Below are 56,174 nucleotides of genomic sequence, written 5' to 3'. Positions count from 1 at the left end.
ACGCCAAGTGGAGATCACCGTCGTCGACGACGCGGGCGACGCCACCACCGCCGTGTCCAAGCTGCGGGAGGCCATCGCGTCGGGAAAGAAGCCCGACCTCTTCCTCAACTCCGGCCCGTCGACCATCACCACCGCGACCCTGCCGATCCTCGCGCAGAACAAGATCCTCTCGTTCAACATCGGGCCCACCGAGGATTCGGCGAATCCGGAGAAGTACCCGCTCAACTTCGACCTCGCGTCGGGGCCGGCCGAGAACGCCGAGACCATCGCGCGATACATCAAGGGCAAGGGATATCAGTCCGTCGGCGTCGTCCACGGGAGCAGCGCCTACGGTGAAGTGTTCGGACAGGCGATGGACGACGCGCTGAGCGGTGAAGGTGTGAGCAGCACCGGATCCGAGGAGTACGACACCGCCGCCCTCGACATGACGGCGCAGCTGCAATCGCTGAAGAACCGGGGCACGCAGGCGCTGGTCGTGGACGCCTACGGGGCGCCACTCGGATATCTTCTCGCGAGCCTTCAGCGGCTCGACTGGAACATTCCGCTCGTCGGCAACACCTCGGTCGCGGGGACGTCACTGGTTTCGAAGGCTGCACCGGAAGGCGTGCTCGGCACTCCGGCAACGGCGAATCTGGTCATGCACGTCCTCTCGAGCACCGTCTACGACGCCAACGACACCGCTGTCAACACCATGGTCGACAACATGAAGGCCATGGGCGACATCCCGTCGACGCTGATCCTCGCCGACAACTACGACGCACTGCCCCTCGTCGTGGCCGCCGCGAACAAGGCCGGATCTTCTTCCGACCCCGAAGCTCTCGCCGACGCGCTCGAGAACCAGGAAGTCCTCGACAGCGCCGAAACCGCGTTCTCCCCCTCCTATCACTTCTCGGCAGACTCACATGCGTCGAAACCCGGAGACGAGGCGTACAAGTTCGTGCCTCCGAGCCCACTCCTCAACGGCCAGTACGGAAACCCGAGCGCGTGACACTCGACCACAGGAGATCCCGATGACCATCGTCTGGTCGGGCCTCGCGCTGGGGGCGGTCTACACGCTCGTCGCGATCGGCTACAACATCGTCTTCATCTCGTCCCACACGTTCAACTTCGCTCAGGCCCAGCTGATGATGGTCGGAACCTTCGTCGCCTACACCGGGCTGGTCACCCTGAAGTTGCCGATCCTCGTCGTGGCGGTGACAGCGACGGCCACGGTGACGATCCTGGCCGGCATCGAGGAGATCGTCGCAGTCCGGCCGGTCCGGGATCACCAGAATCAGCTCGTCACCACACTTGGCGCCGCGACACTGATCAACGGTGCGACGCAGCTGATCTGGGGAAGCGAACCGCTCACCGTCCCGTTCTTCGGTTCGAACGATCCGATCACGGTACTCGGCGGCCGCACGTATCCGGTCGAGATCGTGCTGCTCATTCTGGCGATCGTGCTGGTGGTCGTGCTCGGCCGGGTCGGCACACGGACCATGACCGGTCTCGCCCTCCTGGGCATCTCCGAGGACCGCGAAGCCGCCCTGCTGCGCGGTGTCAACGTCCGGGCGCTCGCCCTCGGTGCGTTCGCCTTTTCCGGCGCGCTCGCCGGATTCCTCGGGCTCTTCGTCGGTCCCAAGACGTTCGCGGTGGCCACCCTGGGTTCGGCGCTGGCCATCAAGGGCTTCGTCGCATTGGCGATCGGCGGGTTCGGCTCGCTCCCCGGCGCACTGGTCGGGGGTCTCACCGTCGGTCTCGTCGAGTCGTTCGCAGCTCTCGAGCTGGGTAGCCAGTACAGCAACATCGCGGTCTTCGTGGTCCTCATCGCGATCCTCATGGTGCGTCCGGCCGGACTGTTCGGCCGGGTGCGGGAACGGGTGGTGTGAACGATGTCCTTGTGGCGCTTCATTCGATCGGTTCCGAGTTGGCTCTTCCCGCTCGCCCTCGGCCTCCTCGTGCTGTTCCTGCCGGAGTTCGGTCTCGACTTCGCGCTGTCCCGCCAGGTGCAACTCGCCTGCATCCTCGCGCTGGTCGTCAGCGGACTCAACCTCGGTCTCGGCTATGCGGGTGAACTCGCGCTCGGCCAGGCCGCGATGTACGCGGCCGGGGCGTATACCGCAGGGCTCATGTCCATCGCCGGTTACACGGACATCGTGCTGCAGTTGATCGCCTCGGGTGTGGTCGCGCTCGCGGTGGGCATCGTCACCGGCATCCCCGGATTGCGGCTCGGCAGTTGGTCATTGGCGATGACCTCGTTCTTCCTCGTTCTCCTCGTACCGGACATCATCGCCGTCTTCGGCGATACCACCGGTGGCCGGAACGGACTCAGCGGCATCGAACCGGCAACCCTGTTCGGTGAAGTAGTGGACTCCGACCGGTTCTACATGGTCGTCGTGATCGTCGCGATCCTCTGGTTCGCGGTCATGCGCAACCTCGTGGTCTCCCGGCACGGTATCGCGTTCCGCACACTGAAACAGAGCCCGGTACTGGCCTCCTCGGTGGGTATCTCGGTGTTCCGGATGAAACTGCTCGGTTATGCGATCGGCGCGTTCCCCGCCGGCCTCGCAGGCGCATTGTTCGCGAACATCGACATGTACGTCTCTCCCGAGGCGTTCGGGTTCACCTTCGCGACGGCAGTTCTGGCGGCGTGCATCCTCGGTGGCGCGACGAGCGTCTACGGCGCCGCGGTCGGGGCGGCGATCATGCAGCTCGGTCCGAACCAGTCGTCCGAGTTCCAGCAGTACGCGCTGGTCTTCTACGGTGGATTCCTGATACTCGGCGGCGTCCTCCTCAGTGGTGGCCTCGCGAAGGTCGCCAAACAGGCCACGGCGCGGTTGGACCGGGCGGCAGGCCTGACCGGCAGTCGAACAGGAACCCGCCCCGCGGAGACGGATCGATCCGCGATGGACCCGATGTCGGGTCGGACGCTCATGGTCGACGGCATCTCGAAGGCATTCGGCGGCAACCAGGCACTCGACAACGCGTCGCTGCGTGCGGAACCCGGCACCATCACCGCACTGATCGGACCGAACGGTTCGGGCAAGACCACGATGCTGAACATGATCTGCGGGTTCTACCGTCCCGACAGCGGGCGAATCCTGATCGGTGACAACGAAGTCCAGGGCAGGGCGCCGGAACAGGTCGCCAGATGCGGCGTGGCACGAACCTTCCAGACACCAGACATCCCCGACGGCGTCACTGTTCTCGAGGCCGTGGCCTCGGGTCGATACAGCACCGATCGAGTGTCGATGCTCTCGACCGTGTTGCGGCTTCCCCGCCACCACAAGGTCCGCGCCGGCGACATCGCCGAGGCGGAACGCGCACTCGACATCGTGGGGCTGTCGCATCTCCGCGACGAGACCGCCACCGCACTTCCCCTGGGAATGCGGAGGCTTCTCGAGGTCGCCCGGTCGGTGGTCGCCGAGCCACGGCTTCTGCTGCTCGACGAAGTGGCGTCCGGCCTCGACGAGGACGAAGTGGAACGGCTCGCCGGCCTGATCCGCCAGCTCAGGGATGCCGGATGCACGATCGTGCTGGTCGAGCACAACTTCCGCTTGGTACTGGCACTCGCCGACACCATCGTCGTACTCGCCCAGGGACACGTCATCGCGGCGGGTGCGCCGTCCGAGATCGAACACAACCCGCGCGTACTCAGCGAATACCTCGGCGTGGTCGCCGAGGGCACGGAACTGGCCGGAGAGGCGACCTCATGAGCGAGCAGACGACGAAGCCCCTACTGAGCCTGCGGAATGTACAGTCCGGCTACGGCGACCTCCGGGTGGTGTGGGACGTCTCGCTCGACGTGTGGCCCGGCAAGGTCACGGCGTTGCTCGGGCGGAACGGCGCAGGGAAGACCAGCACCCTGCGTGCCATCTCGGGACTGAACAAGGTTTCCGCGGGAACGATCGAGTTCGACGGCCGCGACATCTCGAAGGCGGCGCCGCACCGGCGGGTCCGCCGGGGAATGGCATACGTGCAGGAGGGAAAGAGGGTGTTCCACCGACAGACCGTGGAACAGAACCTGATTCTCGGCGGGTACGTCCGCAAGATGAGACGGTCGGCCGTACGCGAGGAGGTGGCGCGCATCTATGACTTGTTCCCCGTCCTCGGCCGGAAACGTGGCCTGCTCGCGGGTGCGCTGTCCGGCGGGCAGCAGCAGATGCTGGCAATCGGGCAGGCGCTGATGGCCGACCCCACCCTGCTTCTGCTCGACGAGCCTTCCGGCGGACTGGCGCCCGTGATCGTCAACGAAGTGATGGAACGCGTGACCGTGCTGAAGGAATCCGGGCTGGCGGTACTCCTCGTCGAGCAGGCGGTCGACGCTGCGATGAGCGTGGCCGACCACGTCACGGTCCTCGACGTCGGACGCGTCGTCATGGATGCGGACGCGGGCGGGATCGACGACAGGGCGGTGATTCGCGACGCCTACTTCGGACGCGTCGGCTGAAAAATCACCCGCCGAGGCGCCGGAACACGAGACGGACCGCGAGCCCGAGGTGAGCCATCACCTCGTCCACCGAGATGCGGCCGGCCACCCAGGACACCAGGCTCGACATCCAGACGTCGCCGATCACGCGGATGGCGTTCAACTGGTCGTCGGAGATCTGCTCGACACCGATGGTCTTGGCGAACATCTCGGTCATCAGGGCGCCGAACGCATCCAGTTCGGCCGAAGCCGACGCGTCCGCGAACATGAACGCCCGCACCAGGGCCTCGTATCGGGGCCGGTCCTTCTCGAGGACTTCCGTGTTCTTCCGGAGGACGAACAGGATCCGCTCGGACGGCGTGTCCCCAGGGATCGCGACGTCCTCGAACCGGGACCGCATTCCCTCGAACACCATCAGCAGGCCCATCACCAGCATGTGGTTCTTCGATGGGAAGTAGCGGTACACGGTGCCCAGCGCGACTCCCGCCCGATCGGCGATAGCCCGCATCTGCACGGCGTCGTACCCGCCCTCGGAGGCGAGTTCCATCGCCGCGGCGACGATCCGCTGGTAACGCTCCCGCTGCGGGGCCTTGGCCCCACGCGAGGGCAGCTGCCCGTTGCGAAGCAACGACAGGAGTCCGTCGCGGCCCGCCGTCAGCGGCTCTTCAGCACTGCTCATGGACGTCAGCCTAGCGACAGTCACCTCGGTGTCGTCCGGCGACGGCACCGGTCCCGGTCGTCACGATGTCCGGATTGCGTGCGCCTCCCCCGGATAGACTCGCCTCGACCGCCGGAGGTTCCCGTGCCCAGAGTTCATGTCGGACCCGAGGATCGTGTGATCCGCCTGCGCGACGGACGCCTGATGGGTATCGCGGAGTACGGCGACCCCGGCGGATTCACGGTCGTGAACGCGCACGGCGGACTCGCCGGCCGCCTCGACGTCGCGGCCGCCGACCGGAGTGCCCGCGACGCGGGGATCCGTCTCCTGTCCCCCGACCGTCCCGGGATCGGACTGTCGGATCCGCAGCCGGGCCGGACGGTGCTCGACTGGGTCCGGGACGTCGAAGACCTCGTGAATCACCTCGGCGCCGGCCGTTTCGGTGTCATGGGGTGGTCGATGGGCGGACAGTACGCGCTCGCGGTGGGCTCCGGGGTCGCGTCGCGCGTGACCAGTGTCGCGGTGATCGCCGGGGCTCTGCCCCTCACCGAATCGGGGGTGTTCGCCCAGCTTCCCGCCGGGGACCGCGCGTTCACCCGGCTGTCCCAGCACGCCCCGCTGGTGGCGCGGATCTGCTTTCGCGTCATGGGCGGCGTCGCGCTGCGTGCTCCGCAGCTGTTCCGGCGGCTCGGCGCCCGCGACCTCGGTGCCGCGGACGCAGCCGTTCTCCGATCCGAGCCCGTCCGGAACTTCTCGCTCATGTCCGGCGAGGCACTCCGGACGGCGCCCGGGATGGTGGAGGACTATTGCGCGTGGATGCGGCCGTGGGGGTTCGCGCCCGAGGATCTGGCCGTGCCGGTCGACGTCTGGGGTGGAAGCGAGGACGAACTCGTGCCCACGCACTGGCCGCCCGCGCTCGCCCGCCGAATTCCCGGTGCCACGCTGAACATCCGCACCGGTGGCCATTTCATGGCTCACCTGCACTACCGCGAGATCTTCGACACCCTCCGGCGGCGCTCGGAGGGCTAGGTGGCTGCCACCAGCTTGTCGAGCCATTCCCGCATCAGGAGAAGTTCGCCGGCGCTCAGCCCGGACCGCCCCGCGTCGGCGTCGAGGGCGTCAGCGAGCGCCTGGGCGTTCTCGACCACCTCACGCGAGGCCTCCGACGTCACAGCGGGTGCCGGCCGGATCAGCCCGGCGATCACGTTGTCCCGCAGTTCCCGTGACAGGGCGAGGTCGGCCCGGCCCTCCGGCTGAGCGATGAGGTGCAGGGTCATGCCGACGTTCGCCGCCACGAATTGCCCGGCGGCGACTGCCGGCGTCACCCGCAAGCGTCCCTGCCGCGCGATCTCGATCAGCAACTCGAGGAGCTTCGCCTCGGCGACGGATGTCACCGCACACGGCTCCCCCAGGGCGATCCGGCCGTACAACAGGACGTAGAACGAGGGATTGTCGAGCCCGTAGCGGACGTGATCGTCCCAGCCGTGCCGCAGATCGTCGACCGGGTCGCCCCCTCGCGGATTCGTGACCCGGATGTACTGGCCGAACCCGTACTCCACGACCGCGTCGAACAGGCCCTGCTTGCTACCGAAGTGGTGGTACAGCGTCGGAGCCTGCACGCCGGCGAGGTCGCAGACGGCCCGGGTGGACACGGGCTTGCCCTTGGCCTCGTCGAGCAGTTGGGCAGCCGCGTTCAGCAGACGGTCCCGGGCGTTACCGGCCACACTCCTTGTTGTCACACCGCTATGCTACTTCTATAGCGTTGCTATACACGCGGTACTGCCGCACCGGCAGGGACAGGGAGAACACCATGAGCACCACGACACCCGAGATCGTCACGCGCTACTTTCGGGCGGCCGACGCAGGAGACCTCGATGCGCTCACTGCATGCTTCACCGAGCACGGGGCCGTGACCGACGAAGGCCGGACCGTCCGCGGGCACGACGGCATCCGGCAATGGCGCAGGGACCTCGAATCGAAGTTCACCTACACGGTCGAGGTGACCGGAACGGAAGCGGTCGCCGACGACAGGTACGTGATCACCACCACAGTGGAAGGAAATTTCCCCGGAAGCCCGGTGGAATTGAAGTACGAGTTCGTTCTCAGCGACGGCCTCGTCGACACACTGCGGATCGCCCCGTAGGTACACGGACGACGAAAAAACTCCGTTGTCGACGTTCTCGACAACGGAGCTTCGGTGAATCGGTGAATCGTGGTGGCCAGGGCCGGGATCGAACCGGCGACCTTCCGCTTTTCAGGCGGACGCTCGTACCAACTGAGCTACCTGGCCGGACGGCACCCGAACCGAATGCCTATCGCATTGTGTTGCCGATACTCGGTATCGGCAACACACTTGCGACCCTGACGGGACTCGAACCCGCGACCTCCGCCGTGACAGGGCGGCGCGCTAACCAACTGCGCCACAGGGCCTTGCTTTGTCCTGCTGTGCTTTACAAGTGTAAAGCGTTACTGCGTGTCACTTTTACTGCCGTCGAACCATACCGCATGCTCGACACCGGTCAAACGTACCCCCTACGGGATTCGAACCCGCGCTACCGCCTTGAAAGGGCGGCGTCCTAGGCCGCTAGACGAAGGGGGCCCGCCGGATTTCTCCGAACCAGTACCTCAACGGCGTTCCGTTGGGAGCTTGGATAGCTTAGGACACGGATCGAGAATTTCCCAAATCGCCAGGTCAGACTACGAATCGGGCAGTTCCGAACCGGAATCCGGCCATCCTTCCCTCGCAAACTTCTCCCACCACTCGGGTGAAGCCATCGCGGCGAGGATCACTTCGAGCGATTCCGCGAACCGCTCGCCGAGGTCACCCTCCAGCGACGTCATGTCGGACATGTACCGCTGGCCGGCGAGCGACGCCGCCAGCACCCGGGTGAACTTCTCCGGGTCGGCGTCGGCGCGCAGCAGACCGTCGCGTTGAGCTCGGATCGCGAACTCGTGCGCGGTGCGCCCCCACACCTGCGATCCGCCGGACTGCACGTCCGGATAGAACTCGGGTTCGACGATCAGCCGGAATTCGGCCCGCACGATGACGCTGGAATGGAAGAGCTTCGCCAGGTCGATCACGAAACCGTGGAGGGCTTCGAACGGCCCGATGTCCGTGCGACTCGTCCACCTGTCGGTCAGGGCGGTGAATTGCTCCACTCCGGATTGAAGGACGGCACGGGCGAGCTCTTCCTTCGATTGGAAGTGGAAGTACATCGCCCCCTTGGTGGCGTTCGAGCCTTCGAGGATCGTGTTGACCGACGCCGCCGCATAGCCGCGCTTCGCGAATTCGATGGCGGCCGACTCCACCAGCGCAGCGCGAGTGCGTCGCGCACGCTCCTGCTGACGTGCCATGACGGTGAATCCCTCTCCCAGATGTAGTAACCCCGCTTTTCGCCCTCCCGGGACGAGCGTGGAGCCATACATAACAGTATCCCCGTTTTGAAAAAACCGACACAGCAGTCTGTAAATCATGGAAACTTCTCAGAAACCAACCTGAAGACCTTTATGGAGTGGAAACCGGACCGCCGCCGAAAACACACCAAGTGGTATAATTTGGGTCGGCTCGGGTGCGCTGCAGGGGGTGCGCACCCGAGCCGACCCATTTCACCCCCCGCGCGGCGCGCCGTGCCGGGGGTCCTGTTTTCTCGGCCACCGTCTGCGCACTAGACTCTGGCCCCGCGCCCCTATAGCTCAGTTGGTAGAGCTACGGACTTTTAATCCGCAGGTCGTAGGTTCGAGCCCTACTGGGGGCACTCTCCCTTACCCGGCGCATGCCGGGTAAGGGAGCGAGCACTCACCCACGCCCTGGCGCGTAGGCCGTCGCAGGCGCCCCGATCAGACGACGAACCGCCTCGACAGCGCTCTGCCGCCGCTGTGCCACCGTGCGCTCCCCCGACTTTCCCCCCGCCGGCTTGCGTCCACCACGCGCGGTGGCCAGCGACAGGGCGATGTCGGTGATCACGAGCAGCAGCTCGCCTGCGTTCCACGACGGATCGACGAACCCCTCCTGCTGACCTCGCCGGATCTCGGCGATTTTGGGCCGCAGCGCGAGGGTCCGCGCATCGCTGTCGGTGATCTGCTCGCTCATCTCCAGGTCGGCCCACTTCTGCAGCCTCGCGTTCTCGGGGTGCGCCACGTAGTCGTCGAACAACCGGCCCGCGTAGCCCGGCAGATCGTCTCCCCGCAGCGCCGTCTGCTCCGTCGTCTCGGCGATCCACTGCGCGATGACGGCGTCGAACAGCGCTTCCTTGCTGTCGAAGTACGCGTACAGACGGTCCTTGCTCGCTCGGGCCGTCTCTGCGATGCGGTTGATCCGGGCTCCGGCGACTCCGTGGTGAGCGAACTCCTCCTTGGCCGCGGCGAGGATCCGTTCTCGCGTGGCTTCTCCCGCTGTTCGCATTCCGACATCCTATTTGCCCGTTGCCGAACCATCTGGTTCGGCGTAGCGTGCGCAGTTGACGAACAGTTTGGTTCGTAAACCTCGCACCACTCACCCCAAGGACCTTCCATGGACATCGATCAGGCCCGCACCACGTTCCACGAGCTCCGGGGGCGCGAGAGCGGCGTCTCCCCCGACGAACTCGACGCCGTGTGGGCCGCGCTCGACACCGTCAGGGCCGAAGACGTCCTCGGCAGCTGGAAGGGCGACGACTTCGCCACCGGACACCGCCTCCACGAGAAACTGTTCGCGAGCCGCTGGCACGGAAAGACGTTCCACTCCCTCGAGGATGCGAAGCCGTTGATCTGCCGTGACGCGGACGACAACCTCTATTCCGACGTCAAGGCCGGCAACGGCGAAGCGAGCCTGTGGAACATCGAGTTCCGGGGAGAGGTCACGGCGACCATGGTGTACGACGGCGCACCCATCTTCGATCACTTCAAGAAGGTGGACGACTCCACTCTGATGGGCATCATGAACGGCAAGTCCGCACTGGTCCTCGACAACGGCAGGCACTACTACTTCCTGCTCGAAAGAGACTGAGCCCCAATGCAGGTCACAGCAGCGCTCTCACGCGGACCCGATTCTCCGTTCACACTGGAGACGGTCGAACTCGACGAGCCCCGCGCGGACGAAGTCCTGGTGCGCATCGTCGCCACCGGCCTGTGCCACACGGACCTCTTCACCAAGGCGTCCCTCCCCCATGCCCTCGGCCCCGCCGTCCTCGGGCACGAAGGTGCCGGGATCGTCGTGGACGTCGGGTCACGAGTGAATGGGGTGACGCCCGGTGATCACGTGATTCTCAGCTACCGCCACTGCGGCGACTGCGACCAGTGCCGAAGCGCGGGTCCGGCGTACTGCGTCGATGCGCACCGGCTGAACAGTTCGGGCCGGCGCGCGGACGGTTCCGCCACCATCACCCAGAACGGCGAGCCCGTGCGCGCCGCGTTCTTCGGCCAGTCCAGCTTCGCCGAGCACGTCCTCGCGACGGCCGACAACGTCGTGGTCGTCGACAAGTCCGTCGACCTCGCCGCCGCGGCGCCGCTCGGCTGCGGATTCCAGACGGGTGCGGGCGCGGTACTGAGCGTGCTCCGGCCGGGCAACGATTCGAGTGTGGTCGTCTTCGGCGCGGGCAGCGTCGGGTTCGCCGCCCTGCTCGCCGCCCGATCAGTCGGCGTCGCAACGCTTCTCGCAGTCGATCCGGTCCCCGCACGCCGTGCGCTCGCGGAGGAATTCGGCGCGGTTGCGATCGATCCCGGATCGCAGGACGTGGTCGCCGCGATCCGTGCGGCGACCGGTGGGGGCGCCACCCACACCCTGGACACGACCGGGATCCCCGCCGTCATCGGCCAGGCCTTGTCCTCCCTGCGGGCGCGCGGCAGCGCGGTGGTCGTCGGGCTGGGTGCGCCCGAAGTGACCGTGAACATTCAGGATCTGATGCTGAGCGGCAAGACCCTCCGCGGCTGCGTCGAGGGCGATTCGTCGGTGCAGCAGTTCATCCCGCAGTTGCTGGCGCTGCACGCGGACGGGAAGTTCCCGTTCGACCGTCTCGTCACCGAGTATCGATTCGACGACATCAACCGCGCCGTCGCCGATCAGGCCGCGGGCACGGTGATCAAGCCCGTGCTCGTGTGGTGAATTCGCTAGGGCGTGGCAGGTGACGGTCCGGCCGGCGGCCCGTCACCCACCTGTCCGTCCTTCGCTTTCGTGTCTCTCCGCATCTCGGCGAGATCCTCGCCGCGCTTGCGGTACGTGAAGCTGACTCCGGCGACGCCCAGGAACAGCACCACTCCGATGATGGCGCCGGCGAGCGACGCGCCGCGGAATCCGGGCGCGTCGACGTCCATGATCCGTTCGCCCGCGTGCGCTGCGCTGTTGCCGCCGAGCACCACACTGAGCGTCAGCAGGTTGGGCAGCACCACCAGGACACCGAGGATCAGCAACACGATCTGCACGGGCTTGAACCGGCGCCGGCGGAACAGCCGCCACGCTCCGCGGAACAGCAGCAGCGGCAGCAGGGTGCACAGGGTGCCGAACAGCAGTCCCCACAGGATGCCGCCGCCGAAGCTGCCGCCCGCCAGCCCTCCCACGTTCTGAGCCCACGCCCGCGGGAGGTAGGCCGCGAGGATGAAGTAGGCGATGACCAGTACCACCAGCAGGACTGCGATGCCGATGGCCTTCTTGGCCCACGCCGGCAGGCCGGATTTCGACGGTGTGGAGGTGGATGCGCTGTTGTCGGTCGTCATGACTGGTCTCCCTGCGTCGGCAACGGTTCTTCGTCCAGCACCTGCTCGGCCAGTCGCTTCGGGGCGACGAGCGTGTACGACGTCCTGATCCACTCACGGAGCTGTTCCCAGTGGGGCTCGTCCGCGTCCGCGACGTCCACTGCGATCCAGCCGTGTCTACCGAGACCGTATCCCGCGGGCTCGGCCCCCGGTTCCGTTGCGACGACCGCTTCGGCCTCGTCGACGGTGAGCTTCACCGTCAACCGGGTGGCCTCCACGTCACTGAACACGAAATTCTTCCCCCGCACCCGGAACGTCGGGTGTCCGTCCCATTGGGCGACGTCCACGCGCACGGCTTCGGGCAACTCGGCGACGATCTGTTCCAGGCGGCTCATGTTGTTGCCCATGTGACGATTGTCGGCAGCGCCCCGACCCACCGCAACCGGCATAACGGACACGCGGGATTCACTAGTGTCGGGTGTCCGGGGGTGTCGACGACGAACCCCATGACGAGGACGGCATCAATGGCATCGATCGACGACCTTCTGTCCCAGATCCCGATCAATCAGATCGCCCGGCAACTCGGCGTCGACGAGGCCACCGCCGAGACCGCGGTGAAATCGGCGCTCCCGACGCTCGTCGGCGGGCTCGGCGCCAACGCCGAATACCCGAACGGCGCTGCGTCGCTGCAGAGCGCGCTGCACGATCACAGCGGCACGACGCTTCTCGACGGCGGAATCGACATCGACCAGGTCGACACGGCCGACGGCGACAAGATCGTGTCCAACATCTTCGGCGGCGAACGTGACCGGGTGGCGAGCACGCTCGGCGGTGTGGGCGGCAGCGGAGTGGGCAGCGACCTCATGAAGCAGTTGCTCCCGATCCTCGCGCCGATCGTGCTGGCGTACATCGCCAAGCAGGTGACGGGCGGTGGAAGTTCCGCTCCGCAGACGCAGGGCGCCGGCCAGGCGGGCGGAGGTCTCGGGGACGTCCTGGGCGGGCTCCTCGGAGGCAGCGGCGGTTCCGGCGGGCTCGGCGGTGTTCTGGGTGGCCTGCTCGGAAAGGGTGCGGGCGGCGGACTGGGCGACGTGCTCGGCGGACTGCTGGGCGGCGGAAAGAAGTAGGTCCCCGGGGGCGGCGGGGCCACCGCCGCCCCCGGGTGGCGATATTCACACCTGGGGTGGATCGATTTCCCAGGAGACCGACGGCTCGGACGAACAGGCTCCCGCGCAACCGCCGACACGGCTCGAGTTACGGCGGGGAATCTGTGGGGACCGACAAAACTGTGATCGTCCACAACGGCCCGCGCGTCGCTGTGATGATCTCTCCCTGCGACGATTACGCTGGTCACCGCACACGCACGCTCATCAGTACACTGTCATGTAACGGTTCGCCGCGTCGCGGCGACACATCCCGGAAGATCCATTACGGATCGGTAACTTGGACGGTTCCCGGGCCGCCGACGGCGTTTACCAACCTACTTACGGTGCCGTAGGCTGAACAAAGTCAAATTGAGCTACATGGAGGCATTACACATGGCGAGGGATCTGACCCAACTCGAACTGCTGCAGGAGTTGTCGCCGGTTGCAGAAGAGAACGTCAACCGCCACCTCTCCATGGCCAAGGAATGGCATCCCCACGACTATGTTCCGTGGGACGAAGGACGTAATTTCGCCGCGATGGGCGGCACCGACTGGGATCCCGAGCAGTCGCAGCTCGACGAGGTCGCCAAGGCCGCGATGATCACGAACCTCCTCACCGAGGACAACCTGCCGTCGTACCACCGCGAGATCGCCGAGAACTTCTCGCAGGACGGCGCGTGGGGAACCTGGGTCGGTCGCTGGACCGCCGAGGAGAACCGTCACGGCATCGTGATGCGCGATTACCTCGTTGTGACCCGCGCCGTCGACCCCGTCCAGCTCGAGCGTTTCCGCATGGAGCACATGACCAACGGCTTCGCTTCCCCCGCCGACGTCGACGCCGGCTTCCTCCACTCCGTCGCCTACGTGACGTTCCAGGAACTGGCCACCCGCGTCAGCCACCGCAACACCGGTAAGGCGTGCAAGGACCCGATCGCCGACAGGATGCTGCAGCGCATCGCCGCCGACGAGAACCTGCACATGATCTTCTACCGCAACATGTGCGGCGCAGCCCTCGACCTCGCGCCCGATCAGGCGCTCGAGGCCATCAACATGATCGTCCAGAACTTCCAGATGCCGGGCGCAGGCATGCCGAACTTCCGGCGCAACGGTGTACTCATGGCCAAGCACGGCATCTACGACCTGCGTCAGCACCTCGAAGAGGTCGTGATGCCCGTCCTGCGCAAGTGGAACATCTTCGAGCGGACCGATTTCACCGCCCGCGGCGAAGAGGTCCGCGAGAGCCTCGGCAAGTTCCTCGAGAACCTCGAGGGCCAGGCCACCAAGTTCGAGGAGCAGCGCGACCGCATGCTGGCCCGCGAGGCCAAGAAGCGCGAGCAGAAGGCTTCGTGACGTAAACAGTTATCCTGTGCCCGGTACCGGATTCGGTACCGGGCACAGTTTCGTTCCAGCACTTTCGCAGAGGTCGTCAATGTCATCCCTTCGTATCGGATCGCTCGAGCTGCGCAGTCCGGTGGTTCTGGCCCCCATGGCCGGGATCACCAATGTCGCGTTCCGCACGCTGTGCCGTGAGCTCGAGACGGAGCGCGCAGGCAGCACGTCCGGCCTGTACGTCTGTGAGATGGTGACCGCGCGCGCTCTGGTGGAGCGGCAGCCCGCGACCCTGCACATGACGACGTTCGGCCCGACCGAGACGCCACGGTCGCTGCAGCTGTACACCGTCGACCCCGACACCACGTACGCTGCGGCCAAGATGATCGTGGACGAGAACATGGCCGACCACATCGACATGAACTTCGGCTGCCCGGTTCCCAAGGTGACCCGCAAGGGTGGCGGCGCGGCGCTGCCGTACAAGCGCACCCTGTTCGGTCGGATCGTCGCCGCCGCCGTGAAGGCGACCGAGGGGACCGACGTCCCGGTGACCGTCAAGTTCCGCGTCGGTATCGACGCCGAACACCACACGCATCTCGACGCAGGCCGGATCGCCGCCGGCGAAGGTGCGGCCGCGGTCGCACTGCACGCGCGTACCGCCTCGCAGCGGTACTCCGGCACGGCCGACTGGAACGAGATCGCCCGGCTCAAGGAGCACGTCACCGACGTGCCCGTTCTCGGGAACGGCGACATCTTCGCCGCCGAGGACGCGGCCCGCATGATGGAGCAGACCGGTTGCGACGGCGTCGTCGTCGGCCGCGGATGCCTCGGCCGGCCGTGGCTGTTCGCGGAGCTGAGCGCGGCACTGAACGGAAAACCGCAGCCCACTCCGCCGAATCTCGGCGAGGTGGCCACGATCATCCGCCGGCACGCGGAACTCCTCGCCGATCATCACGGCGAGGACAAGGGTCTACGTGAACTGCGCAAGCACGTGTCCTGGTACCTGCGCGGCTTCCCCGCAGGGTCCGAGCTGCGGGTCGCGATGGCCCTCGTGAGCACCCTGACCGAACTCGACGACCTCCTCGTCCAGCTCGATCCGACCATCCCGTTCCCCAAGGACGCCGAGGGACCGCGCGGACGGCAGGGTTCACCCGGCACGGTCGCGCTCCCCGAGGGGTGGCTCGACGACCCCGACGACTGCCTGGTGCCCGCCGGCGCCGACCTCATGCATTCTGGTGGTTAGCAGCACGAACGCGCGTCACCTCGCTACATGTGTGGAGCCTCGACGTTCGATAAGTACTATGGCTGGAATCCGTCGAGGCCGACGGAGGTCCGAGTCGGCGGAGAGGTCAGGTTGCATCGGTGGGTGATGATCACAGCTCGGACTCACCGACTCCCGAATCCCGTGCCCCCTGGGAGCGTCCTCTCGCGGATCCCAGCTACCGAGAAGCCCAGTCCGGACGGCCCCGGCGACTCCCGCCGCGGCAGCCACCGCCCGAACGGCGGCCTCCCGAGCAGACCGCGCCGCCCGAACGGACCGCGCCGCCCGGGCACCGGGCGCAGGTAGAACGCACCGAATCGTCCCGCCACGACAGCGGCCGGATCGGCCGCCGGGCCGCGGGTGGGCCCACCGAAGCGCTCTCCGTCGCAGACCTGGTGAAGAAGGTCTCCGGGGAGGAACCGAGCGCGCCGGACGATCCGGACAAGACCGAGATCATTCCCCCGATCGACGAGCGGCAGCCGCCGCCTCCCGGGGTTCCGCCGCGGGACACCCATGCCGCGCCTCCGCCGCCGGAGCCGGAGCCGGAGCCGGAGCCGCCGCAGAGCAAATCCGAGCCCGAACGGGTCGCGGATTCCGCCGAGACCACCGCGGTACCGCAGGTGGTCGGTAACCCGGGTACCACCCGCCTGGCTCTCAGCAAGACCCGCAAACGCAAGCGTCTCCGTGCAGCAGGACGCGCAGTCGTCGCACTCGTGGCGGTGATCGCACTCGCCGGAACCGGCATCGTTTGGGGTTACCTCCGCTCCACCGAGGGCAAGTTCGACCAGATCGCGGCACTCGACACGGAGTCGACCGACATCGTCGACGCCGTCGGGCAGACCGGTGACGAGACCTATCTCATCGTCGGCAGCGACACCCGCGCCGGCGCGAGCGGCGAAGTGGGTGCCGGAACCATCGACGACGCCGAGGGATCCCGCGCCGACACGGTGATGCTCGTCAACATCCCTGCCGACCGGAGCCGGGTGGTCGCGGTGTCGTTCCCCCGCGACCTCGATGTCGAGCGGCCCGTCTGCCAGGGCTGGGACAACGCCAGCGGCACCTACACCGAGGAGACCTTTCCCGCCGCCGACGGCGACAAACTCAACGCCACCTACGCGCTCGGCGGACCGAAGTGCCTGGTGAAGGTGATCCAGAAGATGTCGGGTCTGAAGATCGGCCACTTCGTCGGCATGGACTTCGCCGGCTTCGAGTCGATGGTCAACGAGATCGGCGGGGTCAAGGTCTGTACCACCCAGCCGCTCGAGGACGGCGTCCTCGGCACCGTTCTGCCGCAGGCGGGCACCCAGATGCTCGACGGCAAGACCGCACTGAACTTCGTCCGCGCCCGACATGTCGAGGCGGAGGGCAACGGCGACTACGGCCGCATCAACCGTCAGCAGAGATTCCTGTCCGCCCTGCTGCGGGGCGCCCTGTCCAGTCAGGTGCTGCTCAATCCCAGCAAACTGAACGGCTTCATCAACGCGTTCACCCGCGACACATTCGTCGAGAACATCGACACGAAGTCGCTGGTCACGCTCGGACGTTCATTGCAGAACGTCGATGCGGGCGCGGTCACGTTCCTGACGGTGCCCACCGCGGGGACCACCGAGTGGGGCAACGAGATTCCCCGCACCGACGACATCAAGGCCATCTTCCGCGCCATCATCGACGACGAGGCGCTGCCCGGCGAGAAGCGTGCGGAACCCCTGCCCTCCGCCCCCGAACCGCAGGCCGCGCCGGCGCCGCTGTCGGTCCAGGCCGTCGACCCGTCCAGCGTGACCGTGCAGGTGTCGAACGCGTCGGGTGAGTCGGGACTGGCCGCGACCGTGGCCGATTCACTGGCCGCCGAGGGGTTCCAGATCTACAACGTCGGCAACTACACGGGTACCAGCGGCGAGACCGTCGTCCGGTTCTCGCCGGGCCACGAAGCCGAGGCGGCGACCCTGGCGTCGTCGTTCCCGGGTGCGGTGCTCGAATCGACCACCGGACTCGGCACGGTCGTCGAGGTCGCGCTCGGTTCGGACTTCTCCGGGACCGTCCAGACGCCCAGTCCGATCGACACACCGCTCAGTATGTCGGGCGTGCGAGAGGGCCAGCAGGAGGACGTGGAAATCCCCGCGGACCTGGCAGTTGTGAACGCGGGCGACACGTCCTGCGAATGAGCGCCCGCCGGGTCACGTCGTTCACTCTGCGTTTACCGTGTGATCGTGACTTGGTTTCCCGTGCACCGTAGGCTGTGACCTCATGCGCGTGGCTTACAACGAACAGATGACCGAGCTTGCCGACTTGCTCGGTGAGATGGCGGGGCTTGCGGGGGTCGCCATGGAGCGAGCCACCCAGTCGCTGCTCCAGGCAGATCTTTCCCTCGCCGAGCAGGTGATCGGCGAGCACGACAAGATCACCGAGCTCAGCACCATCTGCGAGGAGCGGGCGTTCGCCCTCCTCGCCCTGCAGGCACCGGTCGCCGGCGACCTCCGCTCGGTCGTCAGCGGGATCCAGATCGTCGCCGATATCGACCGCATGGGTGCGCTGGCTCTCCACGTCGCCAAGATTGCGCGCCGCCGACATCCCAACCACGTGCTTCCCGAAGAGGTCAACGGCTACTTCGCCGAGATGGGACGTATCGCCGTCTCCATCGGCGCCGCTGCCCGCGAGGTTCTCGAGACGCGCGATCCGGAGCGGGCCGCGCGCCTGCGTGAAGAGGACGAGGCGATGGACGACCTCCACCGTCACCTGTTCACGGTCCTCATGGACCGGGAGTGGAAGCACGGCGTGGCCGCGGCGGTCGACGTCACCCTGCTCGGCCGCTTCTACGAGCGTTTCGCCGACCACGCCGTCGAGGTGGGCCGCCGGGTGATCTTCCTCGTCACCGGCAAGCTGCCCGACGAGACCCAGACGCCCGCCGTCGACGCCGACACCCTCACCTCGTACCCCGACCGGTAGAACTCCCCCAACACTTTTCGCGCGAACGGGACGCTCGTACGGTCAGACCGTACGAGCGTCCCGTTCGTTCGGCCGAGGTCACCCGAGGTCGCCTTCCGCAGACACGAGAACGCCCCGACCGCAGTAACGGCCGGGGCGTTCTCGTTGTGCTCGCTCTATCCGAAGCGGCCCGAGATGTAGTCCTCGGTGGCCTTCTGCGTCGGGTTGGAGAAGATCTTCTCGGTGTCGTCGATCTCGACGAGGCGGCCCGGCTTGCCGGTGGCCTCGAGGTTGAAGAACGCCGTCTGGTCACTCACACGCGCGGCTTGCTGCATGTTGTGGGTGACGATCACGATGGTGAAGTCCTTCTTCAGCTCCGTGATCAGGTCCTCGATCGCGAGAGTCGAGATCGGGTCGAGCGCCGAGCAGGGCTCGTCCATCAGCAGGACGTCGGGCGAGACCGCGATGGCCCGGGCAATGCACAGACGCTGCTGCTGACCGCCGGAGAGTCCGCCGCCCGGCTTGTCGAGACGGTCCTTGACCTCGGTCCACAGGTTGGCGCCGCGCAGCGACCGCTCGGCCACCTCGTCGAGACGCTTCTTGCTGCGCTCGCCCTGCAGTTTGAGGCCGGCCACCACGTTGTCCTTGATGGACATCGTCGGGAACGGGTTGGGACGCTGGAACACCATGCCGATCGTCTTGCGGACGCCGACCGGGTCGATGCCGGAACCGTAGATGTCCTCACCGTCGAGCAGGATCGAACCCTCCACGCGCGCACCGGGAGTCACCTCGTGCATGCGGTTCAGCGAACGCAGCACCGTCGACTTGCCGCACCCGGATGGGCCGATGAAGGCGGTCACGTTCCGCGGGGGGACGGACAGCCCGACATCGGCGACGGCGTGGAACTTGCCGTAGTAGATGTTGACGTCCTTGAGATCCAGACGCTTGGCCATTACCGGCTCCCTACTGATTGGTGTTCGAGATCGAGTGTATGTGTCACTTGCTGCGCACCTGTGAGAAGTGGCCGATGACCTTGGCCAGGATGTTGAGGATGGCAATGAGGAGAATCAGCGTGAGCGCCGCGCCCCAGATGCGGTTGGTACCGGCATCGGTCGGGTTGTTCATCTCGGCGACCATGACGCCGGGCAGCGTGCCCATCTCGCCACCGAACAGATTGAAATTGATGAAGGGTGCGTAACCCACGAGGATCAGCAGCGGCGCGGTTTCGCCCATCACCCGGGCCAGCGCCAGCATGACGCCCGTGATGATGCCGGGCAGTGCGGTGGGCAGCACGATCTTGGCGATCGTCTTCCACTTCGGAACGCCCAGCGCGTACGACGCCTCGCGCAGGTCCTGCGGAACGATGCGGAGCATCTCCTCCGTGCTGCGGACGACGACGGGAACCATCAGCAGCACCAGGGCGAGCGCAACGGCGAAGCCGGACTTGGGGAAACCGAACGTCGCGATCCACAGGGCGTAGATGAACAGGGCGGCCACGATGGACGGGACACCGCTCAGGATGTCGACCATGAACGTGGTCAGCTTCGCCAGCCGCGACTTCCGGTCGGCGTACTCGACGAGATAGATCGCGACGAACAGTCCGAGGGGAATGGACAGCACCGCGCAGACGATTCCCTGCAGAATCGTGCCGATCAGCGCGTGATAGATGCCGCCGCCTGCCGCCGAGGACGTCAGTCCGCTGAGCGAGTGGGTGAACCACGTGGCCGACGTCAGGGCAGGGATTCCCTTGATGACCGCGGTGACCAGGACCCACACCAGCGGGACCAGCGCCACGAGCACTGCCAGCGTCACGAGGACGGTGGCGGTCAGATCGATGATGCGTCGGCGGACACCGACCCCCTGGAAGGTGGGGGCCTTGACCGGCTTGTCGAGTGTCGCGGTCATGGGTCAGTCCTTCTTTCCTGCGATCACGGCGCGGGCAGCGGCGTTCACGACGAAGGTGAGCACGAAGAGCACCAGACCTGCGGCGATGTAAGCGCCGGCCTGAATGTTGTTGTTGAATTCCGCGTAGCCGAGGGCGATCTTGGAGGCGATGGTGGCGCCGCCGTCGAACAGCGACCATCCGAAGGGCTGCGACGTGGTGCGCAGGATCAGGTAGAGCGCCATGGTCTCGCCGAGGGCGCGACCCAAACCGAGCATCGATCCGCTGATGTAGCCCGACTTGCCGAACGGAATGATCGTGGTTCGCACCACTTCCCACCGGGTGGCACCCAGCGCGAGCGCTGCCTCGATCTGGGGCGTCGGAGTCTGCACGAACACCTCGCGGGTCACCGCGGTGATGACGGGAAGGATCATGACGGCGAGGACGATACCTGCGGTGAAAATGGTGCCACCGCCGGTGATGGAACCGCTTCCTGTCGCGAACAGCGGGAACCAGCCGAGCTTTTCGTTGAGCCACATGGCAAGCGGCCTGATCGCGGGAGCGAACACCAGCAGACCCCAGAGGCCGTAGACGATCGACGGCACGGCGGCCAGCAGGTCGATCACGTACGCCAGCGGACGTTTGAGCCAGTTCGGCGAGTACTCGGTGAGGAAGATCGCGATACCGAGTGCGACCGGCATCGCGAGGACCAGAGCGAACAGCGAGACGAGCACCGTCACCTGGAACAGGTCGAGAACACCGAACGCCATGGCGTTGATGTTCTGGGTGACCCACTCGCGGCTGGTGAGGAAGTTGACCTGATTCCGGCTCAGTGCGGGAACTGCGCGCCAGATCAGGAAGATGCCGATCGCGGCGATGAGGATGGAGATGAAGACGGCCGAGGTCGTTGCGAGGGATTTGAAGATCCGATCCCCAGGCCTGGCGGCGGCCTTGCCGCGGGGTGCACCTGCCGGAGTCGGGGTTTCGGCCTTGGTGGTACTCAACTCGGCCTCCGGGGTGCCGTTCGGACCGCCCACCCCGACTCCGCCGGTAGCGGAGCCGGAGGCGCGAGGTGCTGATTCGATGTGCGCTTCACTCATCTGCGCTCGCAATCTTTCCTGGTCAGAATATCGAGTCATGGGCGGGTCCGAACGATTAACGGTGCGATCAGCCGATGGCGGCGACCGATGCGTTCAGCTTCTCCTTCATGGAGTCGGGCAGCGGCACGTAACCCTGCTCGGCCAGGTTGCCCTGCCCCTCGTTGGCTGCGCTGGTCAGGAACGACTTGACCGCAGCGGAGGTGTCGGCGTCGTAGCCCTTCGAGCACACGATCTCGTAGGTGGCGAGCACCAGCGGGTACGCGCCCGCTTCCTTGGTACCGAAGATCGAGCCGAGGTCGAGGGTCAGATCGCCCACACCCTGACCCTTGAACTGCGCACCCTCGATGGCCTTCGCCGCGGACTCGTCGGACAGCGCGACGGGGCCGGAGCCGGTGTCGATCTGCGCGGCAGCAAGCTTGTTCTGGTCGGCGTAGGACTTCTCGACGTAGGTGATCGAGCCCGGGGCGGAGGCCACTGCCTGCGCGACACCGGCCGAACCCTTGGCGCCCTCACCGATTCCGCCGGTGAAGTCGGAACCGGCACCGGTGGTCCAGGCGCCGTTGGAGGCGGCCGTCAGGTACTGCTGGAAGTTGTCGGTGGTTCCCGACGAATCCGAGCGGATGATGGCGGTGACGTCCTGGTCGGGCAGGGTGGCGCCGGGGTTGAGCGCGGCGATGGCCGGGTCGTTCCACTTCTTGATGGTGCCGTTGAAGATCTTGGCGGTCACCTCACCGTTCAGCACCAGGTCCTCGACGCCGTCGAGGTTGTAGGCGATCGCGACGGGTCCGAAGACCAGCGGCAGGTTCCAGGCCTCGCCGCCGACGCAACGGGCCTTGGCCTGCTCGGCCTGCTCGGCCTTGATCGCCGAGTCGGAGCCGGCGAAGTCGATCTGGCCCGCGATGAACTGGGTCCGTCCGTCGCCGGAACCGCTGGGGTTGTACGCCAGGTTGACGGTCTTGCCCTTTTCCTGGCAGACGGAGATGTAGGTGGAGACGAACTGGTCCATGGCGTTCTTCTGGGCCGAGGAACCGGCCGCGGAGAGGTTGGCCTTGCCCTCGCACGTCGCGTTGGACGACGATGCGTCGACGCCGCTCGACGCCGCGTTGTTGTCGCTGCCACACGCGGCCAAGGTCATGGCACCCAGGGCCACTGCACCGAGCAGGGCGCCACTGCGCTTGAGATTCACCTAGTCCTCCGGAAATACCGTCTCGCCCGCGATCGGGCGGCGACATGAGGTGCGCTTCGTTGAAATCTGCACCAGGCAACACGGCGCTGCCCACGGAGAAACCTAGGGGTAGCTAATGTCCAGTTGGACCACGATCGGTGAACGGAAGGTGAACAGACCGCGCATTTGTCCACATTTCCGAGACGAACAACGAGTGCGGAAGTAGAGGAGCACCTCAGGCGCGCGCGTACGCGACGTCGGTGTGGAACCGCTCGAACCCGAGCCGGTCGTAGGTGTGCAGCGCCGATTCGTTGTCGCCCTCGACGTAGAGCAGCACCGCACCGAGCCCGCGGTCGCGCAGGTAGTGCAGCCCGGCGAGCGTCAGCAACCGGCCGAGACCACGTCCCTGGGCGTCGGGGCCGATCGCCACCACGTAGACCTCACCGATGGCCGGCTCGTCGCCCTGCTTCGGATGCACCTTGGTCCAGTGGAATCCGAGCAACCGCTGATCGTCCGAAGCGGCGAACGCCATGAACAGGCCGGACGGATCGAACCAGGCCTCCGCGCGGCGTTCGGCCAATTCGCGTTCGGTCCACGACCCCTGCTCGGGATGCCAGGCGAAGGCGGCAGCGTTGACCCGCAGGACCTCGGGATCGTCCTCGACGCCGCGGTACACGCGGAGTGAAATATCTTCCGGCACAACGAGTTCAGGGAGTTCCGCATCGGCGAGTGGACGCCGGAGCTGCAGGAGTTCGCGCGCACCGATCAGCCCGAGGCGCTGCGCCACCGCCTGCGCCGCAGGCAGGTTGCCGTGCGCCCACACCCGGGCGTCCGGACCACCCTCGGACAGGACCTCGGCGACCAGCCGGCCACCGATTCCGCGGCCACGCGCCGCAGGGTCGACGGCGAGTTCGGCCATCGCAGGATGATCCCCGCGCCCCGGCTGCAGCTGCGCGTACCCGACGATCCGATCGGCGTCGGTCTCCACGAGATGACGGACACCGTCGCTACCGGCGCCGGACACGGCGTGCACACCCTGCTCCGACACCGGCGCGGTTCCGTCCGCGGCCGTCGCGCGTTCGAGCAGTGCGGACACGTCCGCAGCCTGCTTGCCGTCGAGTCGATCAGTCCAGGACTGAACCGAAGCACTCACTGGATCGCCGGCCCTTCCGCGGATTCGAAGTCCGCATCCTCGGCGTCGAGGTCGTCGACGGGCGGCACCGGCACACCCGACTTGCTGCGGGTGGGACGGACGGCCTTGTAGCCGACGTTGCGGACTGTACCGATCAAGGATTCGTACTCGCTGCCCAGCTTTGCGCGCAGACGACGCACGTGGACGTCGACCGTGCGGGTACCGCCGAAGAAGTCGTAACCCCACACCTCCTGCAGCAACTGCGCGCGGGTGAAGACGCGACCCGCGTGCTGTGCCAGGTATTTGAGGAGTTCGAACTCCTTGTAGGTGAGGTCGAGGGGCCGGCCGCGCAGACGGGCCGTGTACGTGCCCTCGTCGATGACCAGTTCGCCCAGCGTGATCTTGCCGGAGGCCTCCGGGCTGGCGACGCCGCCGGTGCGTCCGACCAGCAGTCGGAGACGGGCGTCCACCTCGGCCGGACCGGTGCCCGGGAGCAGGATGTCGTCGAGGCCCCAGTCGGAATTGACCGCCACCAGGCCACCTTCGGTGAGCACCGCCACCACGGGAACCGCGGAACCCGTGCTGCCCAGCAGCCGGCAGAGGCCGCGAGCCGCCGCGAGATCGGTGCGCGCATCCACCAGGGCGATGTCGGCGGAGCTCGCTTCCAGGAGAGAGGACACCTCCGTCGGGGCTGGCCGCACCGAATGCGCCAGCAGGGCGAGGGCAGGAAGCACTGCCTCGGGGTTGGGGTCGGAGGTAAGAAGCAGTAGCTCCACACAGCCTCCCATCTCGTCGCCGTCGTACCCGGCCGGCCGACGGATCGTTCATCCGCCGGTCCAGGTAGATCGACACTGAAGGTATCGACACTTTTGTCGGTGACAGAGTAGCGCGCCGCCGTCGGCGTTCGTTGCACCGAACCCCGGCAAGCGGCGCGGAGGTCGCACCGACACTCCCCCGACCGGTGTCCGTCACAATGGGGCCGTGCGGAAACTCATCATCGGAATCGTCTTCCTCGTGGCTCTCGGTCTCGTCGTCGACTTCGGTTCGGCGGCCTACGCGGAGTACCGGGTGTCGCGGGAACTGCGGGCAGGCGCGTCCCTCACAGCGGATCCCGAGGTGACGGTTCACGGCTTTCCGTTCCTCAACCAGGCGTGGGACGGAAAGTACGAGAACATCGAGATCCGCGCGCAGGGAGTACAGAGTGACGTCGTGGGTGAGGTGACGGTCGAGTCCACCCTCCTGGGTGTCTCCGCGCCGCTGTCCGACCTCGTCGACGGCTCCGTGAAGACCCTTCCGGTCGATCACCTCTCCGGCCGCATGCTCATCGACGCCACCGACCTGGGACGCTTCCTCGACATCCCCGACCTGCAGGTTTCGGCCCCGCCGGCCAGTAAGTCGGACGGCACCGGCGGCTCCGGCGGCTCGGGGATGCCGACCGCGGGCGGCGTCGTCCTCACCGGCACGGTCCCCGTCGGGCCCATCGAAACCACGGTCAGCGTGCAGGCCGACCTGGTTCTCGACAGCGGTCAGGTGAAGATCGTCGCCAGCGACTTCTACTTCGGCCCCGAAGGCCACGCCGACTTCACCATCCCCGAACCCCTCGCCCCCGCGATCCTCGGCCTCTTCACCCGGACGATCGACCCCCGGGAACTACCGTTCGGCGTCCAGCCGACGGAGGTCTACGCGGAAGGCTCGCAGATCGTCATCGAGGGCGTCGGCAACAACGTCACGATCGACCTGAACGAACTGCAGAGCCGATGACCGGAATCACACTGTTACTGATCGCACTGTTCGCCGCCGTCGCGTTCGGGCTCGTCTGGCAACGCCGCCAGGGGACGGTCCGGAGTACCGGCGGGACGACCGCGGTCGTGACCGACCAGCGACGGCTACTCCTCGAGGCGGCGGGCGTCGGGCCGGCGTCGCCCGAGCACCCTCGACGGGCCACCGTTCTCCATTTCTCCGCCGACTGGTGCGGACCGTGCGCGGCGGTGCGCAGGGTGGTGGGACAGGTCGTCGCGGACCTCGCAGGTGAGCCGGAACCTCCCGTCGAAGTGGAGGTCGACATCGACGAGTATCCCGCTCTCGCCAAGGAACTCGGCGTTCTGTCGTTGCCGACGACGTTCATTCTCGACGCCGACCTGCAGCAACGCTTCCGGGTGTCCGGAGTGCCCGCCGCGACCGACCTGCGGGCCGCGCTGGAACCCCTCACCCGGCCCCCGGCTTCAAATTCCTGAAGAACCGGGTAAACTCGTCGTCGTGCAATCCAGCCACGAGCTCATGCTCACCCGTCGCCGCACAGTTGACCTGTGCCGCCTCGGGGCTTGTTGCTGTACCTGTTGCTGATCACCAGGGCTGTCGCTTTCTGCTGACACCGCGGATTCCGCGCACGTGATCGAACCCCCGATGACGACGTCGTCCGTCGTCGTTCGGCGCCAGGCAAGCATTCAGGACTCACCGCAGGAGCACTTCTCATGTCCACAACACTCGAGCTCGAGCAGGTCGACGTTCGTGGCCCCCGGTTCGCCGCCTGGGTCACCACCGCCGTCCTCGTCGCCGTCCTCGTCGTGTCGACGTTCTCGCTGGTCGCAGCAGGAATTCTGCTGGCGCTGCAAGCGGTCGTCTTCGCGGCAGGCGCAGCCACCGGGCCGCGACGCAGCCCGTACGGCCGGATCTTCGGCACCCTCGTCGCGCCGCGAGTCGCCCCGGTGAGTGAACGCGAACCCGTCGCACCGCTTCGCTTCGCGCAGCTCGTCGGTTTCGTCTTCGCCGTCGTCGGCACCGTCGGCTTCTTCGCCGGCTCCGGCGTCGTCGGCGCCGTGGCCACCGCATTCGCCCTGTTCGCGGCGTTTCTCAACGCTGCGTTCGGCATCTGCCTCGGCTGCCAGATCTATCCACTCATCGCACGCTTCCGCACGGCGGCCTGAAAGTTTCACACCCAGAACCACTGCACGATCCACCCGACACAAGTAAGTACACATCGAAAGGAACACCATGGCTCGCTCCGATGTCCTAGTCTCCGCCGACTGGGCTGAGCAGAACCTCAACGCCCCCAAGACCGTTTTCGTCGAGGTGGATGAGGACACCAGCGCATACGACGGCGGCCACATCGAAGGCGCCATCCGCCTCGACTGGCGGAAGGACCTGCAGGACGGCGTCCGTCGTGACTTCCTGAACCAGCAGCAGTTCTCCGATCTCCTGTCCGCCAAGGGCGTCGCCAACGACGACACCATCGTTCTGTACGGCGGCAACAACAACTGGTTCGCGGCGTACGCGTACTGGTACTTCAAGCTGTACGGCCACCAGGACGTCAAGCTGATCGACGGCGGCCGCAAGAAGTGGGAGCTCGACGGGCGTCCCCTCTCCAAGGAGACCGTCACCCGCGAGGCCACCCAGTACAAGGCCGAGGCCCCCGACCTGTCGATCCGCGCGTTCCGTGACGAGGTCATCGACGCCATCGGCAGCAAGAACCTCGTCGACGTGCGTTCGCCCGACGAGTTCTCCGGCAAGATCCTCGCTCCCGCGCACCTGCCGCAGGAGCAGGCCCAGCAGCGTGGACACATCCCCACGGCCATCAACATCCCGTGGAGCACCACCGCAAACGAGGACGGCACGTTCAAGTCGGACGACGACCTGGAGAAGCTGTACTCGGAGAAGGGCTACGACGAGTCCAAGCCCACCATCGCGTACTGCCGTATCGGCGAGCGCTCCAGCCACACCTGGTTCGTGCTCAAGGAGATCCTCGGCAAGTCCGATGTCAAGAACTACGACGGCAGCTGGGTCGAATACGGCTCGCTCGTCGGCGCACCCATCGAGTTGGAGGTTCACTGAGCCATGTGTGGAGCACCTGTACAGACCCAGACCCTGCCCGCGGGCGTCGACGTCGAGAAGGAAACGGTCATCACCGGCCGCGTTCTCGCCGCTGACGGCCAGCCGATCGGTGGAGCGTTCGTGCGTCTCCTCGACGGCGGCGGAGAGTTCACCGCCGAGGTCGTCGCCTCGGGCACCGGAGACTTCCGCTTCTTCGCCGCTCCCGGCGAGTGGACCGTGCGCGCACTGTCCAGCTCCGGCAACGGCACCTCGACGGTGAGCCCGTCGAGCGCAGGCGTGCACAACGTCGACGTCACGGTCGGCGAGTAATCACCAGCTGACGACACCAGAAGGGCCCCGCTCCGCATCCGGAGCGGGGCCCTTCTGTCGTGCGGACTCTACTTGCCCGGTGCCGCTGGAATGGTCTCGCCGCCCTTCTCGGACTGCGCGAGCGCCGTGATCCAGTCCACGACCTTCTCGCTCTCCCAGTACCAGGGGTCGTTCGGATTGTTGTTCCAGTAGAACAGGTGCTGGATGAAGCCCAAGAAGATGTACGGCTTGATCACCAGTTCGAAGACGTCCCTGTTGTCCTCCACGAACCCCGGGCCCTCGTCGGCGAGCTTCGCCTGCACGACCTCCGAACCGGGACCCATCGCCCAGTTGAGCGCCTCGACGATCTGCTCCTGGGACACCTGCATGTTCCGGTCCGGGCCGTCGGGGTCGTAGGTCCGGTCGGCGACCTTGCGGAGAACGTCGAGGAAGGACTCGTCGGAGACGAACCAGTCTTCGTGTGTGACGATGTGCACAATCGACCGCGCCGCCATGTTCGTCACCGCATTCGCGAAGTCGGAGACCGTCTGGCCCGGGTTCAGCAGGGTGAAGTGCATCTGTCCCAGCACCCCGAGTGCCAGTTCGAGGACGGCGATCTCCCGCGGCGCGTCGCAGGCGATGTCGTACGGGCGGCACGCGTACGTGATCTTGCCGTCCAGAGCGCCGTAGTCGGCAGGCCCGGAAGACATGAAACCGCCTCCGGGCGGGCCGGGTTCGCCCATCGAGGGGGTGCCCGCGGGACGGTACGGGTCGCCGATCAGCGCGACGCCGGCAATGTCGTCAGCGGTAACCAGAGCGTTGCTGTCGCGGTGGCCGAGTTCGCGCGACACCCTTTCGACCACCTCGGCACCGACGCTGTACCCGAGCAGTACGTACTTGGTGTCGTCGCCGCACTTCGTCTTGTTCTCGTCGAGGATCCTGTTGGTCGACGCGACACCCGCGGCCATCGAATCCTGGTATGTCGGAACAGGTTGCAGCAGACCAAGACCGTACGTGGACGGGTAGGGAACGTACATCCACCCCACCGTTCCCGGATCGTCCTTGTTGGCCTCGCCGGTCGGCACAGTCACGTTGCCCACCCAGTTCGACCAGAGCTGCCGATTCTCGTCCGCCAGAGGGTTGCGGTCCGCCGTCGAGTCGGTGGCGCCGGACACGGCGACGATCATCACGTCGGGGCAGTCGGCGGCGTAGTTGTTCGGATCGACACGATCCGTGTCGGCACTCCCCGAACCCGCGCTACCGGTGTCGGGCGCGGCGACGGCAAGACCGGGAGCGCCGAACGCGGACACGCTCAGCAGCAGCGCCGTCGCCGCGATCGCGGCCCGCACCGGACCGGCGACGGCAGTACTCGATCGAAGCATGGGACCTCCGGGAGGGACGGGAGACGAGACGACCGCATGAGGATGTTCGGAACCGACCTGGTGGTCGCCTTCGAGAAACCGTAGCCGCAGTCACGGTAAGTCGCCTCCCGTTTCGACCGTTCGACGAGTTCGGTTTAGGATGTCCCCGTGGTTATCTTCTTCGAGGTACTTCTTGTCCTTGCCGCCGTGTTGATCACGTGGTTCTCGCTCTACACGATCTACCGCCTGGTCACCGACGAGTCGTGAGTCAGAACCCGGACGCAGGCGCAGATCCGCCTTCCGAGCACCCGACTACGAGCGCGCCCGCTGGGGACACCCCCGCCGTGCGTCGTGGTAGCGGTGACGCTGCCGTCGCGGACGCCATCGAGCGTTCCAAGACGACGGCGGCGCGGAACATCCCGCAGCTTCCGGACCTTCCGCTGCCCGAGGACACCGCAAATCTGCGCCTCGGCCCGGATCTGAACAACGAACTCCTCGCAGTACTGCCCCTCGTCGGTGTGTGGCGCGGTGAAGGGGAAGGCCACGACCCCGACACGGGCGACTACCCCTTCGGGCAGCAGATCATCGTCTCCCACAACGGTGGCAACTACCTCAAGTGGGAATCCCAGACCTGGGTCCTCGACGCCGACGGCGAATACGTGCGCCCCGACCTCCACGAAACCGGCTTCTGGCGGATCAGCGGAGACGGCATCCCCGGCAGCACCAACGAGGAAGTCGTCGAACTCCTCCTCGCCCACAGCTCCGGCATCGTCGAACTGTTCTACGGTCAGGCCCTCACACAGTCGTCGTGGGAACTCGCGACCGACGTCGTGATCCGCAGCACCTCCGGTGTTCTCGTCGGCGGCGCCAAGCGTCTCTACGGCATCGTCGAGGGCGGCGACCTCGCCTACGTCGAGGAACGCATCATCGCCGACGGTGAGCTGCGTCCCCACCTCTCCGCGCGTCTGTCCCGCTACGTTGGCTAGCGCCCGTGAGTACTTATTAACCACGGGCGGTTGACAAGTACTCACGGCTCGGGTTATCCACAACCTGAGGTTCATCCACAGGTCAGTTGAGATCGGCCTGTTTCGGGCGAATCCTGTCGGTCGGCGTGCGCACCGTCGCGACCATGACGACTGCGACGATCGACTTCAGGCCCGAATTCCAAACAGTCCTCGACTATCAGCACGGCCTCGTCACGGCCCGGCAACTGCGCGGACTGGGTATCTCGACCCGGCAGATTCAGCACATGGTGGAGTCCGGCCAGTGGTCGGCGGTTCTGCACGGCGTCTACGCCGTCACCAACGGTCCGCTCGACCGGCCGATGAGACTGTGGGCGGCACTGCTGTTCGGCGGCCCCCGAGCGATTCTCAGCCATCGGACGGCCGCCGAGGAGTGGGGGCTGATGCCCGTCGACCCTGACGGGCCGATTCACGTCACCGTGCCCTACGGATTGTCTGCGGAGCCGCAGGGACCGACGTATCGGAAGGTCGGCCGGCGATCCGACCGTCCCGTTCCCCGCGAGGGCGATCTCCTGCACCCCGGGGTCGTGGTGCACCGATCCCGTGCGCACGCCCACATCCTCGTCCCGACGCTTCCGCCTCGAACGTCCCGGGCCGACACCGTCGTCGATCTCGCTGTCGCGGAGCCGTCGGCGGTCGCGGCCGCACGGCTCCTCGTGTCGGCGGTCACCGGCAGCGACATTCCGGTCCACGAACTTCTTCGACGGATCGAGCAGCGTCCACCGCGCAGATACCGCAAGGCTCTGACCGACGCTCTGACGTTCGTCTCCGGCGGAGTCCAGTCGATTCTCGAGCACCGATACGCCGTCGACGTGGAACTCGCGCACGGACTACCGGCCGCCCGACGACAGTCGCCTGTTCTGGTCGACGGAAGAACCCTCTACGAGGATGTCGACTACTCGGACAGCGGCGTTCCGCTCCTCGTGCGGCTGGACGGACTGCGGTACCACTCGTCGCGGTCGGTGGCTCTGCGCGATCGCCGTCGCGGCAACGCGGCGGAACTCGCAGGCAAGGCGACGCTGGTCTACGGCTGGGAGGAGGTGACACAGCGCTCGTGCGACGTCGCGGCCGAGGTGCGGACGGTGCTCGAGCGGGGCGGCTGGAGTGGTCCGAATCCGTGCCCGCGCTGCCGTGAGTACTTATTAACCACGGGCGGTTAATAAGTACTCACGGGCGCGGAGCGCACAACGGCCCCCGAGCCTTCCGGTGCGTGTGCACCGGGTCCGGTCTGGACCAGACCGGGGGCTCGGGGGCCGGGTAGCTGCCTGGGATTCGCTCGCCGCTCGCGCGGTCAGTGAATTCCGTCAGCGGTAGCGGCTAGCTGGCAGCCACCTCACGTGTCCGTCTGTCATTCAATTTCAGACCACCTCCTTCCTCGTGTACTGAAGAAAGTACGCCGCACTCACGGAGTCGGCAACGCATTTTCGCTCTCAGCTTTCTCCACCCGTATCACCAGGTCAGCGCTGGTATCCTCTGGGAGCTGGTGGGTGACCACCACGACGGTGCGCTGCGGCGGCACCAGTCCGCCGTCGCGCGAGAGCAGTCGCCGGAGCAGGTCGGCGCCCGCGTCGGCGTCGAGGTGCTCGGTCGGTTCGTCGAGCAACAACACCCGGGCGGGCGACAGCAGCGCCCTGGCGAGCAGCAGCCGGCGACGCTGTCCGCCGGACACCGCCCGGGCACCGCCCGCGAGGGTCGTGTGCACGCCCTCCGGCAGCCCCGACACCCATCCCCCGAGCCCGACGGACTCCAGAACGGTCAGCGCCTCCGCGTCCTGGATGTCGCCGCGCGCCACCCGCAGATTCTCGAGCACGGACGTGGCGAAGAGGTGCGCGTCCTCCGCGAAGAATCCGACGTTCCGGCGGAGAGCCTCGGACCTGATCCGGTGGAGGTCGAGTCCGTCGACATGGACCGTCCCCGACACCGGCGGGAGCAACCCCGCCAGGGTCATCAGGGTGGTCGTCTTCCCGGACCCGCTGCCTCCGACGATCGCGACCCGCGCGCCCGGCCGTAGGTCGAGGTCGAGCGGGGCGGTGACCTGCCCTCCGGGCCAGCCGCACCGCAGGTGCTTCGCGACGACCTCGGCGGGCCCGTCCAGTTCCCGGTCCCCGGGGTGCGGATCCGCGACGGCGGCGTCGAGCACGGCGAGTATGCGGCGCGACGCGATCCGGGCCCTGGTCAGCGCGACCGCCGCGGCGGGCAGCGCGCCCGTGGCCTCGAACGCGGACAGCGGCAGGAGCACGAGGACGCCCATCGCCATCGGGCTCATCGTCCCCGACGAGTACAGGTCCATGCCGATGAGTAGCGACGCGATCACGCTCACTCCCACCGCGAGCGGTGTGGCGGCGTCCGCGAACGCGCTGGGTGCGGCGGCACGGTCGGTGGCCGCGACCGCGGCGTGTTCGGAGCGGACCGCCCGCGACACGGTCCGGTCGAGGCGACCCGCGACGCGGAGTTCCACGGCGTGATCGAGCGCGGTGACGGCGTCCTCGCTGAACCGGGCACGCGCGTCGGCGCCGGACGTCTCGGCGAGGCGGGCGGCCCGTGCGGACAACCAGGGCGCCGCGACCCCCGACACCGCGAGCGCCACGGCGAGCACGAGCGCGGACGCGGGCGAGATCACCGCGAGGATGCCGACGGCGGCCACGGCCAGGACGACGGACACGGCGATGGGGACGATCGCGCGGACGACGACGTCACCGAGGGTGTCGACGTCGGCCCCGGTGCGGGCGAGCAGTTCGCCGCGGCGCAGGCCGGCAGCGGCTGCGGGGTCGCCGTCGGCCAGCCGCTGGTACAGCTGGGTGCGGGCGGACGTGGTCCCCCGCAGCGCGGTGTCGTGGGTGGCCAGCCGCTCGAGGTACCGGAAGACGCCGCGGGAGATGCCCAGCGCGCGCACCGCCACGACGGCCACGCTGAGGTCCAGGACGGGCGGCATCTGCCATGCCCTCGTGATCAACCACGCCGACAGCGCCGCCAGCGCGAGCGCACTGCCCAGTGTGGCCACACCGGCGGCGACGGCCCGCACCACCCGCCCCGGTTGCAGGTCGAGGAGCGGCAACGCCCGGATCAGCGGGTCACGCGACATCTGCGCTCACCTCGATCACCCGGTCGGCGGCCGCGAGCACGGTCGGCCGGTGCCCCACCACGACGACCGTCCGGCCGGCGGCGGCCAGGCTCCGCAGCGAATCGAGCACGGTGCGCTCCGACGCGTCGTCGAGGTGCGCGGTGGGTTCGTCGAGCACCAAAACGGGACGCCGGGTGGCCAGCACGCGGGTCAGCGCGAGCCGCTGCCGCTGTCCGAGCGACAGTCCCGTTCCACCGGACCCGACGCGCGTGTTCCAGCCGTCGGGGAGTTCGGCGAGGACCTCGTCGAAACCCGTCGCCGCACAGGACTGTTCGAGGTCGACGACCTCACCGATGAGCCGGAGGTTCTCGTCCAGGGTGCCGGGAACGAGGACGGGGTGCTGCGGGAGCCACGCCACCTGCGCCCACCACGCGGACCGGTCGAGCGAACTCACGGGGGTGCCCGCCACGCGCACCTCCCCGCGCTCGGGTTCGACGAGGCCGAGGAGTGCCTGCACCGCAGTCGATTTCCCGGAACCGTTGGGTCCGGTCAGCACGGTCACCGCACCGGGTTCGAGGGCGCCGGTCAGTCCGCGCGGCGCCAGGCCGTGCCGTGACGGGACGTCGATGCCGTCGAATTCGATTCGCGCCCCGGCCGCGTCGACCACGACCGCACCGTCGGCGGCGGCGGCGTCGTCGGGACGATCGGTATCGATGACGGCGAAGGCCCGGCTCGCCGCGGCCATTCCGTCCTCGGCGGCGTGGAACTGGGTTCCGACCATCCGCAGCGGGAGGTACACCTCGGGAGCGAGAATCAGCGCCACGATTCCGGCTTCGAGTTCCATCCCCCCGTACACCAGCCGCAGTCCGATGCTCACGGCGACGAGTGCGACGCAGAGCGTGGCCAGCAGTTCCAGCACCATCGACGACAGGAACGCCACCCGCAGCGCCGACATCGTGGTGTGGCGGTGGGCGTCGCCGAGTTCACGCACCCGCGTCGCCGGTCCCTGTTCGCGGCCCAGCGCGCGGAGCGTGGGCAGGCCGGCCAGGAGGTCGAGCAGTTGGGAGGACAGGGTGGTCATCGCGGTCAACGTCTTGGCGGCCTTGCCCTTGGTGAGCAGGCCGATGAGGATCATGAAGATCGGGATGAGCGGCAGCGTGACGAAGATGATCGCCGCCGACGTCAGATCCTGAAACGTGATGACCGCGAGCGTCGCCGGAGTGAGCGTCGCCGCGAGGACCAGTGCCGGGAGGTACCCGGTGAGATACGGCACGAGACCGTCGATTCCGCGGGTGAGCACGGTCGCGATCTCGTCCCGCCGCGGGTCGAGTTCGCGCGGTCGCAGGCGGGTGGCGACGCCGAGCACCTCCCCCTTCAGCTCCGCCACGACCCGCGTGGCGGAGCGGTGCGCGAACCGGGACTGCAGCCAGGTGCCGAGCACCCGCACTGCCACCGCCGTCGCGAGGACCGCCAGTTCGGTGGACCACCGGCCGACGTCGGTGGCGTCGTCGACGATGACCCCACCGAGCACCCGGCCGATCATCAGCGCCGACACGATGACCATCGCCACGTTGACGACCGACAGCGCGACCGTGAGGACGAGGTACCCGCGGGCCGCCGCGGAGTAGCGCCAGAGGCGGGGGTCGACGGGATGCCGGGAACCTCGCTCCCCGCCCGGGCGCTCGTCAGCGGGGCGTGGTGCGTCGCCTACCGCTGTGCTCATCTGCGCCCGAGCGGGAGACCGATCGACGGCGGGATGTGCTTGGTCGAGATCCGTTGGCGGAATACCCAGTACGTCCAGCCCTGGTAGATCAGCACCACCGGGGTGAGGAAGGCTGCGGCCCACGTCATCACCTTCAGCGTGTACGGACTCGACGAGGCGTTGTCGATGGTCAGGTTGTACGCGGCGTCCAGTGTGGACGGCATGACGTTGGGGAACAGCGAGCCGAACAGCAGTGCCACCGTGGCGATGACCGCGATCGACGTGAGCAGGAAGGCCCAGCCCTCCCGTTCGGCGCGGGTGAACGCGACCACCCCGAGGAGTGCGGCGGCGGCGATCGCGACGAGGATCCACGTCCAGCCCTTGCCGTGCGCCAGCTGTGTCCACAGTACGAACGCGCCTGCCACCGGAACGGCCGGGATCGCCAGCCGGGACGCCAGTTCGACGGCGTCCGTGCGTACTTCGTCGGCCGTCTTCAGGGCGAGGAACACTGCACCGTGCAGCGCGAACACGAGCGCGGTCGTCAGACCACCCAGCAACGCATAGGGATTGAGCAGATCGAAGAGGCTCGAGGTGACCTGCTTGTCGGCGTCGATGTCGACGCCCCGGACGATGTTGGCGAACGCGACACCCCACAGCACGGCAGGCACCCAGGACCCGAAGACGATGCCCCAGTCGCACCGCCTGCGCCAGGTGTCGTCGTCGATCTTGCCGCGGTACTCGATGGCGCAGATCCGGACGATGAGCGCGACGAGAATGATCAGCAGCGGCAGATAGAAGCCGGAGAACAACGTGGCGTACCACTCCGGGAACGCGGCGAACAACGCGCCGCCACCGGTGATGAGCCACACCTCGTTGCCGTCCCACACGGGGCCGATGGTGTTGAGCACCACCCGCCGCCGTGTGTCCCCGTTCGGGTCCTTGCGCCTGCCCAGCACCGGCATCAGCATGCCGACACCGAAATCGAATCCCTCGAGGACGAAGTACCCGATGAAGAGCACCGCGATCAGGATGAACCACACTTCTTGAAGTCCCATGACCGTTTCCCCTAGTACGCGAACGAGAGTTGCTCGGGCTTGCCCGGTTCTTCGGGCTCGTCGTGGTCGTCACCCGGTGGATGTGCGTCGTGTTCGAGTGGTCCCTCGATCGTGTAGCGGCGGATCAGTGTGAACCACACGACGGCCAGCGCCCCGTAGACCACCGTGAACGTGATGAGCGAGACCCAGACGGTCCACGGGGAGTGATTCGAGACGCCTTGGTCGACAGTCAGTCTGATCATGTCGACACCGGTCGGGTTGGGTGCCACGACCCACGGTTGGCGGCCCATCTCGGTGAACACCCAGCCTGCGCTGTTCCCGAGGAACGGTGTCGGGATGACGGCGATCGACAGCCAGCCGAACCACTTCTTGTCCGGGACGCGGCCGCCGCGGGTCATCCACAGACCGACCACGGCGAGCAGCGCCGACCCGGCGGCCCAGCCGATCATCGCGCGGAACGTCCAGTAGGTGACGAACAGGTTGGGCTTGTAGTTGCCGGGCCCGTACGTCTCCTCGTAGCGGGCCTGGATCTCGGTGACGCCCTCGACGGTGGAGTCGAACGTGCCGTCCGCCAGGAACGAGGTGAGGCCGGGGATCTTGATGAGCTGGGTGATGCTCTCGCAGTTGTTCTGGGTGCCGACGGTGAGGATGGAGAAGTCGGCGCCGGTTTCGGTGTGGCACAGCGATTCGGCCGACGCCATCTTCATGGGTTGCTGTTCGAACATCAGCTTGCCCTGGATGTCGCCGGTGATCGCGAGTCCGATGCCCGCGGCGACCATCACCCACAGTGCGAGGATGGTGACCGGGCGGAACATCGTCCTCGCGGTCTCCTCGTGCTTCTTCGCCACGTCGGGTTCGGTGGCTTCCTTCGATTTGCGCATGCTGCGCACCATCCACCAGCCGCCGACGCCGGCCACGAACGTGCCTGCCGTGAGGAACGCTCCGGATACGACGTGCGGGAAGGCCGCGAGTGCTGTGTTGTTGGTGAGCAGTTCCCAGATGCTGGTGAGTTCCGCGCGCCCGGTCTCGGGGTTGTAGACGGCCCCGACCGGGTGCTGCATGAACGAGTTGGCGGTGATGATGAAGTACGCGGACGCGTTCACACCGATCGCGACGAGCCAGATGGTGGCGAGGTGGACGAGCTTGGGCAGCCGTCCCCAGCCGAAGATCCAGAGGCCCAGGAACGTCGACTCGAGGAAGAACGCGACCAGTCCCTCGAGGGCGAGGGGTGCGCCGAACACGTCGCCGACGAAGCGTGAGTACTCGCTCCAGTTCATCCCGAACTGGAATTCCTGCACGATTCCGGTGGCGACGCCGAGCGCGAAGTTGATCAGGAACAGCTTCCCGAAGAACTTGGTGAGCCGATACCAGTGGTCCTTTCCGGTGACCACCCACATCGTCTGCATGACGGCGATCAGCGGGGCGAGCCCGATCGTCAGCGGAACGAGGATGAAGTGATAGACGGTGGTTATGCCGAACTGCCACCGGGAGACATCCAAGGCATCCATGGCTACTCCGAAACTGGGCCCGTAGGACAGGCTTCAGGGCCGGAGCGTGGGCTTCCGCCCGACCCTTGAAAACAACGTACTGCGGGGTCGTTTCCCCCGCAGGACTTTGCTACTACGAAATGTAGTAGACCTGTCAAGCCTCCGCGGACTCGGTACCCGCCGCCTCGACCGCGAGGCCGACCAGCTCCACGATCTCATCGGCGAGCGGCGCGTCGGGCAGGGCAAGTCCGTCGATCTTGCGCACCCGCGCGGCCATGGTGACGCTGGAAATGAGCCAAACACCTTCCGCTGTAATGAGATCCGCCGGCCGCAGCGCCGCGTACTCGCAGCGGAACCCCTTGCCGGACGCCACCTCGTACAGCGCCTGCTGCGTCGTTCCGGGCAGGATTCCGTGCTCCGGCGGCGGCGTGAGGAGGTGTTTGTCGCGGGCGATGACCACCGTGGAACGTGGCCCTTCCAACACATTGCCCTCGCTGCTGACGAAGATCACATCGTCGGCACCGAGTGTCGCCGCATACCGCAGCGCCGCCATGTTCGTGGCATACGACAAGGTCTTCGCCCCGAGCAGCTGCCACGGCGCACTCGCCGACAGATCCACCGAATAGCCCCGGGCCAATGTGAGTACCGACACCCCGTCGCGCCGCGCCTCCAGAATCCGCTCGGACACCGGCCCGACGGTGACGAAAGCAGTCGCGTCGCCACCGGACTCCCGGCCGCGGCTGAGCACGAGTCGCATCGCACCCTCCCGCTCGGACCCCCACTCCTCGACGGCCAGCTCGAGTGCCAGGCGCCACTCGTCCAGGTCCTGAATGGGCAATCCGAGGGCCCGCGCCGACGCGACGAGACGGGTGAGGTGGGGCTCGACCTTCAGTGCGCGACCGCCGCGCACCAACAGCGTCTCGAAGACACCGTCGCCGCGCACCACCGCCAGATCGTCCGCGTGCAGCAGCGGCGCATCCGCGTCCCGCACCTCGTGGTCCAGTGTCACCAGCACTCGATCAGACATGACGCCCAGCCTATCGACCCTGCTGACCGCCACCCGTGGTCCATGGTCCCTAGACTGGGTTCGTGGTCGACAAACTGCCCGTCTCACCCAGTCCACTCCTCACGGCCCCGGGCGCGGTTCCTGCGCCCGAAGGCTCTCCCGACGCCGGCGTCGCCTGGCATCACGGCGATCCACTCGGCGAACAACGCAGCGCCGAACGTTCCGCGGTGGTCATCGACCGTTCCCACCGGTTCGTCATCGCGATCAGCGGACCCGAACGACTCACCTGGCTGCACACCATCTCGAGCCAGCACGTCGCCGCGCTCCCCGACGGCGCGAGCGCCGAGAACCTCAGCCTCGACGTCAACGGCCGCGTCGAGCACCACTTCGTCCAGACCGATCTGGACGGCGTCACCTGGATCGACACCGAGGCCGACCGCGGACCCGACCTCCTGTCGTTCCTCACCAAGATGGTGTTCTGGTCCAAGGCCGAGCCCCGCGAAGGCAACGAGCTCGCGGTCCTCAGCGTGATCGGCCCCGACGCCGTGACGGTCCTCGACGCGGCCGGTGTCGTGGCACCCGCCGAGCCGTACGCCGCCGTCGCGGTGCCCGGGGGTGGATTCGTCCGCCGCATGCCGTGGCCGGCCGCCGAGTCCTTCGACCTGGTGATCCCACGGGAAGGACTCGCGACGTGGTGGGGCCGGCTCACCGCCGCCGGCGCCGCTCCCGCGGGAACGTGGGCGTTCGAGGCACTCCGGGTGGCCGCCGCGCGGCCCCGGATCGGACTCGACACCGACGATCGCACCATCCCGCACGAGGTCCGCTGGATCGGCGGTCCCGCCGATCACGGCGCCGTCCACCTCGAGAAGGGCTGCTACCGCGGCCAGGAGACGGTGGCCCGCGTCCACAATCTCGGCAAACCGCCCCGTCACCTCGTCCTGCTGCACCTCGACGGCAGCGCCGAGGGCAGGCCCGAACCGGGCGACCCGGTGACGGCGGGAGGTCGTGCGGTCGGACGGATCGGCACGGTGATCGACCACCACGAGCTCGGACCCATCGCGCTGGCCCTCGTCAAACGGTCCATCCCCACCGACACCGAGTTGGTGGTCGGCTCGTGCGCCGCGTCCATCGACCCCGACTCGGTGCCCGCGGACGACACGGTCCAGGCGGGCCGCGCCGCCGTCGACCGGCTCCGGGGCCGGTGAGCGAGGCGACCGCGACGGCCGGCGAGGTGCTGGCCGTCTGCGTGCTGCACACCGAACGGGACAGCGGCACCCGGCGGGTGACCCGGACGGCGATCGACAAGCGGCCCGTCGACGGCCCTGTGCGCGTCACGACCGCCGGACTGGTCGGCGACCGGGTCTGTGACACCGAGTACCACGGTGGCCCGTTCAAGGCCGTCTACGCCTATCAGGAGGACGAGGCGCGGCGCTGGGCGTCGGAGCTCGGCCGCGAACTGCCCCCGGGATGGTTCGGCGAGAACCTCCGCCTCGACGGGATCGCGGCGACCGACGCCGTGATCGGCGAGCGCTGGCGGATCGGCACCACCGAACTGGAGGTGACCAGCCCGCGGACACCGTGCGGCACGTTCGGCGTCTGGGCCGCCGAGCCCCGGTGGGTCAAGCGGTTCTCCGAACGCGGTGACACGGGCGCGTACCTGCGGGTGGTGACGGAGGGGTCGGTCAGCGCCGGCGACACCGTCCAGCGCATCCACGTGCCCGGCCACGGCGTCACCGTGCGCGATCTGTTCACCGGCCGCGACCCGGAACGGTTCGTGGCGCTGCTCGAACAGCAGGAGAACCTCTCTCCGACCGTCGCGGACAAGGCCCGCCGACGGATCGCCGGACTGGAAGTGCAGGTCACGTATTGAGCATCGAACTGGTCGAGGTCGTCCGTTCGGGATTCCGTGAGTGCGTCCACCGCGGTTCCGCGGTGATCCTCCGCGCGGACGGCGAGATCGCGCTCACCCTCGGTGAGGTGCACACGCCGATCTACCCGCGGTCGTCGAACAAGCCGTGGCAGGCCGTGACGATGCTGCGGAACGGCTTCGAGCCGACCAGTTCCGAAGAGCTCGCGATCGCGACCGCATCCCACGAGGGCGAGTCGGACCACATCGAACTCGTCGAGCAGCTGCTCGCCCGGTACGGCCTCGACGAGGACCAGCTCCGCTGCCCCGCCGATCTGCCCTCCAACGAACTCGCCCGGGCCGAACTGCTGGCCGCCGGTGAGCTCCCCCGCCCGGTGTACATGAACTGCTCCGGCAAGCACGCGGCGATGCTCGCGACCTGCCTGGCCAACGACTGGCCGGTGGACAGCTACCTCGAGCCGACGCATCCGCTGCAACTCGCGGTCGTCGAGACGCTCGGGTCGATCAGCGGCGACGTCGACGCCGAACTCGGCATCGACGGATGCGGGCTGCCGATCGTCCCGCTGTCGCTGACGCATCTGGCGCGCGCGTTCGCCCGGCTCGTCACCGCCGAACCCGACTCCCCCGAGCTCGCCGTCGCCGACGCCGTCCGCGAGCACCCCTACCTCGTCTCGGGCACCGGCAAGGACGACGCGCGGCTGATGCCGGTCGTGCCCGGGCTGATGACGAAGGCCGGAGCCGACGGTGTCTACGCCGGCGCGCTCCCCGACGGCTCGGCGTTCGCGCTGAAGATCGACGACGGCCACGAACGGGCCCGGTTACCCCTCGCCGCAGCACTTCTCCACCGGATGGGCGCCGAGTGGACCGAGGATCTGGCGGCTCTCGCATCGCAGCCCGTGCTCGGCGGCGGCGTCCGGGTGGGGACGGTCCGGGCAATTCCGGGAGTCTTCTGAGGGCGAAATGTCGGCATCGGGGCAGCTCGCGAGCCCGGTGAGACTAAACCGACACCGCTTCGGGGTGTGGATGGAAGCGCGAGGGACTTTTCCACGCTAGAGTGTGGGACAGGAACTTACACACTCAAACGGGGCCGCCAAATTCCCCAGGCCGCCCCGCGAAAGCGCGAGGGGGTCAGCCATGGGCCGCGGCCGGGCTAAGGCAAAGCAGACCAAGGTTGCACGCGAGCTGAAGTACAGCGTACCGACCACGGATTTTGACAGCCTGCAACGAGAGCTCTCAGGTGGGTCGTCCAACTCGCATCGGGACGAGGTCTTCGCTGACCAGCGTGCCGACAGGGAGGGTCACTCCCGGGAGGACGACGACGACTGGCGTCGCTGAGATCTGAAGACAACGAAATGAGGGGGAGCCGATACCGGCTCCCCCTCATTTCCACATCTTCAGCCGGTCGGGGCCACTAGCTCGCCCCGTTCCGACAAACGGCGCCCGACCCTAGAACCGCGGGTGATCGCCGGCGAGAATTGCGCGCTCCGCCGACACGTCGTGCGACTTCTTGATGCTGCCCAGCGTCCAGCAGTCGATGTGACGCGCCGTCAGGACGGCCAGCGCACGATCGACGTCCTCGGGCGCCACGATCGCGACCATGCCGACGCCCATGTTGAACGTCTGCTCCATCTCGGCCCGCTCCACCCGGCCGCGCTGCGCGATCATCGCGAAGATCGGAGCCGGGCTCCACGTGCCGCGGTCGAGTTCGGCGACCAGACCCTTCGGCATGACCCGAGCGAGGTTGTTGGCCAAGCCACCGCCGGTGACATGGCAGAACGTGCGCACGTCCGTCTCGGCGGCGAGAGCCAGGCAGTCCTTGGCGTAAATCTTCGTGGGCTCGAGCATCTCCTCGCCCAGGGTGCGGCCGAACTCGTCGACGTGCGCCGTCAGGCTCATGTGGTCGATCTCGAGCAGGACCTTGCGGGCCAGCGAGTAACCGTTGGAATGCAGTCCGGACGAACCCATGGCGATCACGACATCGCCGGGACGGACCCGGTCGGGCCCCAGCACCTGGTCGGCTTCGACCACACCGACGCCGGTCGCGGACAGGTCGTAGTCGCCGTCCGCCATCACACCGGGGTGCTCCGCCGTCTCGCCACCGAGCAGCGCGCAACCGGCCTGGATGCAGCCTTCGGCGATGCCGCTGACGAGTTCGGCGACACGCTCCGGGACGACCCGCCCGACGGCGATGTAGTCCTGCAGGAACAGGGGCTCGGCACCACAGACGACGAGGTCGTCGACGACCATCGCGACCAGGTCCAGGCCCACGGTGTCGTGCTTGTCGAGTGCCTGAGCGACGGCGAGCTTGGTGCCCACCCCGTCCGTGGACGCCGCGAGCAGCGGCTCCTTGTAGTCACCCTTGAGCGAGAACAGACCCGCGAATCCACCGAGACCACCGAGAACCTCGGGACGGCTGGCGCGCTTGGCCAAGGGAGCGAAGAGTTCCACCGCCCGATCGCCTGCGGCGATGTCCACTCCTGCGGCGGCGTAGGACGCGCCAGGGCGACTTGTCGGATCCTCGGTCATGTGGTTGTTACTCCAGCCTTCTGTTGCTCGTCAAAATCGTGTCGGTCGGGCAATCGAGTGCTGTGATTGCGTCCTTACGGTACCGGAGTACGTTCTCCGGCCGGATCCCGATGTACCGGCCTACGGCCGACTGAGGGCGTTCGCGTTGTCGTTCTCCCGCGTCGCGGGACCGCCTGCCGCGCTCTCGAGCATTCCCTCGAGAACGTTCTTTCCGATCGACGTCTCCGTGGGGAGCGCGATGGGGTACGTGCCGTCGAAGCAGGCCGCGCACAGTCGCGACGCAGGCTGCTCGGTGGCGGCGATCATGCCTTCGGTGGAGATGTAGCCGAGGGTGTCGGCGCCGATGGAACGGCGCACGCCTTCGAGCATCTCGTCGAAGCTCCCGGGCTCGCCGCCGCCGCCCGCGCCGTTGGCGATCAGCTCGGCCGGGGAGGCGAAGTCGATGCCGTAGAAGCAGGGCCACTTGACCGGCGGCGACGCGATCCGGACATGGATCTCCAGTGCGCCGGCCTCGCGGAGCATCCGGATGAGCGCGCGCTGGGTGTTGCCGCGGACGATCGAATCGTCCACCACCACGAGGCGCTTGCCGCGGATGACTTCCTTGAGCGGGTTGAGCTTGAGGCGGATACCGAGCTGGCGGATCGTCTGCGACGGCTGGATGAACGTGCGGCCGACGTAGGCGTTCTTCATCAGACCCTGGCCGTACGGAATGCCCGACCCCTGCGCGTAACCGACCGCGGCCGGAGTGCCCGATTCGGGGACCGGGATGACGAGGTCGCCCTCGGCGGGGTGCTCGGTGGCGAGGCGACGGCCGATCTCGACGCGGGTGGAATGCACCGAACGTCCGGCGATGACACTGTCCGGACGGGCCAGGTACACGTACTCGAACACGCAGCCCTTGGGCTCGGGGTTCGCAAAACGGGAGGAGCGGACGCCGTCGGCGTCGATGGCGAGCAGTTCGCCGGGCTCGATGTCGCGGACGAAGGACGCGCCGACGATGTCGAGTGCGGCCGTCTCGCTGGCCACGACCCAGCCGCGGTCCAGGCGTCCGAGGCACAGCGGACGGATGCCGTGCGGGTCACGGGCCGCGTAGAGCGTGTGCTCGTCCATGAAGGTGAGGCAGAACGCGCCGCGCAATGTCGGCAGGAGCTTCATGGCGGCCTGCTCGATGGTGCTGTCGGCGGCGGCGTGCGCAAGAAGGGCCCCGACGACGTCCGAGTCGGACGTGGCGCCGCCGGGCCGCTTGTCGTTGACCAGCCCGGCTTCACGGGCGCGCTGCGCCAGCTCCGCCGTATTGACGAGGTTGCCGTTGTGCCCGAGGGCGATGCCGCTGCCCGCGGCGGTGGTGCGGAAGATCGGCTGCGCGTTCTCCCACGTGGTCGAGCCCGTGGTGGAGTAGCGACAGTGACCGACGGCGACGTGGCCCGGCATCGCTGCCAGGGTCTGTTCGTCGAACACCTGGCTGACCAACCCGAGGTCCTTGAAGACCAGCACCTGCGAGCCGTCGGCAACGGCGATGCCCGCCGCTTCCTGCCCACGGTGCTGCAGAGCATAAAGTCCGTAGTAGGTGAGTTTCGCCACATCCTCTCCCGGCGCCCAGACGCCGAAGACTCCGCATTCCTCGCGGGGCTCGTTCTCGTCCTCGTCGGACGGGTTCGAAGAGAGAAGATTAGGACTGTGGACCGACAGATCGGCTCTGGTCACCGGGGTGCTCCCTGGGGATGGGCGTGTGAGGGGCAAGGTCAGTCTACGTGCCCTGCGCCGTCGCTTCGCCCACGGTGCCGATCGAACCGGCCCGACTCCCGGACGGACGGCCGAAAATAGATTAGTTTCGGTATCGATCAGCATCCTCGAACCACAGAGCGGGGGCTTGTCCGATGAACGTCCGCAGCACCGCACCGACCGCCGCAGAACGCCTGCTGAGCGCCTTCGAAGGTGCGATGGGCATCCCCATTCCCGTGCACGTCCGATGCTGGGACGGCTCGGAAGCCGGCCCGGACTCCGATGTCACCATCGTCTTCCGCAACCGCCGGGCCATCCGGAGGGTGCTCTGGTCGCCGAACGAACTCGGTCTCGTCCGGGCCTACGTGTCCGGTGACCTCGAGATCGAGGGCGACGTCTTCCGGCTGCTGACGCTTCCGGACCTCGTCGACCGGCTGGGCACTCTCGGCGTCCGCGGATTCGACCGCGGCACCGTCCTGAAGTCGCTGTCGACGTTCGTCCGGCTCGGCGGCCTCGGACTCCGGCCGACACCGCCGTCGGTGGAGGTGTCGCGGCGCCGCGGCGCCAAGCACAGCAAGGCGCGCGACGCGTCCTCGGTCTCACATCACTACGACGTCGGCAACGATTTCTACCGCCTGTTCCTCGGTCCGACGATGGTCTACTCCTGCGGCTACTGGGACCAGCGACCCGACGACCGCGGTGCGATCGGGACGCTCGAGGAAGCGCAGAACGACAAGCTCGACCTGGTCTGCCGCAAGCTCGGTCTCCAGTCGGGCATGCGACTGCTGGACGTGGGCTGCGGCTGGGGTTCGATGGCGATCCACGCCGCCGAGAAGTACGACGTGTCCGTCGTCGGGGTCACCCTCAGCCACGAACAGGCCGAATGGGCGCGGGCGAGGGTCTCCGAGGCCGGGCTGTCGGATCTGATCGAGATCCGCGTGCAGGACTACCGCGACGTCGTCGACGGTCCGTTCGACGCGATCTCCAGCATCGGCATGTCCGAACACGTCGGCGACTCCGCGCTGCCGGAGTATGCGCAGCACCTACTCGACCTTCTGCGTCCCGAAGGCCGGCTGCTCAACCACGCGATCGCCTCGGTCCGGTCGCTCACCGGCACCGACACCTCGTCGGGGTTGATCGAGAACTACATCTTCCCGGACGGCGAGGTGCTGCCGCTGAGCAGAACGCTCGACGCCTTCGAGCGCGCCGGACTCGAGGTGCGCGACGTCGAGGCCCTCCGGGAGCACTACGCACTCACCCTGCGGGCGTGGGTGGGCAGACTCCGCGACTCCTGGGACGACGCGAGCCGGCTCGCCGGCGCGGAGCGGGCCCGCACCTGGTTGCTGTACCTCGCGGCCAGCGCCCTGGGGTTCGAGGAGAAGGGCCGGCTGACGATCCATCAGGTGCTGGCCGTGCGCCCGTCCGATGACGGGTCGAGCGGCCTGCCCCGCACCCGCGCGTTGTGGCTGGGCTGACTACACGCGCAGCAGCGGCAGCCAGTGGGCGATCTCCCCGGCGCGACTCCCCGACACCGACACTCCGCCGCCGGCGGTCGCGCTGTCGAACTCCAGCAGTCCGGTCACCATCAGCAGCCACGTCCGGGGGTCGGTTTCCACGACGTTGGGTGGGGTGCCGCGGGTGTGCCGCGGGCCCTCGATGCACTGGACCGCGACGAACGGCGGAACCCGGACCTCCACGCTCGAACCGGGCGCGACCTGCTCGAGCGTCCGTGCGCTGAGCCGGACCGCCGCGGCCAGCTGGGTGCGGGACGGTTTCTCCTCGGAATCGCCGCGCAGCCACGGGCCGACCTCGAGTACGGCGGCTCTCAGTTCAGCGGGATCTACGGCTCGGCGCGGCGGCATACGCTCAATCTACTGTGCGGGCCCGCACGAGTTCGGCGGCAACCGCCCCACCGACGTTGATCGAAAGGTGCAGCAGTGCAGGGGCTACGACGCTGCCGCTGCGTCGACGCGCCCACTCGAACAGCCACGCGGAGCAGCCGGTGAGCAGCACGCTCGCGGCGACGCCGTCACCGGCGATCCGGGCCGCGCGCACGTGCCACAGCCCGAACGTGGCGGCGTGCAGGGCGTGGGCCGTCGCAGGTGGCCAGGCCCGTCGCAGCATCGCGGACAGGACGCTGCGGAACAGCAGTTCCTCGTGCGCCACGGTCCCCACCGGAATCCGGAACCCCACCCAGCCGGCGAAATCGGTGACGTCGTCGCCGGTCGGCACACGCCTGCGCAGTGCGGGCACACTCAGCGTGATCGCGTATCCGGCGAGTGGGATCACCGACGCCAGGGCGCCGTACCGCAACCCGGACCGGGCCTTCGACGCGGACAGGCCGAGTTCGTCGATGCCATAACCCGCGGCGCGTGCTGCTCCCACGACCGACAGCCCGAGCGCGCCTCCCGCGACCGCCCGCCCGTACGGGCCGAGCCCCGAACCGGGCAGCACCACGTTGCTCCACAGCACGGCCGCCGCCGCGCCGGCAACGGAGGCGAGCCTGCTCACTTCTCCGGGCCCTCTGTCCCGGAGAGGGATTCGAGAGTGGACCGGACGCGTTCGGTGTCGACGGGCGTCCATCCCTCGGGCTGGGCGACCGTGATCCAGCCGTCGAGGACGAGAGTCCCGTAATTGTGGCCGTGCCCGTCCGGCACGCCTGCGGCGTTGGTGAGGTCGGCGGAGACCTGCCAGAACGTCACGAACGGAAACCATTTCATGGACGGTGAACGATCCTCGCCCGGTGGTTCCTTCAACCAGTCGGGGCGGGTGAATGCCAGGTCGGGCGACCACCACACGACGGGATCGGACGGGTGCTGCACGTACAGGATGCGCGGTGACAGCCACTCGCCGGTTTCCTCGACCATGTCGGCGGAGTCGTCGGCGAACCGCACCACCAGACCCGCCGCGTACTCGGGATCCACCTCGGGCGTGCCGGGGTCGCGGCGCTGGATCAGCTGCCCCCACAGGCGGTTCGAGTTGGGCGGCCCGACCCACAACACGCCGTCGACGGTCTGCCGGATGTCGCTCAGCGTGCCGAAGGCGCCCTCCCCCGCCTGGGTGCCGAGACTTTCGCCGTAGACCAGCAGTTTGGGGCGCGTCGCCTCGGGTTCCTGCAACCACCGCTCGTGCACGCGGTCGATCAGTTTCTTCCCCGCCTCCGCGGCCTTCTCGCGGTCGGCGAGGAACGAGATCCAGCTCGGCAGGAACGAGTACTGGCTGGCCACCAATGCCGTGTCACCGTTGTGGACCAGCTCGATCGCCTGCGCCGCAGTCGGATTGACCCAGCCGGTGCCGGTGGTGGGGATGACGACGAGGACCTTGCGCGAGAATGCGCCGGTCCGCTCGAGTTCGTCGATGACGATGTCCATGCGCGCGTCCGGGTCCTCGGCGGTCTCCAGCCCGGCGTAGACGCGGATGGGGTCCTTGGCCGGTGTGCCGTTGGCTGCCGTGAGTTCGTCGGCGTCGAGGCCTCGGGACACGAAGTTCCGACCCTCGTACCCGAGGGTGTCCCAGGGCGCGAGCGACTCGGGGCTGCCCGACTTCTCGGGGTCGAGTGGTTGCTCGGTGCCGTCGCGGGTGGTCGAATTCTGCAGGCTGAAAGCCGCATTCGTGGCTGCGTAGACGCCGCGCATCAGAACACCGTCGACGAGCAGGAAGAACAGCACCGTCACGATGAGGATGCCGACGGTGGTGGCCGTCGGGATCGCGAGGTGCCACCGCCGGATGAGTCGTGCCGCGATCCACCGCACCAGTTCGCGCAACAGCCGCCACACCGAGATGATCGCGGCGCCCACCAGCAGACTCAGTCCGCCCGTGCGGATGTAACCGGTGGTGGTGGTGCCCTCCGCCCCCATCAGCGCGGCGATCTCACGCTGCCATGCCGCGGAGTACGCGAGCATCACGAGACTCACGACCACGCACGTCACCGTCACGACGACGCGCAGGCCGGTGGACCACGGTTCCGGCAGCGGCCACCACGACCGGTGCCGCAGGAAGTAGCGACGCACCAGCCAGCCGACCACCGTTCCCACCGTGTAACCGATCGCGGCGTTGATGCCGCCGATCAGCCCCTGGAACAGCCAGTCGCGGGGCAGCAGCGACGGCGTCAGCGACCAGCAGAAGAACAGCGTCGCGAACCCGATACCGGTGAAGTCGAGCCGAAGTAAACGCCAGGTCCGGTCGAGTCGGGGACCGTGGAGGAGTGCAGGATCAACCAGCCGCGAGAATTCCCGCGGCCCCCTGTCAACCCTCTCCAATGCCCCCGATTCGACCATTCATCACCCGAACAATGCCGGCAGAGTTCCCTCGAACGTCGTGCGCAGCTCGGCCAGCGAGACCGAGAACTGGCCCTGGACCTCGACGGAATCGGACCCCTCGTCCACCACACCGATGCGCACCCACGGGAGATTACGGGCCGTGCACATACCGGTAAAGCGAGTTTCCTCGGTGCGCGGGACCGCGACGAGCACGCGGCCCGACGACTCGGAGAACAGGGTGACGAACGGATCGGCGTCGTCGGGAAGCAAGATGCGGCAGCCCGTCTCCCCGGCCAGCGCGGCCTCGACGACGGTCTGTGCGAGACCGCCTTCGGACAGGTCGTGCGCCGCGGACACCAGTCCGTCGCGGGACGCCGCGAGGAGGATGTCGGCCAGCAACTGCTCCCGCTCGAGGTCGACCTTCGGCGGCACGCCGCCGAGGTGGCCGTGCTCGACCTGCGACCAGATGGACCCGTCGAACTCGTCGCGGGTGTCGCCGAGCAGGATCAGCGTTTCGCCCGGTTCCAGTCCGAGACCGGTGGGGATGCGACGGTGCACGTCGTCTATGACGCCGAGCACGGCCACCACCGGGGTGGGCAGGATCGGGGTCGACCCGGTCTGGTTGTAGAAGCTGACGTTGCCGCCGGTGACGGGGATGCCGAGCTTGGCGCAGCCGTCCGCCAGGCCGCGGACGGCCTGCTGGAACTGCCACATGACGCCCGGATCCTCGGGGGACCCGAAGTTCAGGCAGTTGCTGACGGCCTTCGGCGTCGCGCCGGTGACGGCGACGTTGCGGAAGGCCTCGGCGAGCGCCAGCTGGGCGCCGGCGTACGGGTCGAGCGCCGTGTAGCGGCCGGACGCGTCGGTGGCGAGGGCGATGCCGCGGCCCGTCTTCTCGTCGACGCGGATCACGCCGGAGTCGGCGTTCTCGGCCAGGACGGTGTTGCCGCGCACGTAGCGGTCGTACTGCTCGGTGATCCACTTGCGGCTGCACAGCGCCGGGGACGCGAGCATCTTCAGCAGGGTGGCCTTCAGTTCGTCGGCCGATTCGGGACGCGTCAGTCCGGCGGTGGTGTTGGCGACGAGGGCGTCCTGGCTCGCGGGACGCTGCACGGGACGCTCGTACACGGGACCCTCGTGGGCGACGGTGCGCGGCGGCACGTCGACGACGGTCTCGCCGTGCCAGGAGATGGTGAGCCGCTCGCCGTCGGTGACCTCACCGATGACGGTGGCGAGGACGTCCCACTTCTTGCAGACCTCCATGAACGCGTCGACGTTGTCGGGGGTGACGACCGCGCACATGCGTTCCTGGGACTCGCTGGACAGCACCTCGGCCGCGGTCATGCCGGTGGCGCGCATCGGGACCTGCTCGAGGTTGATGTGCATGCCGCCGTCGCCGGCCGCGGCGAGCTCGGACGTGGCGCAGGACAGGCCGGCGCCGCCAAGGTCCTGGATACCGACCACGAGCTTCGCGGCGTACAGCTCCAGACAGCACTCGATGAGCACCTTCTCGGTGAACGGGTCACCCACCTGCACCGCCGGAAGCTTCTTCCTGCCGGTACCCGATTCATCACCGTCGAACGTCTCCGACGCGAGGACGGACACGCCGCCGATGCCGTCGAGGCCGGTGCGCGCACCGAACAGGATGATCTTGTTGCCGGCACCGGATGCGAACGCGAGGTGCAGGTCCTCGACGCGCATCGCGCCGGCACACAGAGCGTTGACCAGGGGGTTACCGGCGTACGACTCGTCGAACACGGTCTCGCCGCCGACGTTCGGGAGGCCGAGCGAGTTGCCGTAGCCGCCGACACCGCGCACCACACCGTCGACGACGCGTCGGGTGTCGGGGGCGTCCGCCGCACCGAAGCGCAGCTGGTCCATGACGGCGATGGGCCGTGCACCCATGGCCATGATGTCGCGGACGATGCCGCCGACGCCGGTGGCCGCACCCTGGTAGGGCTCCACGTAGGAGGGGTGGTTGTGGCTCTCGACCTTGAACGTGACGGCCCAGCCGTCGCCGATGTCGACGACGCCGGCGTTCTCGCCGATGCCCGCGAGCATCGAGGAACGCATCTCGTCGGTCGTGGTCTCACCGAAGTACTTCAGGTGCACCTTGGACGACTTGTAGGAGCAGTGCTCGCTCCACATCACCGAGTACATCGCCAGCTCGGCCTCGGTGGGGCGGCGGCCCAGGATCTCCTTGATGCGGGCGTACTCGTCGTCCTTCAGCCCCAGTTCCTTGAAGGGCTGTGCGACGTCGGGGGTCGCGGTGGCGGCGGTGACGGTATCGACCGGGTGTGCTGACACTGGAGGTGGGGTCCCTTCCCTACGGGAGTCAAGAGAGGCAAGCCGGGAGTCACGGTCGGCGCAAGCCGGGTGGCGACGAGCCGTACGTCAGTCTATCCGGCGGCTCGTTCCGGTACGGACCTGGCGCTCCTCGCCCCGCTTCCTCACGCCGTCGGTGTGAGGAAGGCCGCAAGCGCGTCGGCGTAGGCACGCACGTCACGGGCGCCCATCAGCTCCCGCGACGAGTGCATTCCGAGCTGGGCAGCACCCACGTCGACGGTGCTCAGCCCGGTCCTGGACGCGGTGATCGGGCCGATGGTCGAACCGCACGGCAGGTCGGCCCGGTGCACGTACCGCTGCAGCGGCACGCCGGCCTGGTCGCAGGCGAGGGCGAACGCACCGGCTCCGGCCGCGTCGGTGGCGTAGCGCAGGTTCTGGTTGACCTTGAGCACCGGTCCCCCGTTGACGGCGATGTGGTGTGCGGGCTCGTGCCGCTCCGGGTAGTTGGGGTGGGTCGCGTGCGCCATGTCCCCGGAGGCGCAGATCGATCCGGCCATCGTCTGCAGGAATTCTTCGCGACCACCGCCACGGCCGAGGACGATGCGCTCGAGGACGGTGCTCAGCAGATCGGAGAACGCGCCCCGATCGGACATGCTCCCCACCTCCTCGTGGTCGAACAGCGCGAGCACCGGCACCCGGTCACCGGGGTTCTCGGCCGCCGCCAGCAGCGCGTGGGTGCCCGCGTAGCAGGTGCCCTGGTTGTCGAGTCGCGGCGCGCTGACAAGGTCCTGTCCCGTTCCGACGAGGGTGCTGGGCGCGAGATCGTGGGTCATCAGTTCCCACCCGAGCACCGCGTCGGCGGGCACCTCCGCCCGGTCGGCCACGAAGTCGATGAACGAGCGGCGTTCGGACCCCACGCCCCACACCCCGTTGAGGTGGCGCTGCGGATCGAGGTGGACGCCCTTGCGGTCCTCGGACAGGTGGATCGCCAGCTGCGGGACGCGCAGGATCGGTTCGTCGACGCGGACGAGTTTCTCCTCGACCGCGTTGCCGGCCCGCACGCTCAGCCGCCCGGAGATGCCCAGGTCGCGGTCGAGCCACGAGTTGAGCCACGCGCCGCCGTACGGTTCGAGACCCACCAGCTGCCACCCTGCCGACGACAGGTCCGGGTGCTGCTTGACGCGCAGGTTCGGGCTGTCGGTGTGCCCGCCTACGATGCGGAACGGCGCCGTCCGGCCCAGCCCGTCGGTACTCCACGCGATGAGGGAACCGCCGCGCACCAGGAAGTACCGGCCGGGCTCGCCGGGCCACGAGTCGGTCTCGTGCAACTCGGTGAAACCGTTGCCGGTCAGCAACATCGACACCGTCGCGCACACATGGAAGGGCGACGGTGATGCATCGACGAAGGTGCAGAGTCCCTGGGCGTCGGCCCACGTAGTGGAAGGCATGGGGTCAATCATGCAGGACCCGCTGTTACGCGTGGGGACCCGAGACGCAGAACTGGTTGCCGTCGGGATCGGCGAGCGTGACCCATCGGAAATCGCCCATCTCGTGCTGCGCGACCTCCGTCGCGCCCTCGGCACTCAGCCTGCCCACCTCGCCGTCGAGGTCGTCGGACGCCAGGTCGAGGTGGATGCGGTTCTTTCCCGGAGTGGGGTCGCCGACCTTCTGGAACGCCAGCTTCTGCGCGGAATCCGGTAGGGCGACGACGTAGAACCAGCCGTCGTTCTCCTGCTCGATCGTGCCCGCCGTCTGCTTCGCCCACCATTTCGCGAGCGGCCCCGGATCCGTGGTGTCGAACGTGATCATGCCGAGTGTGAGTGCCATGCCCGCAGAGTAGACGTGACCACCGACACGTTTCGTGGCTTCAGAGGAACTCCTCGATCACCCTCACGGCGGCGTCCACTCCACCCGCAGAACGCAACTCGGCGGCGAGCTCCGCGCTGCGGCGCCGGACCGGCTCGGCGGCGACGTGCGTGAGGGCGCCCCGCAACTCGGCTGCCGACACGTCCGAACTGTCCACTCGCACCGCGACTCCCGCGGCGACGAGCGCGTCGGCGTTCTCGAACTGGTCGGTGGCCTGCGGCGCGGCGATCATCGGCGTTCCCGTGAACATTCCTTCGCTGGACCCGCCCATGCCGGCGTGGGTGAGGAACGCGTCGGCCTGCCCGAGGATGTCGAACTGGGGCACCCACCGGTGGACGTCGACGTTGCCGGGCACGGTCCCGAGTTCGGCGGCGTCGACGTGCTGTCCGATCTGCAGGACGACGTGCCAGCCGTCGAGGTCGCCGAACGCCTCGATGCAGCGCCGGTAGAAGTCGGCGTGATCGGTGAACGCAGTGCCGAGCGAGACGAGCAGCACCTTCCCCGCGCCTGCCGGGCGCTGCCACCGGCCGTCGGCGGGCCGCCGGGTGGGCAGAGCCGGTCCGACGAACGTGTAGACGTCCTCGTTCACCCGGTCGGCGTTGGGCTGCATCGATTTCGCGATCAGCACGACCGCCCGCGCCGGGCGCCCGTAGAACTCGTCCGGGTCCGTCTCGACACCGTTGTCCCGCAGCAACTTCCCCTGCCGCTCGTACAGTGCCGCCCCGCGTGGGTCCGCCCGCATCGTGTCCACGAACGACTTCATGTCGTCCTCGTAGCCCTCCCACGCGACGTACGTCGGCGACAATTGCACGATCGGCACGCCCCATTCCTCGGCGAGGACGCGGGCGGGTCCTCCCGCGATGTCGTACAGGAACAGGTCGGGGCGGTCGTCCTCGTACAGCGCCCGCAGTTGGGGCAGCATCGACTCGTACTCGGCCTGGAACAGTGTGAGCTGATCGATGGTGTCACCGTCCCAGGACTTCCCGGACTCCTCCGTCGCACCCGCGGTGTTCACGCGCGGCAACGTCGAGGCGTACTCCGTGAACTCCGCTCCGATGCCCTCGACGACGTCCTTCACGGCGGCGTCGTTGGCGTATGTCACGCGGTGACCACGCGTGACGAGTTCGCGGAGAATCTCCAGGCTCGGGTTGACGTGCCCGGGCGCCGGAATGCTGACCATGGCGATGTGTGAGCGGGTCATCTTCATCCTTTCCGATACGGAACGGTCCGTCTCGCTACAGAGTGACCCGCGACTCCAGTCGAGTCAAGACGATACGTCTCGTCTGGTCTACGATCCGTTCATGCCGTCCGCCGACACTCCCCGCCGTTCCGAACGGTCCCGCGCTGCGATCCTGCAGGCCACGCAGGAACTGATCCGCGAACAGCCCTACGGGAAGATCACCATCGAAGGCATCGCCGCGCGCGCCAAGGTCGGCAAACAGACCATCTACCGGTGGTGGCGATCCAAGGGCGCACTCGTCGTGGACGCCCTGCACGAACAGAATGCGGCCGGGGCACAGGAGGCCATGGCCCTGCCGGACACCGGCGACCTCGCCGCCGACATGCGCCTGGTCCTGCGGGCCACGGTCGACGAGTTCACCTCACCCGATTTCGAACCGCTGGTTCGGGCGCTGTCGATCGAATCGCTGCAGGACCCCGCGCTGCAGGAACAGATCGTCGAGCGGATCTACCGGCCGCAGTTCGAGTTCGTCGCGGCGCGCTTCCGTTCCGCGCAGGACGCCGGGCAGGTGCGGCCCGACGTCGACCTCACCCTCGCGTTCGAGTTGTTCATGGCGCCGATGTTCTACCGCTGGCAGAGCGGAGCCCATCCCCTCACCCACGACCACGCGGACGCCGTCGTCGACCTGGCGATGCGCGCCCTCGCACCCTGACGACCGGGATCAGCGGGCGCTGCCCACGAACCCGAAATCGCCGTCCGCCAGGTCCTCGACGTGTACGGCACGCCCCGCCGCGTCGGCGAGGGGAATCTTCCAATTCGAATACTGGGTCTCGTCGGTGCCCGGCTGATTCTGGACGCGGTACTCCCCCACCAGATCGGCGAGCGCGACACCCGTCAGCAGCGACGGGCTGCGGTTGATCAGCCGGTACAACGCCTTCACGGTGTCGGGTATCGACGCGTCGTCGGCCAGCAGTCCGCGGTCGCGCGCCAATTGCAGTACGGCCTCACGCTGCCGGGCGTCGTGTTCCTTCTCGAGTTCGAGGTCGCGTTCGAGGAGCCCGAGCCGCGAGCGCAATTCGATGTGTTCGCCGGCCAGGTATCCGGCGGTCGGCGGAAGATCATGCGTGGTAACGGATGTCAGGCACAGGGTCCGGTACTGCTCCGGCGGTGTCGGCCGCTCGCCGTCGTGCTCGAACCACAGGATCGACGTCCCCAGGATTCCGCGCTCGGCGAGGTAGTCCTGGACCTCGGGTTCGAAAACCCCGAGGTCCTCACCGATCACCACGGCGCCCGCCCGCTCCGCCTCGAGCGCGAGGATTCCGACGAGAGCCTCGTGGTCGTAGGAGACGTACGTTCCGTCCGCAGGCGACTCCGCATCGGCGGGGATCCACCACAGCCGGAACAGCCCCAGGATGTGATCGACCCGCAGCCCACCCGCGTGCTTCAGCACGGTGCGCAGCATGTCGCGGTACGGGGCATACCCCAGTTCGGCCAGCCGATCCGGTCGCCAGGGCGGCTGATTCCATTGCTGACCCTGCTGATTGAAGTCGTCGGGGGGAGCGCCGACGGTAATGCCCTCTGCCAGGGCCGTTCCCAGCGACCACGCGTCCGCACCCCCGCGCTGGACCCCGACCGCCAGATCGTGCACGATCCCGATGTCCATGCCTGCCGCCCGCGCCGCGTCCTGGGCGTCGGAAAGCTGCTCGTCGCATACCCATTGCAGCCACGAGTAGAACTCGATTCGCGGCGCGAGCTTGCGCCGCTGCGCCTGCACCCAGTCGCTGTCGGGCGCACCGGCCTTCGTCGTCCATCGCGGGTCGCCGGGCGGCAGTTTCTCGGTCAGCGCGCACCAGGTCGCGAAGTCCTGCAGTCCGTCGCCCTCGACGCGGCAGAACTCCTCGAACGCGTGCTGCCTGCTCGGGCTGCGCTCGATCCGGAAGACCCGTTCGAGCACGCGGAGTTTGGCCCGGTACGACGGGTTGCGATCGATCCG

Annotated in this window: 54 protein-coding genes and 4 tRNA genes (2 of these 58 only partly in view); 27 read left to right on the top strand and 31 right to left on the bottom strand. The window is 67.7% G+C overall.

The window, feature by feature from the left end; all coding sequences use genetic code 11:
* The 4 genes in view from PSR88_RS24895 to PSR88_RS24880 are tightly spaced (at most 22 nt apart) and all read left to right on the top strand, a layout consistent with a single transcriptional unit that may run on beyond the window.
* Positions 1–988, top strand: the 3' portion of a protein-coding gene (locus PSR88_RS24895) for an ABC transporter substrate-binding protein (protein ID WP_029539590.1). The gene continues 230 nt to the left of window position 1, outside the view; the window shows 988 of its 1,218 coding nt (coding positions 231–1,218); its start codon lies off the left edge, out of view; the stop codon is at positions 986–988.
* A gap of 22 nt (positions 989–1,010) precedes the next feature.
* The gene (locus PSR88_RS24890) at positions 1,011–1,868 is read left to right on the top strand and encodes a branched-chain amino acid ABC transporter permease (RefSeq protein WP_016883908.1); all 858 of its coding nucleotides are present in this window, start codon (positions 1,011–1,013) and stop codon (positions 1,866–1,868) included.
* A 3-nt stretch (positions 1,869–1,871) separates the two neighbouring features.
* Complete coding sequence (locus tag PSR88_RS24885) at positions 1,872–3,695, top strand: ABC transporter permease subunit (protein ID WP_016883909.1); 1,824 nt, start codon at positions 1,872–1,874, stop codon at positions 3,693–3,695.
* A complete protein-coding gene (locus PSR88_RS24880; protein WP_011597177.1) occupies positions 3,692–4,429 on the top strand; it encodes an ABC transporter ATP-binding protein in 738 nt (245 codons plus the stop codon). The genes PSR88_RS24885 and PSR88_RS24880 overlap by 4 nt, the downstream gene beginning before the upstream one ends.
* Positions 4,430–4,433: 4 nt before the next feature.
* On the opposite strand, the gene PSR88_RS24875 is transcribed toward PSR88_RS24880, so the two are convergent.
* On the bottom strand, positions 4,434–5,087 hold the full coding sequence (locus PSR88_RS24875; protein ID WP_128970053.1) for a TetR family transcriptional regulator: 654 nt from the start codon (positions 5,085–5,087) through the stop codon (positions 4,434–4,436).
* A gap of 156 nt (positions 5,088–5,243) precedes the next feature.
* Here PSR88_RS24875 and PSR88_RS24870 point away from each other — a divergent pair, with 156 nt between their 5' ends.
* Positions 5,244–6,095: an alpha/beta fold hydrolase gene (locus PSR88_RS24870; protein ID WP_037197629.1), complete on the top strand. Its 852-nt coding sequence runs from the start codon at positions 5,244–5,246 to the stop codon at positions 6,093–6,095.
* Here the strand turns inward: PSR88_RS24870 and PSR88_RS24865 are convergent.
* Positions 6,092–6,805 (bottom strand): TetR/AcrR family transcriptional regulator, encoded by a 714-nt coding sequence (locus PSR88_RS24865; RefSeq protein ID WP_237724158.1) that lies wholly within the window; start codon positions 6,803–6,805, stop codon positions 6,092–6,094. The genes PSR88_RS24870 and PSR88_RS24865 overlap by 4 nt on opposite strands.
* 71 nt (positions 6,806–6,876) lie before the next feature.
* Here PSR88_RS24865 and PSR88_RS24860 point away from each other — a divergent pair, with 71 nt between their 5' ends.
* A complete protein-coding gene (locus tag PSR88_RS24860; RefSeq protein WP_009477938.1) occupies positions 6,877–7,209 on the top strand; it encodes a nuclear transport factor 2 family protein in 333 nt (110 codons plus the stop codon).
* A gap of 70 nt (positions 7,210–7,279) precedes the next feature.
* On the opposite strand, the gene PSR88_RS24855 is transcribed toward PSR88_RS24860, so the two are convergent.
* The 4 genes from PSR88_RS24855 to PSR88_RS24840 all read right to left on the bottom strand — a co-directional run bounded on the left by PSR88_RS24855 (position 7,280) and on the right by PSR88_RS24840 (position 8,420).
* Positions 7,280–7,356 (bottom strand) — tRNA-Phe (locus tag PSR88_RS24855).
* 66 nt (positions 7,357–7,422) lie between these two features.
* Positions 7,423–7,496 (bottom strand) — tRNA-Asp (locus tag PSR88_RS24850).
* Positions 7,497–7,592: 96 nt separating this feature from the next.
* Positions 7,593–7,665, bottom strand: a tRNA-Glu gene (locus tag PSR88_RS24845).
* Between the two features lie 98 nt (positions 7,666–7,763).
* Positions 7,764–8,420 carry a TetR/AcrR family transcriptional regulator gene (locus PSR88_RS24840; protein ID WP_029539591.1) on the bottom strand — a complete coding sequence of 219 codons (657 nt, stop codon included), beginning with the start codon at positions 8,418–8,420 and terminating at the stop codon, positions 7,764–7,766.
* Positions 8,421–8,748: 328 nt separating this feature from the next.
* Here PSR88_RS24840 and PSR88_RS24835 point away from each other — a divergent pair.
* A tRNA-Lys gene (locus tag PSR88_RS24835) sits at positions 8,749–8,821 on the top strand.
* Between the two features lie 41 nt (positions 8,822–8,862).
* Here the strand turns inward: PSR88_RS24835 and PSR88_RS24830 are convergent.
* Positions 8,863–9,468: a TetR/AcrR family transcriptional regulator gene (locus tag PSR88_RS24830; RefSeq protein WP_016883912.1), complete on the bottom strand. Its 606-nt coding sequence runs from the start codon at positions 9,466–9,468 to the stop codon at positions 8,863–8,865.
* Positions 9,469–9,576: 108 nt separating this feature from the next.
* Between PSR88_RS24830 and PSR88_RS24825 the strand changes: the two genes are divergently transcribed.
* Both PSR88_RS24825 and PSR88_RS24820 read left to right on the top strand, forming a co-directional pair.
* Positions 9,577–10,050: a DUF4334 domain-containing protein gene (locus tag PSR88_RS24825; protein WP_016883913.1), complete on the top strand. Its 474-nt coding sequence runs from the start codon at positions 9,577–9,579 to the stop codon at positions 10,048–10,050.
* 6 nt (positions 10,051–10,056) lie between these two features.
* A complete protein-coding gene (locus PSR88_RS24820; protein ID WP_016883915.1) occupies positions 10,057–11,145 on the top strand; it encodes an NAD(P)-dependent alcohol dehydrogenase in 1,089 nt (362 codons plus the stop codon).
* Between the two features lie 5 nt (positions 11,146–11,150).
* Here PSR88_RS24820 and PSR88_RS24815 read toward each other — a convergent pair whose 3' ends face one another.
* Complete coding sequence (locus PSR88_RS24815) at positions 11,151–11,753, bottom strand: hypothetical protein (RefSeq protein WP_009477933.1); 603 nt, start codon at positions 11,751–11,753, stop codon at positions 11,151–11,153.
* A complete protein-coding gene (locus tag PSR88_RS24810; protein WP_009477932.1) occupies positions 11,750–12,139 on the bottom strand; it encodes an MmcQ/YjbR family DNA-binding protein in 390 nt (129 codons plus the stop codon). Before PSR88_RS24810 ends, PSR88_RS24815 begins: the two co-directional genes overlap by 4 nt.
* A 117-nt stretch (positions 12,140–12,256) precedes the next feature.
* On the opposite strand from PSR88_RS24810, the gene PSR88_RS24805 reads away from it, so the two are divergent.
* From PSR88_RS24805 to phoU, 5 genes are all read left to right on the top strand, one after another.
* A complete protein-coding gene (locus PSR88_RS24805) occupies positions 12,257–12,856 on the top strand; it encodes a DUF937 domain-containing protein (protein WP_016883917.1) in 600 nt (199 codons plus the stop codon).
* Positions 12,857–13,267: 411 nt separating this feature from the next.
* Complete coding sequence (locus PSR88_RS24800) at positions 13,268–14,224, top strand: acyl-ACP desaturase (RefSeq protein WP_009477930.1); 957 nt, start codon at positions 13,268–13,270, stop codon at positions 14,222–14,224.
* A gap of 79 nt (positions 14,225–14,303) precedes the next feature.
* Positions 14,304–15,446, top strand: a complete 1,143-nt coding sequence (gene dusB, locus PSR88_RS24795) for a tRNA dihydrouridine synthase DusB (protein ID WP_009477929.1) — start codon at positions 14,304–14,306, stop codon at positions 15,444–15,446.
* A 119-nt stretch (positions 15,447–15,565) separates the two neighbouring features.
* Positions 15,566–17,626 (top strand): LCP family protein, encoded by a 2,061-nt coding sequence (locus PSR88_RS24790; protein WP_016883919.1) that lies wholly within the window; start codon positions 15,566–15,568, stop codon positions 17,624–17,626.
* Between the two features lie 82 nt (positions 17,627–17,708).
* A complete protein-coding gene (gene phoU / locus PSR88_RS24785; RefSeq protein WP_011597165.1) occupies positions 17,709–18,407 on the top strand; it encodes a phosphate signaling complex protein PhoU in 699 nt (232 codons plus the stop codon).
* Between the two features lie 155 nt (positions 18,408–18,562).
* On the opposite strand, the gene pstB is transcribed toward phoU, so the two are convergent.
* From pstB to PSR88_RS24755, 6 genes are all read right to left on the bottom strand, one after another.
* Positions 18,563–19,339 carry a phosphate ABC transporter ATP-binding protein PstB gene (gene pstB / locus PSR88_RS24780; RefSeq protein ID WP_007301060.1) on the bottom strand — a complete coding sequence of 259 codons (777 nt, stop codon included), beginning with the start codon at positions 19,337–19,339 and terminating at the stop codon, positions 18,563–18,565.
* 43 nt (positions 19,340–19,382) lie between these two features.
* Positions 19,383–20,291 (bottom strand): phosphate ABC transporter permease PstA, encoded by a 909-nt coding sequence (pstA, locus tag PSR88_RS24775; protein ID WP_011597164.1) that lies wholly within the window; start codon positions 20,289–20,291, stop codon positions 19,383–19,385.
* Between the two features lie 3 nt (positions 20,292–20,294).
* Complete coding sequence (gene pstC / locus PSR88_RS24770; RefSeq protein ID WP_029539592.1) at positions 20,295–21,368, bottom strand: phosphate ABC transporter permease subunit PstC; 1,074 nt, start codon at positions 21,366–21,368, stop codon at positions 20,295–20,297.
* A 67-nt stretch (positions 21,369–21,435) separates the two neighbouring features.
* Positions 21,436–22,554, bottom strand: a complete 1,119-nt coding sequence (gene pstS / locus PSR88_RS24765; protein WP_011597162.1) for a phosphate ABC transporter substrate-binding protein PstS — start codon at positions 22,552–22,554, stop codon at positions 21,436–21,438.
* A gap of 214 nt (positions 22,555–22,768) precedes the next feature.
* The gene (gene mshD, locus PSR88_RS24760) at positions 22,769–23,686 is read right to left on the bottom strand and encodes a mycothiol synthase (protein WP_011597161.1); all 918 of its coding nucleotides are present in this window, start codon (positions 23,684–23,686) and stop codon (positions 22,769–22,771) included.
* On the bottom strand, positions 23,683–24,441 hold the full coding sequence (locus tag PSR88_RS24755; protein ID WP_009477922.1) for a winged-helix domain-containing protein: 759 nt from the start codon (positions 24,439–24,441) through the stop codon (positions 23,683–23,685). Before PSR88_RS24755 ends, mshD begins: the two co-directional genes overlap by 4 nt.
* 205 nt (positions 24,442–24,646) lie before the next feature.
* On the opposite strand from PSR88_RS24755, the gene PSR88_RS24750 reads away from it, so the two are divergent.
* The 5 genes from PSR88_RS24750 (at position 24,647) to PSR88_RS24730 (ending at position 27,802) form a co-directional block, all read left to right on the top strand.
* Positions 24,647–25,426, top strand: a complete 780-nt coding sequence (locus PSR88_RS24750; RefSeq protein WP_009477921.1) for an LmeA family phospholipid-binding protein — start codon at positions 24,647–24,649, stop codon at positions 25,424–25,426.
* Entirely contained in the window at positions 25,423–25,899 is a 477-nt protein-coding gene (locus tag PSR88_RS24745) for a thioredoxin family protein (RefSeq protein WP_016883921.1), read from the top strand. Before PSR88_RS24750 ends, PSR88_RS24745 begins: the two co-directional genes overlap by 4 nt.
* Positions 25,900–26,136: 237 nt before the next feature.
* A complete protein-coding gene (locus PSR88_RS24740) occupies positions 26,137–26,589 on the top strand; it encodes a DUF4395 domain-containing protein (protein ID WP_016883922.1) in 453 nt (150 codons plus the stop codon).
* Positions 26,590–26,656: 67 nt separating this feature from the next.
* A complete protein-coding gene (locus tag PSR88_RS24735; protein ID WP_009477918.1) occupies positions 26,657–27,493 on the top strand; it encodes a sulfurtransferase in 837 nt (278 codons plus the stop codon).
* A gap of 3 nt (positions 27,494–27,496) precedes the next feature.
* The gene (locus PSR88_RS24730; RefSeq protein WP_005244353.1) at positions 27,497–27,802 is read left to right on the top strand and encodes a DUF1416 domain-containing protein; all 306 of its coding nucleotides are present in this window, start codon (positions 27,497–27,499) and stop codon (positions 27,800–27,802) included.
* 68 nt (positions 27,803–27,870) lie between these two features.
* Here the strand turns inward: PSR88_RS24730 and PSR88_RS24725 are convergent, their stop codons facing one another.
* Complete coding sequence (locus PSR88_RS24725; protein WP_016883923.1) at positions 27,871–29,163, bottom strand: cutinase family protein; 1,293 nt, start codon at positions 29,161–29,163, stop codon at positions 27,871–27,873.
* A gap of 242 nt (positions 29,164–29,405) precedes the next feature.
* Here PSR88_RS24725 and PSR88_RS24720 point away from each other — a divergent pair, with 242 nt between their 5' ends.
* Together PSR88_RS24720 and PSR88_RS24715 are read left to right on the top strand one after the other, a co-directional pair.
* A complete protein-coding gene (locus tag PSR88_RS24720; RefSeq protein WP_037197635.1) occupies positions 29,406–30,128 on the top strand; it encodes an FABP family protein in 723 nt (240 codons plus the stop codon).
* A gap of 86 nt (positions 30,129–30,214) precedes the next feature.
* On the top strand, positions 30,215–31,324 hold the full coding sequence (locus PSR88_RS24715; RefSeq protein WP_016883924.1) for a type IV toxin-antitoxin system AbiEi family antitoxin domain-containing protein: 1,110 nt from the start codon (positions 30,215–30,217) through the stop codon (positions 31,322–31,324).
* 242 nt (positions 31,325–31,566) lie between these two features.
* On the opposite strand, the gene cydC is transcribed toward PSR88_RS24715, so the two are convergent.
* From cydC to PSR88_RS24690, 5 genes are all read right to left on the bottom strand, one after another.
* Positions 31,567–33,246, bottom strand: a complete 1,680-nt coding sequence (gene cydC, locus PSR88_RS24710; protein WP_016883925.1) for a thiol reductant ABC exporter subunit CydC — start codon at positions 33,244–33,246, stop codon at positions 31,567–31,569.
* The gene (gene cydD, locus PSR88_RS24705) at positions 33,236–34,948 is read right to left on the bottom strand and encodes a thiol reductant ABC exporter subunit CydD (RefSeq protein ID WP_011597153.1); all 1,713 of its coding nucleotides are present in this window, start codon (positions 34,946–34,948) and stop codon (positions 33,236–33,238) included. The genes cydC and cydD overlap by 11 nt, the downstream gene beginning before the upstream one ends.
* Positions 34,945–35,982 carry a cytochrome d ubiquinol oxidase subunit II gene (gene cydB / locus PSR88_RS24700; RefSeq protein ID WP_009477911.1) on the bottom strand — a complete coding sequence of 346 codons (1,038 nt, stop codon included), beginning with the start codon at positions 35,980–35,982 and terminating at the stop codon, positions 34,945–34,947. The genes cydD and cydB overlap by 4 nt, the downstream gene beginning before the upstream one ends.
* Positions 35,983–35,993: 11 nt before the next feature.
* Positions 35,994–37,490, bottom strand: a complete 1,497-nt coding sequence (locus PSR88_RS24695) for a cytochrome ubiquinol oxidase subunit I (RefSeq protein WP_011597152.1) — start codon at positions 37,488–37,490, stop codon at positions 35,994–35,996.
* Between the two features lie 133 nt (positions 37,491–37,623).
* Positions 37,624–38,496 (bottom strand): aminodeoxychorismate lyase, encoded by an 873-nt coding sequence (locus PSR88_RS24690; protein WP_029539593.1) that lies wholly within the window; start codon positions 38,494–38,496, stop codon positions 37,624–37,626.
* Positions 38,497–38,558: 62 nt separating this feature from the next.
* Between PSR88_RS24690 and PSR88_RS24685 the strand changes: the two genes are divergently transcribed.
* From PSR88_RS24685 to PSR88_RS24670, 4 genes are all read left to right on the top strand, one after another.
* Entirely contained in the window at positions 38,559–39,680 is a 1,122-nt protein-coding gene (locus PSR88_RS24685; protein ID WP_011597150.1) for a YgfZ/GcvT domain-containing protein, read from the top strand.
* Entirely contained in the window at positions 39,677–40,345 is a 669-nt protein-coding gene (locus PSR88_RS24680) for an MOSC domain-containing protein (protein ID WP_011597149.1), read from the top strand. Before PSR88_RS24685 ends, PSR88_RS24680 begins: the two co-directional genes overlap by 4 nt.
* Complete coding sequence (locus PSR88_RS24675) at positions 40,342–41,295, top strand: asparaginase (RefSeq protein ID WP_009477906.1); 954 nt, start codon at positions 40,342–40,344, stop codon at positions 41,293–41,295. Before PSR88_RS24680 ends, PSR88_RS24675 begins: the two co-directional genes overlap by 4 nt.
* Before the next feature lie 181 nt (positions 41,296–41,476).
* Complete coding sequence (locus PSR88_RS24670; RefSeq protein WP_005244376.1) at positions 41,477–41,677, top strand: DUF3073 domain-containing protein; 201 nt, start codon at positions 41,477–41,479, stop codon at positions 41,675–41,677.
* Between the two features lie 111 nt (positions 41,678–41,788).
* Here PSR88_RS24670 and purM read toward each other — a convergent pair whose 3' ends face one another.
* A complete protein-coding gene (purM, locus tag PSR88_RS24665) occupies positions 41,789–42,868 on the bottom strand; it encodes a phosphoribosylformylglycinamidine cyclo-ligase (RefSeq protein WP_005244377.1) in 1,080 nt (359 codons plus the stop codon).
* A gap of 120 nt (positions 42,869–42,988) precedes the next feature.
* Positions 42,989–44,572, bottom strand: coding sequence for an amidophosphoribosyltransferase (purF, locus tag PSR88_RS24660; RefSeq protein ID WP_009477905.1), 1,584 nt, complete (start codon positions 44,570–44,572; stop codon positions 42,989–42,991).
* A gap of 173 nt (positions 44,573–44,745) precedes the next feature.
* Between purF and PSR88_RS24655 the strand changes: the two genes are divergently transcribed.
* Positions 44,746–46,065 (top strand): class I SAM-dependent methyltransferase, encoded by a 1,320-nt coding sequence (locus PSR88_RS24655; protein ID WP_011597148.1) that lies wholly within the window; start codon positions 44,746–44,748, stop codon positions 46,063–46,065.
* Here PSR88_RS24655 and PSR88_RS24650 read toward each other — a convergent pair whose 3' ends face one another.
* The 7 genes from PSR88_RS24650 to PSR88_RS24620 form a co-directional block, all read right to left on the bottom strand.
* Positions 46,066–46,452, bottom strand: a complete 387-nt coding sequence (locus PSR88_RS24650; protein ID WP_009477902.1) for a sterol carrier family protein — start codon at positions 46,450–46,452, stop codon at positions 46,066–46,068.
* Between the two features lie 4 nt (positions 46,453–46,456).
* Positions 46,457–47,101, bottom strand: a complete 645-nt coding sequence (locus tag PSR88_RS24645) for a CPBP family intramembrane glutamic endopeptidase (RefSeq protein ID WP_011597147.1) — start codon at positions 47,099–47,101, stop codon at positions 46,457–46,459.
* Positions 47,098–48,867: an alpha/beta hydrolase gene (locus PSR88_RS24640; protein ID WP_016883926.1), complete on the bottom strand. Its 1,770-nt coding sequence runs from the start codon at positions 48,865–48,867 to the stop codon at positions 47,098–47,100. The genes PSR88_RS24645 and PSR88_RS24640 overlap by 4 nt, the downstream gene beginning before the upstream one ends.
* 3 nt (positions 48,868–48,870) lie before the next feature.
* Complete coding sequence (purL, locus tag PSR88_RS24635) at positions 48,871–51,156, bottom strand: phosphoribosylformylglycinamidine synthase subunit PurL (protein WP_009477899.1); 2,286 nt, start codon at positions 51,154–51,156, stop codon at positions 48,871–48,873.
* Positions 51,157–51,299: 143 nt separating this feature from the next.
* The gene (locus tag PSR88_RS24630; RefSeq protein ID WP_029539594.1) at positions 51,300–52,583 is read right to left on the bottom strand and encodes a M18 family aminopeptidase; all 1,284 of its coding nucleotides are present in this window, start codon (positions 52,581–52,583) and stop codon (positions 51,300–51,302) included.
* A gap of 25 nt (positions 52,584–52,608) precedes the next feature.
* Positions 52,609–52,962 (bottom strand): VOC family protein, encoded by a 354-nt coding sequence (locus tag PSR88_RS24625; protein ID WP_016883928.1) that lies wholly within the window; start codon positions 52,960–52,962, stop codon positions 52,609–52,611.
* Between the two features lie 40 nt (positions 52,963–53,002).
* Positions 53,003–54,208 (bottom strand): macrolide family glycosyltransferase, encoded by a 1,206-nt coding sequence (locus PSR88_RS24620; RefSeq protein ID WP_016883929.1) that lies wholly within the window; start codon positions 54,206–54,208, stop codon positions 53,003–53,005.
* Between the two features lie 94 nt (positions 54,209–54,302).
* Here PSR88_RS24620 and PSR88_RS24615 point away from each other — a divergent pair, with 94 nt between their 5' ends.
* Positions 54,303–54,893 carry a TetR/AcrR family transcriptional regulator gene (locus PSR88_RS24615; protein WP_016883930.1) on the top strand — a complete coding sequence of 197 codons (591 nt, stop codon included), beginning with the start codon at positions 54,303–54,305 and terminating at the stop codon, positions 54,891–54,893.
* Positions 54,894–54,902: 9 nt separating this feature from the next.
* Here PSR88_RS24615 and malQ read toward each other — a convergent pair whose 3' ends face one another.
* On the bottom strand, positions 54,903–56,174 hold the 3' portion of the coding sequence (malQ, locus tag PSR88_RS24610) for a 4-alpha-glucanotransferase (RefSeq protein WP_016883931.1). The gene runs 834 nt beyond the window's last position; the window shows 1,272 of its 2,106 coding nt (coding positions 835–2,106); its start codon lies beyond the right edge, outside the window — the gene reads right to left on this strand; the stop codon is at positions 54,903–54,905.

Origin of the sequence: Rhodococcus sp. DK176 (assembly GCF_038447315.2) — a bacterium.
GTDB classification, from domain to species: Bacteria; Actinomycetota; Actinomycetes; order Mycobacteriales; family Mycobacteriaceae; genus Rhodococcus_F; species Rhodococcus_F jostii_A.
Note: the sequence above shows the minus strand (reverse complement) of the source record. Positions and strands in the feature narration are given on the sequence as shown.

What these genes read in the sequence shown, in the direction of transcription:
- PSR88_RS24825 (WP_016883913.1), top strand. Translation starts at nt 9,577, where the DNA reads ATGGACATCGATCAGGCCCGCACCACGTTCCACGAGCTCCGGGGGCGC.
- PSR88_RS24615 (WP_016883930.1), top strand. Translation starts at nt 54,303, where the DNA reads ATGCCGTCCGCCGACACTCCCCGCCGTTCCGAACGGTCCCGCGCTGCG.
- PSR88_RS24690 (WP_029539593.1), bottom strand. Translation starts at nt 38,496, where the DNA reads ATGTCTGATCGAGTGCTGGTGACACTGGACCACGAGGTGCGGGACGCG.
- PSR88_RS24820 (WP_016883915.1), top strand. Translation starts at nt 10,057, where the DNA reads ATGCAGGTCACAGCAGCGCTCTCACGCGGACCCGATTCTCCGTTCACA.
- PSR88_RS24670 (WP_005244376.1), top strand. Translation starts at nt 41,477, where the DNA reads ATGGGCCGCGGCCGGGCTAAGGCAAAGCAGACCAAGGTTGCACGCGAG.
- cydC (WP_016883925.1), bottom strand. Translation starts at nt 33,246, where the DNA reads ATGTCGCGTGACCCGCTGATCCGGGCGTTGCCGCTCCTCGACCTGCAA.
- PSR88_RS24740 (WP_016883922.1), top strand. Translation starts at nt 26,137, where the DNA reads ATGTCCACAACACTCGAGCTCGAGCAGGTCGACGTTCGTGGCCCCCGG.
- PSR88_RS24810 (WP_009477932.1), bottom strand. Translation starts at nt 12,139, where the DNA reads ATGGGCAACAACATGAGCCGCCTGGAACAGATCGTCGCCGAGTTGCCC.
- pstC (WP_029539592.1), bottom strand. Translation starts at nt 21,368, where the DNA reads ATGAGTGAAGCGCACATCGAATCAGCACCTCGCGCCTCCGGCTCCGCT.
- PSR88_RS24885 (WP_016883909.1), top strand. Translation starts at nt 1,872, where the DNA reads ATGTCCTTGTGGCGCTTCATTCGATCGGTTCCGAGTTGGCTCTTCCCG.
- PSR88_RS24815 (WP_009477933.1), bottom strand. Translation starts at nt 11,753, where the DNA reads ATGACGACCGACAACAGCGCATCCACCTCCACACCGTCGAAATCCGGC.
- PSR88_RS24745 (WP_016883921.1), top strand. Translation starts at nt 25,423, where the DNA reads ATGACCGGAATCACACTGTTACTGATCGCACTGTTCGCCGCCGTCGCG.
- PSR88_RS24800 (WP_009477930.1), top strand. Translation starts at nt 13,268, where the DNA reads ATGGCGAGGGATCTGACCCAACTCGAACTGCTGCAGGAGTTGTCGCCG.
- PSR88_RS24840 (WP_029539591.1), bottom strand. Translation starts at nt 8,420, where the DNA reads ATGGCACGTCAGCAGGAGCGTGCGCGACGCACTCGCGCTGCGCTGGTG.
- phoU (WP_011597165.1), top strand. Translation starts at nt 17,709, where the DNA reads ATGCGCGTGGCTTACAACGAACAGATGACCGAGCTTGCCGACTTGCTC.
- PSR88_RS24805 (WP_016883917.1), top strand. Translation starts at nt 12,257, where the DNA reads ATGGCATCGATCGACGACCTTCTGTCCCAGATCCCGATCAATCAGATC.
- PSR88_RS24860 (WP_009477938.1), top strand. Translation starts at nt 6,877, where the DNA reads ATGAGCACCACGACACCCGAGATCGTCACGCGCTACTTTCGGGCGGCC.
- PSR88_RS24650 (WP_009477902.1), bottom strand. Translation starts at nt 46,452, where the DNA reads ATGCCGCCGCGCCGAGCCGTAGATCCCGCTGAACTGAGAGCCGCCGTA.
- PSR88_RS24655 (WP_011597148.1), top strand. Translation starts at nt 44,746, where the DNA reads ATGAACGTCCGCAGCACCGCACCGACCGCCGCAGAACGCCTGCTGAGC.
- PSR88_RS24640 (WP_016883926.1), bottom strand. Translation starts at nt 48,867, where the DNA reads ATGGTCGAATCGGGGGCATTGGAGAGGGTTGACAGGGGGCCGCGGGAA.
- dusB (WP_009477929.1), top strand. Translation starts at nt 14,304, where the DNA reads ATGTCATCCCTTCGTATCGGATCGCTCGAGCTGCGCAGTCCGGTGGTT.
- pstA (WP_011597164.1), bottom strand. Translation starts at nt 20,291, where the DNA reads ATGACCGCGACACTCGACAAGCCGGTCAAGGCCCCCACCTTCCAGGGG.
- PSR88_RS24880 (WP_011597177.1), top strand. Translation starts at nt 3,692, where the DNA reads ATGAGCGAGCAGACGACGAAGCCCCTACTGAGCCTGCGGAATGTACAG.
- PSR88_RS24725 (WP_016883923.1), bottom strand. Translation starts at nt 29,163, where the DNA reads ATGCTTCGATCGAGTACTGCCGTCGCCGGTCCGGTGCGGGCCGCGATC.
- pstB (WP_007301060.1), bottom strand. Translation starts at nt 19,339, where the DNA reads ATGGCCAAGCGTCTGGATCTCAAGGACGTCAACATCTACTACGGCAAG.
- PSR88_RS24620 (WP_016883929.1), bottom strand. Translation starts at nt 54,208, where the DNA reads ATGAAGATGACCCGCTCACACATCGCCATGGTCAGCATTCCGGCGCCC.
- cydB (WP_009477911.1), bottom strand. Translation starts at nt 35,982, where the DNA reads ATGGGACTTCAAGAAGTGTGGTTCATCCTGATCGCGGTGCTCTTCATC.
- PSR88_RS24890 (WP_016883908.1), top strand. Translation starts at nt 1,011, where the DNA reads ATGACCATCGTCTGGTCGGGCCTCGCGCTGGGGGCGGTCTACACGCTC.
- cydD (WP_011597153.1), bottom strand. Translation starts at nt 34,948, where the DNA reads ATGAGCACAGCGGTAGGCGACGCACCACGCCCCGCTGACGAGCGCCCG.
- PSR88_RS24630 (WP_029539594.1), bottom strand. Translation starts at nt 52,583, where the DNA reads ATGCCTTCCACTACGTGGGCCGACGCCCAGGGACTCTGCACCTTCGTC.
- PSR88_RS24830 (WP_016883912.1), bottom strand. Translation starts at nt 9,468, where the DNA reads ATGCGAACAGCGGGAGAAGCCACGCGAGAACGGATCCTCGCCGCGGCC.
- PSR88_RS24735 (WP_009477918.1), top strand. Translation starts at nt 26,657, where the DNA reads ATGGCTCGCTCCGATGTCCTAGTCTCCGCCGACTGGGCTGAGCAGAAC.
- PSR88_RS24875 (WP_128970053.1), bottom strand. Translation starts at nt 5,087, where the DNA reads ATGAGCAGTGCTGAAGAGCCGCTGACGGCGGGCCGCGACGGACTCCTG.
- purM (WP_005244377.1), bottom strand. Translation starts at nt 42,868, where the DNA reads ATGACCGAGGATCCGACAAGTCGCCCTGGCGCGTCCTACGCCGCCGCA.
- PSR88_RS24695 (WP_011597152.1), bottom strand. Translation starts at nt 37,490, where the DNA reads ATGGATGCCTTGGATGTCTCCCGGTGGCAGTTCGGCATAACCACCGTC.
- PSR88_RS24730 (WP_005244353.1), top strand. Translation starts at nt 27,497, where the DNA reads ATGTGTGGAGCACCTGTACAGACCCAGACCCTGCCCGCGGGCGTCGAC.
- PSR88_RS24625 (WP_016883928.1), bottom strand. Translation starts at nt 52,962, where the DNA reads ATGGCACTCACACTCGGCATGATCACGTTCGACACCACGGATCCGGGG.